Here is a 57,671-nt window from a genome sequence, read left to right on the forward strand (position 1 = left end):
CCCACGGCCTGCGCTGGGCCACACCAACCTCCCGCCACATGATCAACAACAGGAGACATCAAACCACAAACCAAGATCATTCTGTTAGGACCTCTTAGTCCGCGGGTGTGAGGCGGTGGTGCGAGAGCGACAGTTTCTCAACAGCCGCGGGCGTGAGGCGACGGTTGCGGGGCGGCGGTTGCTCGGCGGCACGCGGGCGGGAGGTGGGCGTTGCGGGCGGTGTTCCTCGGCAGTCCGCTGGTGGACGGCAGCGGTTGCGGGAGCAGCGGTTTCCCGCCAGCCCGTGCACGAGACGGCGGTTGCGGAGCGCGGGTAGTCGGCAGCCCGCTGACCTCAGACGGCAGTTGCCATCGGTGTTCACCTCGCAACCCGGGACGTGAGGCGGTGTTGTGGGAGACGCGGTGCTCCGGACGTCCGGAGGGGGGACGTGAATTCCGGCGGAGGCTTGGCGTGCTGGGTCGCTACTCGCGGTGGCCTGCGCTGACCGGTTCGCGGTGGGCAGGCGGGCGGGCCGCGGCGGGGAGGCGCATGAGGAAGCGGTGGGCCGGTTGTTCGACGAAGCGGGTCAGCGCCCAGCCGAGGAGGACGCCCGTTGCGAGCATGCCTGCGGTTTGCAGCAGCGGGTCGAAGCCTAGGCCCGACAGCCAGTGCAGCACCAGGTAGCCGATTGCTTGGTGGATGAGGAAAACGCCGTACGAGATGCCCGCGAACCACTGGATTGCGCGCTGGGCGAAGGCGGGGAGGAAGCGGTCCCAGTCGGGGCCTGCGGCGGCCAGGGAGATCACTAGCAGTCCGAGCGCGATGCCGGTGGTTGCACCCCATTCGATGGTGAGGCCGGTCGGGGTGGGGGTGGCGCCGTGCAGGGCGTGGGCGGCGACGCAGGCGAGTTCCAGGAGCAGGAATTCCGGGGTACGCAGGCGTTTCGTGGTCCAGAGCCGGACGGCGACACCTGCGACGAACAGGTGCCAGCGGTGGAGTCCGAAGCCGTCGACGAGAATGCGGTACCACTCGGGCGGGCCGGCGATGCGCAGCGGCCACTGCGCGAGCGGGACGAGCACCGCGGCCCACATGAGAACGTGCAGCTTCCGGCCGTGTCCCCAGCTGCCGCGGTAAAGCAGGGCGGCGACGGTGAAAGCCATTAGCTGCAGGGGAATCGTCCAGTGGGAACCGTCGAGGAAGGGGTAGCCGGCGGGTTTCCAGTTCCACAGCATGAGGAGGTTGCCGACGAGGTCGCGTCCGTGCGGGACGAACCAGCCGGGTGGTGACAGGTACCGGAGCGCGAAGAAGATCACGACGACGGCTGCCAGAAACGGCGGCAGCAGCCGGGCGACCCGGCCCCACCAATAGCGGCCGAGCGACCCGCGCCCGATGGTGACGGCGGCGAAGTACGCGGAAATCACGAGCAGCAGGCTCGCCCCGATCTGATGCGGGAACACGAACCGCCGCGCCCCGAGTTCGGGATGCACGACGACGCTCATGTAAGTGGCGTGGTAGACGAGAACGAGCACGACACACCCGGCACGGACAGCGTCCCAGCTGATCCGCCGGTTCTTTGCGGACACGGCAACCGGGCGGAACGGGGACACGCCCGCCACCGTAACTCGTGCGGTATGCGAACCAGGAAAGGGGGCTGTGCTTGGGGATTTTCGGGTTTTCCGGCGGGGTGGATCCGGTTCCCGGTTGGTGGGAAGGGTGCGCAGCGGTGGTGGGCGGACAGTGCCGCGCTGCCGACCACGCGAGTGGCGGATGGCTTGCCGTCGGAGGCAGGTGAATGCGCCGCCGATCGCCACGCAGGCGAAGGCAGGGCGCTCGCGCGACGACCGGGCTGCCGCACGACGAAGCGCGGGCGAAGTCGCGTGGCGCCTCCCGCGACCGACGCGCCTGCCACACGATGGCACGCCGAGGACGACACACCGCTCGTCTGGCTCCACCGGCGGGCCTACGGCGCGAGACGCGCAGGCCAAGACACACCGCTCATCTGCCACGACCCGTGGGGCTACGGCGCGAGACGCGCAGGCCAAGACGCGCCGCTCGTCTGCCACCACCCGTGGGCCTACGGCGCGAGACGCGCAGGCCAAGACGCGCCGCTCCCCCGCCAACCGTGGACGGGCATCCCATCCGTCGCCGCGCGAGGGACGGGACCAGGCCGTGTGATGGGCGGGATTTGGCCGGGTGGGGAAAGAGGCTGGGCCAGGTGACGGAAAGGGCTTGGTCGGTCGTCGCGGGGTGTGGCCCGGTTGGTCGTCGCGGCGGTGGAGCTGAGCTGTCTGCCGTCGCGTTTTGGGTGGTGCGGTGCGGTTCTTGGCGGTCAGCGTCGACCCGAACAGACGTGCCAGACCGGCCCAGCCCCAGACCGGCCCGGCTCAGGCTCAGGCCCAGACCGGCGCCAGCCCAGCCCAGCCCAGCCCGAGGGATTGTGGCCGCTGCCAGCCGCAACCACAACCCCAAGCGCCGGACCGGAAAGCAGCTCACGGAGCAGTCGTGAAGGTGACCTCCTCCGTGGTTGCCGTTCCTGCTTTGCGGCCGGGGGCGGTCTGGTGGCTCCAGTACAGGTTGGTGTGCGCGATGACCTGTGCCGGTGGCGGTGCGCCCCACGTGGTGAGGTCTTCTGTGGTGTGGGCGTCGCTCACCAGGGTGGCGTCGTAGCCTCTGGTGAGGGCTCCGTGGAGGGTCGAGCGGATGCAGGCGTCCGTCTGGGCTCCGCTCACCACCAGGCTTCCTACCTGCAGGTCGGCCAGGATGGACTCCAGCGGGGTGTCTTCGAACGAGTCTCCGTACGTCTTCTCCACCAGCGGTTCGTCGTCCGAGCGCTTCAGTTCCGGCACGTACTCCCAGGCTGCGCTGCCCTTCTCCAAGCCCTCGCCGGAGTGCTGTACCCACACCACCGGGACCTGCGCCCGCCTGGCCTTTTCGACCAGTTCGCCCACGTTCGCCACTACTTGGTCCCGTTCGTGGGATCCCTCGACGACGCCGTTCTGCACGTCCACTACCAGCAGCGCGGTGTTCGGCCGGTTCTCGAGAGTGGTCATGGAAATCTCCCCTCAGTCAGGTACCGCTCACGCTAGCCCCGACCACCGACAAAAACGGCGCGAAGAGGATCAGCCGACCGGGCCTTCGGCCGGGACGACCGTCACGTCCCGCTGGTCACCGGCCGGGCCGGACACCGTCAGGGTGATCTTGTCGCCCGGGTGGTGCTGGTCCATCAGGGTGGTGAGAGCAGTGGCCGAATCGACGGACTTGCCGTCCAGCGCGGTGATCACGGCACCGGCGGCGATGCCTGCTTTGGCGGCTGCGCCGTCGGCCACGACCTGCTGGATCACGGCGCCCGCGGCAGGGCCGTTCTGGGTCTGCCCGGCGTCGCTCACGGTCACGCCCAGGAAGGCGCTCTTTCCGATGTGGACGGTGTCGGAGCCGGTGCCGCCGACGATCTGGTGTGCGATGGCGATCGCCTGGTTGATCGGGATCGCGTAACCCTGCTGGCCCGAGCTGTCCGGCGAACCGCCGAAGCCGCGCCGTCCGCCGCCGTTGAACTGGTATCCGGCCGACGCTGCCGTGTCGACGCCGATCACCTGTCCCTGTGCGTTGACCAGCGGGCCACCGGAATCACCTGATTGGATATCGGCGTCGACCTGGATCAGGCCGGTGAGCTGCTCGGACGATCCGCTCGACTCGTCCGACGCGGTGATCGACTGGTTCAGCGCGGTCACCCGCCCGGCCGCCGGGACCGGTGCTCCCCCGGCGCCACCGGCGTTGCCCAGCCCCACCACGGCGTCGCCCACCTGCACCGACGACGAGTCCCCGATGCTCTCCGTGGCGAGCCCGGACGCGCCGGCCAGCTTCAGCACCGCGACATCATGACTGCGGTCATAGCCGAGCACCGACGCCGAATATGTCCGGCCGTTGCCCACGTCGGTGACCTTGATGGCGGTGGCGCCTTCCACGACGTGATTGTTCGTGAGGACTTCACCGTCGGACGTCAGCACGATTCCGGTGCCTGCCGCGGCTGCGCCCTGGTAACCGAGTTCGGTATTCACATTGACAATTCCCGGACTCACCTTCGCCGCGATGGCCGCCGGGTCGATCGACGTGCTCGACGGGCCCGGATTGGTGACGGACCCGAAGTTCTGGTTGCCGGACACCGCACTGCTCGGCGCCGACGGCGTCCACACGAAGTGCCCGACCCCGAGCCCCACTGCGACCGACAGCGCGACCACGCCGATCGCGACGATCGCCGCCCGGACCGGATGACCGGTCCGTCGCGGCGGCTGATGCGGTGGCGGGTAGGGCGCGGCGAACTGCTGCGTCGGATACGGCTGACCCCCGTACGGCGTCCCCCATGGCTGCTGCGGTCCCGTGCCGGGTGGGTACGGCTGACCGTGGTCGTAGCTACGCCGTTCGTGCTCATTCATGGTCCGCTCCCGCGTCCGGTGACCTCCGCTCGCTCAGCAAACACCGCGTACCTGAGAGTTTCCTTGCCGTGTTCCGTGTACCGGCTGTGCAAGCAGTGGGAACCGCCCGGCTCGAGGGGCCCGAGCCGGGCGGAAGACGGTCAGCGCACGTGCACGTAGTCGATCACGAGCTGTTGCGGGAACTGGGTGTTGCCGTCCGGGTCGCCGGGCCAGTCGCCGCCGACCGCGAGGTTCAGGATCAGGTAGAACGGGTGGTCGTACACCCATTTCTTGCCGCCCAGATCCGCGGGAGTACGCGTCTGGTAGGCCTTTCCGTCGACGGACCAGACGATCTTGTTCGGCGACCAGTCCACGGCGTAGGTGTGGAAATCGTCGGAGAAGTTCGGGCCGTTGTACGCGGCGCCGATGCCGCCCGCGCCGGAATAGCCGGGGCCATGGATGGTGCCGTGCACGGTGGTCGGCTCGCGGCCGATGTTCTCCATGATGTCGATTTCGCCGTCGTCCGGCCAATGCCCGCCGCCGAGCATCCAGAACGCGGGCCAGATCCCTTGCCCGCGCGGGAGTTTCATGCGTGCTTCGAGGTGGCCGTACGCCTGGCTGAACTTCCCGGCGGTGTTGAGCCGCGCGGACGTGTACTGGCAGGCGCCGTACCAGCACGTGTGACCGGAGTTTTCCTTCTTCGCGGTGATCACGAGGTGACCGTTGCCGTCGAGGGCGCCGTTCGCCGCGCCCGAGGTGTACCACTGGCGTTCGTGGTTGTTGCCGCTGTTGTCGCCGGTTTCGTAGGTCCACTTGCCGCCGTCGGCGGGTGCGCCGGCCGGGCCGTTGAAGTCGTCGGTGAAGCCCGCGGCCGAGGCGGTGGGGGTCAGGCCCACCGCACCCGCGACGGCCAGTGCGGCGGACAGCGCGAGCAGGCGCCACCGTGCGGAGGTGTGCGTTGACGTCATCGTCATCCCTCAATCACGCGAGAGGCGGCCTGGCGGCGCCACCCCGGGTTTGTTGTGGATGGCAACAAAGTATGCCTTCCAGCTGGTTCACCGGCAAGATGGAACGTGAGATATTTTCCGACCGGCTGAGTGGTGGGTGCCGGGCGGGGTCGGCTCCGGCGGGCGCGGGCCGGGGTGGTGCGGGGTGAGTCGGGCACTTGGGCGGACCTCAGGCAGGACAGGCAGCTCGGCGTGCCAGGCACCCTGGTAGCGCAGGCAGCCTGGCGAGCCGGGAACGCGGGCAGGACTCCGGCAGAACAGGCAGCCCGGCAAGCCGGGAACGCGGGCAGCGCAACCAGCTTGGCGAGCCAGGCACCCGGGTGGGACTCGGGTAGCGCAGGCAGCCGGCCGAGCCGGGAACCGGGGCAGGACTCGGGTAGCGCAGGCAGCTTGGCAACCGGGAACCCGAGTAGAACTCGGGTAGCGCAGGCAGCCTGCCAAGCCAGGCACCCGAGCAGAACTCCGGCAGCGCAAGCAGCCTGGCAAGCCCCGCACCGGGATTTGCGCAGCGGCAAGCAACCGAACCGGCCCGCGAAACCCGGCGACCAGCACGTCAAGCCGACCAGAAATCACGAAGCCGGACGCGGATCCTCCAGGAACCACACCACTCCGCTCGGTGGGAGTTGCACCACAGCCGACGCCGGGAGCCCGTGCCACGGCTCCTCCACCGCCTCGACGGCGCCCAGATTGCCGACCCCCGAACCGCCGAACGACGCGGCGTCCGTGTTCAGCACCTCCGTCCACCGGCCCGGCGACGGGAGGCCCACCCGGTAGTCGTGGTGCGGGATTCCGGCGAAGTTGGCGATGCACGCCAGCCGTGAGCCGTCCGTGCCCAGGCGGAGGAAGCTCAGGACATTGCCTGCCGAATCGTTGGCGTCGATCCAGCGGAAGCCGTCCGGCCGGATGTCGCCGCTGAACAGCGCCGCCGTTTCCCGGTAGACCGTGTTCAGCTGGCGGATCAGGTCCTGGATGCCGTGGTGCAGCGGGGTTTCCAGGAGGTGCCAGTCGAGCGACCGAGACTCCGACCATTCCCGCGGCTGGCCGAACTCGCCGCCCATGAACAGCAGCTGCTTACCCGGATGCGCCCACATGAACGCCAGCAGCGCACGCAGCCCGGCGGCCTTGTTCCAGTCGTCGCCGGGCATCCGTTCCCACAGCGAACCCTTGCCGTGCACCACTTCGTCGTGTGACAGCGGCAGCACGAAGTTCTCGCTCCACGCGTACACCAGCGAGAACGTCATCTCGTTGTGGTGGTATGCCCGGTGGATCGGCTCGTGCGCCAGGTACCGGAGGGTGTCGTGCATCCAGCCCATGTTCCACTTGAACCCGAACCCGAGACCGCCGAGGTGCGTCGGCCGCGTGACCCCCGGCCACGCCGTGGACTCCTCGGCCACCATCACGACACCCGGGTGTCGCTTGTAGACAGTCGCGTTCAGCTCCTGCAGAAACCTTACTGCGTCGAGGTTTTCGCGGCCGCCGTACTCGTTCGGCAGCCACTCCCCCTCGGCGCGCGAGTAGTCGAGGTACAGCATCGAGGCGACCGCGTCCACGCGCAGGCCGTCGAGGTGGAACTCCTCCAGCCAGTACAGCGCGTTCGCGACCAGGAAGTTGCGCACCTCGTTGCGGCCGAAGTTGAACACGAGCGTGCCCCAGTCCGGCTGTTCGCCGCGGCGCGGGTCCTCGTGCTCGTACAACGGGCTGCCGTCGAACCGCGCCAATGCCCAGGCGTCGCGCGGGAAATGCGCGGGCACCCAGTCGACCAGCACCCCGATCCCGCGCCGGTGCAGCTCGTCGACGAGGTACCGGAAGTCGTCCGGGGAGCCGAACCGGGACGTCGGCGCGTAGTACGACGTGACCTGGTACCCCCACGAGCCGCCGAACGGATGTTCCGCCACCGGCAGGAATTCGACGTGCGTGAACCCGGTTTCGCTGACGTAGTCCGCCAGCTGACCGGCCAGCTCGCGATAGCCGAGCCCGGGCCGCCATGACCCGAGGTGCACCTCGTACACGCTCATCGGCGCGTCCGCCCAGTCGGTGGCCTCGCGCCGGGCGACCCATTCGTCGTCGCCCCAGACGTACGACGACTCGGTGACCTTCGACGCGGTCGCCGGCGGGACCTCGGTGGCGAACGCCATCGGGTCGGCCTTCTCGTGCCAATGCCCGTCCGCGCCGAGAATGCGGAACTTGTAGCAGCTGCCGAGCGCAACGCCGGGGACGAACAACTCCCATACGCCCGACGACCCGAGCGAGCGCATCGGGTGGCCGCGGCCTTCCCACGCGTTGAAGTCGCCGATCACCCGCACGCCGCGCGCGGTGGGCGCCCACACTGCGAACGAAACCCCTTCGACGGTACCGGCAGGCGTGTCGTACCGGCGCACGTGCGCGCCCAGCACATCCCACAGCCGTTCGTGCCTGCCCTCGCCGATCAGGTGCAGGTCCAGCTCCCCCACCGTGGGCAGCCAGCGGTACGGATCGTCGGTGACGGCCGTCCGTCCGTCGTAGCCGGTCTCCAGCCGGTAGTCGCCCGGATGCTCCGGCAGCGCCGCAGCGAACAGCGCATCCGCCACGCGTTCCAGCGGGTACCGGCGTTCCCCGGCAACCACCGACACCTCGGTGGCGCCCGGGCGCAGCGCGCGCACCACGACGTCTCCACCGGCGGCGTGTACGCCCAGCACCGCATGCGGGTCGTGGTGCTCCCCCGCCAGCAGCCGGTCGATGTCCTGCGGGGACGGGGCCGCCGCGGGCAGGTCCGAGGGTGCTGCGTTCACCGGGTCACTCACCTCCATCGGTGCTGCGGGCGATCGCCGCCAGCGGCACGGCCAGCCAGTCCGGCCGGTTCGCGTGCTCGTAGGCGACCTCGTACACCGCTTTGTCCAGTTCGAAAGCACGCAACAGGTTCGCGTGCGCCAGCGGATCGCCGACCGGGCCACCGGCGCGGGCGTACCCGGCGCAGAAGGCGGCGCGGTTGCGGCGAGCCCATTCCATCGCGTGCCCGGCCACCTCGGGACCGTCCGGCGGCCCGATGAGCAGCTGGTGTGCCGCATAGTCGAACGACCGCAGCATCCCCGCCACATCCCGCAGCGGCGAGCGCAGCGCGTGCCGCTCGGCCACCGGCGCGGCCGGCTCGCCCTCGAAGTCCAGGAGCAGCCAGCCGCCGACCGTGCGCAGGACCTGGCCCAGGTGCAGGTCGCCGTGGATGTACTGCAACGACACCGGCGACACTTCCGCCCGTACCGCCTCGAATGCCGCCCGCAAGGCAGGCGCGTGCGGCGCCAGCTCCGGGACCACGGCGGCGACCTGGTCCAGCCGCCGCGTCATCGCCTGTACGGTGCGGTCCAGCTCGTCGCGGTCCGCCGGTTCGGTGCCGAGCGCGCTCGCGAGATCCGCGTGCACTTCGGCGACAGCCGCACCCAGCCGCTCGGATTCCCCGGCGAAATCGCCGCCCGCTTCGTCGGCGTGCCGCTCGGGGTCGGCCAGCAGGTCTCGCACGCTCGTGGTGGCCATCGCCCAGCCGTCGACCGCGTCCGGCAGGAATTCCTGCAGCATCCCCATCGTGGCCGGCGCCCCGGCCAGCTCGCCGGAAAACGACCCGACCACCCGCGCCACGTGCTTGCAGCCCGCTTCCTGCAACGCGCGGTGCAGCAGCAGGTCTTTGTTCGTACCCGGGCTGAGCTTGCGGAACAGCTTCAGGATGTACTGCCCGCCGTACACCAGCGACGTGTTGCTCTGCTCCGCCGTGATCGGCCGCGCGCGCAATCCGGCATCCAGCGACACTCCCGGCTCGGCCGCGAACCGCAGCGGGCCGATGTCAGATCCCGCCGCCATCCCGTCCAGCAGCACGGTGGTGAGGTCGGCGTCGCCGCTTGCCTCGTACAGGCCCTCGCCGAGCCACGCGGTGGACGCGACCTCCGGACTCCCGGACAACCGCCTCCCGATCAGCAGCTGGTACGGCTCGGTGCGGTCGCCCTGCACGACGTCGACGACCGCGTGCACCAGCTGCGGGTCTCCGTCGGTGACCACGGTGAGCGTGGCCGGGCGGACCTCGTCGATCGGCCGGTCCTTGCCCGCGAACCAGCGCTGCGCCGGGAGCCAGCCCGGCAGCAAGGAAGCCAGCTCGGCAGGCAGGGAACCGTGGTCGGACAGCGGGATCACCTCAGTCTTCCGGCTCGAGGAGCTGGAACCAGTAGAACCCGTGCCCGGGCAGCGTGAGCAGGTACGACAGTTCGCCGATGTCCGGGAACCGCACGCCCCCGGTGAGCTCCACCGGCGTCGCCCCGCGATGCGCGGAAAGATCGAGTTCCACCGGCTGCGGGAACCGCGACAGGTTGTTGACGCACACCACCACGTCCTCGCGGCCGTCCGGGCGGCGCCACCGGCGCTGGTACGCCAGCACGCTCGGATTCGACCCGCCGAGGTCGGTGAAATCGCCCTGCGCGAAGGCGTGGTGCTGCTTGCGCACCTCGATCATCCGGCGCGTCCAGTTGAGCAGCGACGACGCGTTGTCCGCCTGTGCTTCGACGTTCAGCGCCTGGTGGCCGTACACCGGGTCCATGATCACCGGCAGGTAGATGCGGCCGGGGTCGCAGGTGGAGAACCCGGCGTTGCGGTCCGGCGTCCACTGCATCGGCGTGCGGACCGCGTCCCGGTCGCCGAGCCAGATGTTGTCTCCCATGCCGATCTCGTCACCGTAGTACAGGACGGGCGACCCCGGCAGCGACAGCAGCATCGCGGTGAAGAGCTCCTGCTGGTTGCGGTCGTTGTCGAGCAGCGGCGCGAGGCGGCGGCGGATGCCGATGTTGGCCTTCATCCGCGGGTCCTTGGCGTACTCGGAGTACATGTAGTCGCGCTCTTCGTCGGTGACCATCTCGAGCGTGAGCTCGTCGTGGTTGCGCAGGAAGATGCCCCACTGCGCCCCGGACGGGATCTGCGGCGTCTGCAGCAGGATCTCCGAGATCGGGAACCGCGACTCCCGGCGCACCGCCATGAAGATCCGCGGCATCAGCGGGAAGTGGAAGGCCATGTGGCATTCGTCCCCGCCGACGTCCGGGTCGCCGAAGTACTCGACGACGTCGCTCGGCCACTGGTTCGCCTCGGCCAGCAGGATCCGGCCGCGGAACTCGTCGTCGACCACCTTGCGGCAGCGCTTGAGGAACTCGTGCGTCCGCGGCAGGTTCTCGCAGTTGGTGCCCTCCTGCTCGAAGAGGTACGGCACCGCGTCGAGCCGGAAGCCGTCGATGCCGAGGTCGAGCCAGAACCGCAGCACGTCGAGCATCGCGTCCTGCACGGCCGGGTTCTCGTAGTTCAGGTCGGGCTGGTGGCTGAAGAACCGGTGCCAGTAGAACTGGCCGCGCACCGGGTCGTAGGTCCAGTTCGACGTTTCGGTGTCCACGAAGATGATCCGCGCGTCGGCGTAGCGGGAGTCGTCGTCGCTCCACACGTAGTAGTCGCCGTACGGGCCGTCCGGGTCCGACCGCGACTGCTGGAACCACGGATGCGCGTCGGACGTGTGGTTGAGCACCAGGTCGGTGATCACCCGGATCCCGCGCCGGTGGGCCTCGTCGAGGAGGTACACGAAATCCTCGACCGTGCCGAATTCCGGGAGTACCGCACGGAAATCGCTGATGTCGTACCCGCCGTCGCGCAGCGGCGAGGCGTAGAACGGCGGCAGCCACAGGCAGTCCACCCCGAGCCATTCGAGGTAGTCCAGCCGCTCGGCGAGACCGCGCAGGTCGCCCGTGCCGTCGCCGTTCGAATCGGCGAACGCGCGGACCAGTACCTCGTAGAACACCGCACCCTTGAACCACTCCGGGTCCTTCGGCGCCGCGTGCGCGTGCGTGAAGTCGTCCGCCTGCGGCTCCACCAGAAGCCCGTCGGCGGTCACCGCCTCGCCGGTGTGCGGCACGCCCGCCAGCGCTGCCACGGCACCGGGCCGGGCATCCTCGTCCATCCAGTCCACCTTCTGAGTTCTCGTGAGTTATGCCGCGAGGCGGCGGCGCAGCGCGACCACGTGCGCCACGGCCCGCCAGGGTTCTAGCCGGACGAAGTTCGCCGGGCCCCAGTCCCAGGTCTCCCCGGTGACCTCGTCGTGCGCGATGAGCCGCTCGGACCCGTCGAAGCCCAGCACGGCGAGGTCGAGCCAGAGCGTGCCCTCGTGCGCGCCGTGCGGGTCGAGGTTCACCACCGTGACCACCGTGTCGCCGGTGGCCGGATCCTGCTTGGAGTACGCGATCAGCGCACCGTTGTCCACGTGGTGGAACCGCAGCGACCGCATGCCCTGCAACGCCGGATGCGCGCGCCGGATCGTGTTGAGCCGGGTGAGCCACGGCTCCAGCGACCGGCCCTCCGCGAGCGCTCCGGCGTAGTCGCGCGGGCGCAGCTGGTACTTCTCCGAGTCGAGGTACTCCTCGCTGCCCGGGCGCACCGGCTCGCTCTCGAACAGCTCGTACCCCGAGTACACGCCCCAGGTCGGCGACATCGTGGCGGCCAGCGCCGCGCGCAGCGCGAACATGCCGGGACCGCCGTGCTGCAGCGATTCGTGGAGGATGTCGGGGGTGTTCACGAACAGGTTCGGCCTGCCGTGGTCCCAGTGTTCGACGAGGTCGGTGCCGAACTCGGTGAGCTCGTCCTTCGTGGTGCGCCAGGTGAAATACGTGTAGCTCTGGGTGAACCCGAGTTTCGCAAGCCCCCACAGCCGGGCCGGGCGGGTGAACGCCTCGGCGAGGAAGAGCACGTCCGGATGCGCGTCCTTCACCGACTGGATGAGCCACGCCCAGAAGTCCGGCGGCTTGGTGTGCGGGTTGTCCACCCGGAAGATCCGCACCCCGTGCGACACCCAGTGCAGGACCACGCGCAGCACCTCGTCGTAGATGCCGCGCGGGTCGTTGTCGAAGTTGACCGGGTAGATGTCCTGGTACTTCTTCGGCGGGTTCTCGGCGTACGCGATCGTGCCGTCCGGCCGGGTGGTGAAGAACTCCGGGTACTTGACCGCCCACGGGTGATCCGGCGCGGCCTGCAGCGCGAGGTCGAGCGCGACCTCCATACCGAGCTGCCCGGCCCGCGCGGTGAACGCCTCGAAGTCCTCGATGGTACCCAGCTGCGGATGCACGGCGTCGTGGCCGCCCTCGTCCGCGCCGATCGCCCACGGCGAGCCGACGTCGTCCGGCGTCGCGACGAGAGAGTTGTTGGGGCCCTTGCGGTTCACCCGCCCGATCGGGTGCACCGGCGGGAGGTACACGACGTCGAAGCCCATGCCCGCGATGCGGTCCAGCTCGCGGGTGGCGGTGGCGAACGTGCCGTGCACGGCGCGGCCCTGCGCGTCGAGGCCGCCGGTGGACCGCGGGAAGAATTCGTACCAGGAACCGAAAGCCGCGCGTTTGCGGTCGACCCACAGCTTCAGCGTGCGGCCCTTGGTGATCAGCTCGCGCACCGGGTGGTCGTGCATGATCTGCCGGACCTCGGGCGACAGCGCGGGCCCGGCCCGCTCGGCGAGGTCGCGCTCCTCGTCGCGCAGCGCGGCCGCGGCTCCGGCGAGCAGTGCGCGGTCGGCACGGCGGTCCGGGCGGCGCGACACGCGGTCGAGCAGCCGGGCGCCGGCCTCGAGGTCGTTCGCCAGCTCGCCCGGCCCTTGCCCGGCCGCGATTTTCACCTCCGCCGTGTGCTCCCAGGTGGCCCACGGGTCGCTCCACGCGTCGATGCGGTAGGTCCACATGCCTTCCGCGTCGGGGACGATCACCGCGCCGAAGCGGTCGAGCCCGCGGCCCTGTTCGGCCATCCGGGTCTGCCGCGCGACCCGGTCGCCGGGACCGCGCCAGGCGACCGTGGCGGCGACCGCGTCGTGGCCTTCCCGCCACACCGTGGCGGTGACGGGGAAATGTTCGCCCGCAACGGCTTTGGCCGGATAACGGCCGCAGCTGACAATGGGGGCGACGTCGTCGATCCCGAGCCTGCCGGTCATGGCAATGCCCCTTTTTCACCTTGGTCGGACTGTGCGGATGCGAGCACGTTCAGTGTGCCTGATTCCCCCAAAGCCGTTGACAGCGGGGCCTTTTCCCGAAGTACCCGCCACCCGTCCGGGCGAAACGAACCCATTCGGTGGGGGTGCCCGACGCATTCCCGTATCCGGTTCGCCACCGGCAAGCCGAATTGCGTTCACAATCCGGCCCGCTTTCACAGCTGCGGGGTCTCGACCGTGTCCCGCGGGGCACGCAGCAACAGCAGAGAATGCGCCTCGACGGTGATGCGTGCTTTCGGTTCCAGCACGCCGGGATCGGCCGGGGTGCCGTCGGCGGTCGCGGTGTCGAGGGTGGGCTTGAACGTCTCGCCGTACTCCGGCCCTGGCAGCACGATCTCGGCCGGTTCCGCGCCCGAGTGCAGGATCAACAGCCACGAATGGTCGGTGACGAGCGCGCCCTCGCGGTTGCGGGCCTGGCTGTTCGACCCGTCGATCCACATGCACAGCGTCCGCCGGTTTTCGTCGAACCAGTCGACCTCGTCGAACTCTTCGCCGTCCGGGCGGAACCACACGAGGTCCGGTTTCCCGGTCGGCGTGGTGCGGCCTTCGAAGAACTCCGGCTGGCGCAGCGCCGGGCTGTGCGCGCGCAGCCGGACCACGCGGCGGGCGAAGGCGAGCATGGGCTCCGCTGCCTCGACCGGGGTCCAGTCGATCCACGACGTCTCGTCGTCGAGGCAGTAGGCGTTGTTGTTGCCCTGCTGTGTCCGCCACATTTCGTCGCCCGCGGTGAGCATCGGCGTGCCGGTGGACAGCAGCAGCGTCGCGAAGAGGTTGCGGGCCTGCCGCGTACGCAGTGCAATGATCGCCGCGTCGTCGGTCTCCCCCTCGGCCCCGTGGTTCCACGAGCGGTTGTCGTTGCCGCCGTCGCGGTTGTCCTCGCCGTTGGCCTCGTTGTGCTTTTCGTTGTAGGACACCAGATCCCGCAGCGTGAACCCGTCGTGCGCGGTCACGAAATTGACCGACTGCCAAGGACGGCGGAGGTTGTGGTCGTACAGATCGGACGAGCCGGACAGCCGGTACGCGAGGTCGCGTACGCCGGTCGCGCCGCGCCAGAAATCGCGCACCGTGTCGCGGTAACGCCCGTTCCACTCGGCCCACTGCGCGCCGAAGTCGCCGACGCGGTAGCCCTCGCCGGTGGCGTCCCACGGCTCGGCGATCAGCTTGCAGCGCGACAGCACCGGGTCGGTGGTGATCGCGGTGAGCATCGTCGACTCGCGGTCGAACATCCCGCCGTGCGGACGGCCGAGCGTGCTCGCCAGGTCGAACCGGAAGCCGTCGACGCCCATTTCCTGGGTCCAGTACCGCAGCGAATCGGTGACCAGCCTGACGACGGTGGGCGAACCGGCGTCGAGGGTGTTGCCGCAGCCGGTGAGGTCGGCCAGGTGCCCGCGGCGGGTGTGCAGGTAGTACGCCGGGGCGTCGAGACCGCGCAGGGACAACGTGGGGCCGTCCGGGCCGCCTTCGCAGGTGTGGTTGAACACGACGTCGAGCAGCACCTCGATCCCGGCCGCGTGCAGCGCCGCCACCATCGTGCGGAACTCCTCGACCTCGCGGCCCGGCTCGCTCGCGTACGCGGGGTGCGGCGCGAAGTAGCCGAGCGGCGAGTAACCCCAGTAGTTGTGCCGTCCGGCGCGGATGAGCGCGGGCTCGTCGGCGAACGCGTGCACCGGCAGCAGTTCGACGGTGGTCACGCCGAGCCGGGTCAGGTGCTCGATCGCCACCGGATGCGCCACGCCCAGGTACGTGCCGCGCAGCGCCTCCGGGATGAACGGATGCTGCTGCGTGAAGCCCTTCACGTGGAGTTCGTAGATCACCGATTCCTCGAACGGCACCTCGGGCTTGCTCCCGGTGTCCGGCCCGCCGGGCGAGGTGACGACCGACAGCGGGACGCTGCCGAGTGAGTCCACAGTGGACTGCGGACCGCGTTCGGGGTCGCTCGTGAAACCCTGCGCGGCGTGCAGGCTGGTGAGCCGTCCGTTGATCCGCCGGGCATACGGGTCGACGAGCAGCTTGGCCGGGTTGCAGCGCAGGCCGCGGGCGGGCTCGTACGGTCCGTGCACGCGGTAGCCGTAGCGCTGTCCTGCCGTGACGCCCGGGACCAGGCCGTGCCAGACGCCGAAGGTGCGCTCGGTGAGCTCGATCCGCCGCTCGGACCCGTCGTCGCCGATCAGGCACACCTCGACCGCGTCGGCGACCGCGGACGTCACCGCGAACCGGACCCCGCCGCCCTCCGGGTGGGCGCCGAGCGGAAACGGCCGTCCGGCGAGGACCTGGTTGTCGGGTGCGGGTCGTTGTGCCATGCGCCGATCTTTCCAAATGTCCCGTCCGGACGGCTCCGGCGCACGGCTGAACTTCCGGGAGCCGGGGAAAATGGGGTGAAGAAGCGGTGGTCAGGGGCCTAAGGTCGGCGACCATGATCGACGACCCGGCCGACGGCTGGATTCCCGAGAGCGTCGCGGCGGCCTACGACCGGCCCGGCGGCACGATCGGCGGAAACCGAGTGCGACTCGGTCGACCTCACCACCAGCGCCACGGCTGAACTTCCCGGCCGTCGCGAAAATGAGGTGAAGAACCCGTGGTCAGCGACCTAACCTCGACCACCATGATCGACGACCCGGCCGACGGCTGGTTCCCCGAGAGCGTCGCGGCGACCTACGACGGGCCCGGCGGCGCCAACCGGCCCGAGGTGGTCACCCCCGCGGTCGACCTCCTCGAAAGCCTCGCGGACGGCCCGGCCCTCGAGTTCGCTGCCGGGACCGGGCGGATCGCGGCGCCACTGGCGGCTCGCGGGGTACCGGTGAGCGGCATCGAACTGAGCCGTGCGATGGCGGCGCGGATCGCCGGGAAACCGGGTGGCGACCAGGTCCACGTCACCATCGGCGACATGACCGCCACCCGCGTACCCGGCCGGTTTTCCCTGGTCTACCTGGTGTTCAACACGATCGGCAACGTCACCACGCAGGACGGGCAGGTGGACGTCTTCCGCAACGCCGCCGCGCACCTGCGGCCGGGCGGGTTGTTCCTCGTCGAGGTCGGCGTGCCGAACCTGCGCCGCCTGCCGCCCGGGCAGGACACCGTGCCGTTCGCGATCTCGCCCGGTTACGTCGGGTTCGACCAGTACGACGTCGTCACGCAGCAGTTCACCTCGAACCACGTCACGGTGTCGCCGGACGGTCAGGGGCGGTTCCGGCGCATCCCGTTCCGCTATGTCTGGCCTGCCGAGCTGGACCTCATGGCCCGCCTCGCCGGAATGCGCCTGCGGCATCGCTGGGGTGGCTGGGACCGCTCGGAGTTCACCGCCGACAGCACCAAGCACGTGTCGGTGTGGGCGCTCACTGAGTCCTGACCAGCACGAACGACTCCGGCGGCAGCCGCGCCGAGCCGTCCACCACCGGCGACCCCCACGACGCGAGAATCTCCCCCGGCTTCCCGTTCAGCGGGACCTCGACCGGGTCCGCGCCGAAGTTGCAGGCCAGCCGCAGCGGGCCGCGGTGCAGGAGCAGCCAGGAGCCGTCCGAGTGCACGGTGACCCGGTCGAGCCGCGGATCGGCCAGGTCCGGGTGCGCGCGGCGGAGCCGGATCAGGGTGCGGTACAGGTCAAGGATCTCGCGGTGGCCCGGCCGGTCCGGTTCGGTCCAGTCGAGCCGGGAGCGGGCGACGGTGGCCGGGTCCATCGGGTCCGGGACGTCCGCCTCGCCCCAGCCGTGGCGGCCGAACTCGCGGCGCCGTCCGGTGCGCACGGCCTCGGCCAGCACCGGGTCCGGGAACGACGCGAAGAACTGCCACGGCGTGCTCGCCGCCCACTCCTCCCCCATGAACAGCATCGGCGTGAACGGCGAGCAGAACACCACCGCGGCGCCGCACGCCAGCAGGCCGGGCGACACGGTGGCGGACAGCCGGTCGCCGGTCGCGCGGTTGCCGATCTGGTCGTGGTCCTGCAGGTAGGCGAGGAATCGGTGGCCAGGTGTCACGCGCCGATCGAGCGTACGCCCGTGCGTGCGCTCCCGGAACGACGACCATGTGCCCGCGTGGAAGAACACCTCGCGCAGCGTTTTCGCCAGCGCGCCGGGGTCGGCGAAATCGGCGTAGTACCCACTGGTCTCGCCGGTGAGCCGGACGTGCAGCGCGTGGTGCAGGTCGTCGGACCACTGCGCGTGCAGGCCGTAACCGCCACCGTCGCGCGTGGTGACCAGCTTCGGGTCGTTCTGGTCGGATTCCGCGATGAGGGTGAGCGGCCGGTTCAGCGCCGCAGACAGCGCTTCGACCTCCGTGGCCAGCTCCTCCAGCAGGTGTACCGCGCGTTTGTCCACGAGCGCGTGTACGGCGTCGAGGCGGAGGCCGTCTATGTGGAAGTCGCGCAGCCAGCCGAGCGCGTTGTCCAGCACATACCGGCGGACCTCGTCGGAGCCCGGTCCGTCGAGGTTGAGCCCGGCGCCCCAGTCGGTGCGACCGGCGAAGTACGGGCCGAAGCGGTCGAGGTACGCGCCGGACGGGCCGAGGTGGTTGTAGACGACGTCGAGGACCACCGCGAGCCCGCGCGCGTGACACGCGTCGACCAGGCGTTTGAGCCCGTCCGGGCCGCCGTACGGCTCGTGCACCGCGCCCCAGAGGACACCGTCGTAACCCCAGCCTGCGGTGCCGTCGAAGGAGTTCACCGGCAGGAGTTCGACGTGCGTGATCCCGAGGTCGACGAGGTGCCCGAGCCGTTCGATGGCCGCGTCGAACGTGCCGTCCTCGGTGAAGGTGCCGATGTGCAGTTCGTACACCACTCCGCCGGGCAATTGACGTCCGGTCCAGGCCTGGTCGGTCCACTCGAACGCGTCGTGGTCGTACCGGCGGGAGGCTTCGTGGACGCCGTGCGGCTGGCGCAGGGAACGCGGGTCCGGCAAGGGTTTGTCGTCGTCACCGAGCAGAAACGCGTAGTCGGTACCGGTGACGTCGGCGCGCCACCAGCCGCCGTCGGCGCGGGTCATGTCGTGGTCAGCGCCGTCGACTCGCACGCGCACCCGGTCGGCGGCAGGCGCCCACACCGTGACCATCAGGAATCCTCCCGCACCAGCAGCGCCACCGGGTATCGGCCGAACAACTCCGCCGCCCGCGGCGCGTCACCCACGGCACGGCCGGTGAGCACGTCGGTCCACTCGCCGTCGCGCAGCGGCAGGACGGTGTCGCGCCAGCCGCCCGCGCGGTCGAGGCCGAGCGGCAGCCGGGTGACCGCCACCGCCAGTCCCCCGCCGCGTTCGAAGGCCAGAAGATGTTCTGCGGCAACGCCTTCCGCCTGTAGTGGGCGATATCCGGCAAACAGCTCCGGCCGGTCTCGGCGCAAGGTCAACGCGCGATGGACGACCAGGAGTTTCGCCGCGCCGGTCTCGTCGACCGCGGGATGCTCCCCGGCTTGGACGCGGTCAAGGATCGTGCGGCGCACCCGGTAATCGACGGCGCGCCGGTTGTCCGGATCGACCAGCGAGTAGTCCCACAGCTCGGTGCCCTGGTACACGTCCGGCACGCCCGGACCGGCCAGCTGCACCAGCTTCTGCCCGAGCGAGTTCACCCAGCCCGCACCGCGCACGCGGGCGACGAACGCCTCGACGTCCGCGGCCAGCTCCGGGTCGCCGAGCACCTGGCCGGGCCACGCGGCGACGGCCCGTTCGAACTCTTCGTCGTGGTCAGTCCACGTGGTACGGAGCTTCGCTTCCTTCGCAGCCTTGTCGAGGTAATCCCGCAGCCGTTCGGGCGAAATCGGCCACGCGCCGACGAGCGTCTGCCAGGCGAGCAGGTTGAGCGCCGGTTCGTCGATGCCGCGCACGGCCGTCCACCGCCGGACCGCCGCCGCGAACTCCTCCGCGACCTCCGACAACGCCACCATCCGCGCCCGGGTGTCCTCGGACCGCTTCGTGTCGTGCGTGGTCAGCGCCGTCATCGTGACCGGGTACGCGGCCGCGCGGCCCTCGGCCAGCGCGTGGAATTCCGCGGTACCCAGCCCGAAACGGTCCGGATTCCCGCCGACCTCGTTCAGCGCCGCGAACCGCGTGAACCGGTAGAACGTCGTGTCCTCGGTGCCTTTCGCGACGACCATGCCGGACGTCTGCTGGATCCGGGTCGCGAGCTCGCCGTCCGGTGCACCGCGGACCTGGCTGTCGAGCGCGTCGAGCGCCGGGGTCAGTTCCGGCCGCCGCTTGCGGGCCCGCGCGACCGCGCTCGCCCAGTGTGCCGAGCCTTCCGGCAGGTACGAGCGGTACACCGGGAACGCGATCATCACCTCGGCGACCGCGGCACGAGCGGCTTCGGCGTCCACGCCGGGCAGCAGCGCGGCGATCCGGCGGACCTCGGCGACCAGGATCTCGGTGGAGACGAGCCGCCGCGCGCGTTCCTCGACGGAGTGGAAATCGGTGCGCACGCCCTGTTCCGCGGCCAGCCGGGTGAACACCGGCGCCGCGGCCGGGTCGACGAACACGCCGGTGATCTCGCGCAGCGCGTCGTACCCGGTGGTGCCGTCGACCGGCCAGCTCTGCGGCAGTTTTTCGCCCGGATGAAGGATTTTCTCCACCACCAGCCACGCGCGCGGGGCGCCCGCGCGCAACCGGCGCAGGTAACCGCCCGGATCGGCGAGCCCATCCGGATGGTCCACGCGCAGTCCGGTCACGTCGCCGTCAGACACCCAGCGCAGCACCTCGCCGTGCGTCTCGGCGAACACCTCGGGCCGTTCCACGGTGACCGCGGCGAGGTTCGTGATGTCGAAGAACCGCCGGTAGTTCAGCTCGCGGTTGCCGCGGCGCCAGTCGACCAGCTCGTAATGCTGCCGCGCGTGCACGTCCTGCGGCGTGCCGTCACCGGTGCCAGGCGCGATCGGAAACCGGTGGCCGTAGTAGACGAGTTCGTCCCCGTCGACGGTGAGCGCGTCGTCGCCGAGGACCGGCAGCAGCAGACGGCCGCGGCTCCAGTCGATGTCGAAGAACGGCGCGTACGGCGATTCCCGGCCGTGCTTCAGGACATCCCACCACCACGGGTTCGCCTTCGGCACCTCGACGGACATGTGGTTCGGCACGATGTCCACCACGAACCCGAGCCCGGCGTCCCTCAGGCGCGCCGACAACGTCTTCCGCGCTTCTTCCCCGCCCAGCTCAACGCGTGCCCGGGTGGGATCGGTGACGTCATAGCCGTGGGTGGACCCGGGGGTCGCGTCGAGCATCGGCGACGCATACAACGCACCGGCCCCCAGCTCGTGCAGGTAGTCGACGATCGCGGCCGCGTCGGTGAACGTGAACTCCGGCCGCAGCTGCACCCGGTATGTGGAGGCCGGTGCGTTCATTCGCCCTCCTTCGCCGTGCGCTGGAGCACGACCAGCGACCGCGCGGCGAGGGTGAACTTGCCACCGCCTTCGACCGGTTCGGCGCCGGTGTCGCCAACCTTGCCGGTAGCGCTGTCCACCACGACTGTCCACTCGCGACCGTAGCCGTTGCCCGGCAGCGTCATCGCGATGTCCTCCCAGTGCGCGTTGAAGGCGAGCAGGAACGAATCGTCGGACACCGGCATGCCGCGCGGGTCGAGGTCCGGAATCCCTTCGCCGTTCAGGAAGATCACCACCGACTTGCCGAAACCGTCGTCCCAGTTCTGCTCGGTCATCTCCTCGCCGGCCGGGGTGAACCACGCGATGTCGCCGAGTTCTTCGCCCTTGCGCACCGGTTTGCCCTGGAAGAACCGGCGGCGCCGGAACACCGGATGCCGCTTGCGGAAGGCGGTGAGCGCGGTGGTGAACTCGACCAGATCGGCGTTCTCGGTGGCCAGCTCCCAGTCCATCCAGGACAGTTCGGAGTCCTGGCAGTAGGCGTTGTTGTTGCCCTGCTGGGTGCGGCCGAACTCATCGCCGTGCAGGAGCATCGGCACGCCCTGCGACAGCACCAGCGTGGCCAGCAGGTTCCGCCGCTGCCGGGCCCGGAGCGCCAGTACCTCCGGGTCGTCGGTGGGGCCTTCGACGCCGCAGTTCCACGACCGGTTGTCATCCGCGCCGTCGCGGTTGTCCTCGCCGTTGGCGTCGTTGTGCTTTTCGTTGTAGGACACCAGATCGGTGAGCGTGAAGCCGTCGTGCGCGGTGACGAAGTTGATCGACGCGAACGGGCGGCGGCCGTCGTCCTGGTACAGGTCCGATGAGCCGGTGATCCGCGACGCGAACTCACCCAGCGTGGACGGTTCGCCGCGCCAGAAATCGCGCACGGTGTCGCGGTACTGCCCGTTCCACTCCGTCCATACCGGCGGGAAGTTGCCGACCTGGTAGCCACCCGGCCCGACGTCCCACGGCTCGGCGATCAGCTTCACCTGGCTCACGATCGGGTCCTGCTGCACGAGGTCGAAGAACGTGGACAGCCGGTCGACGTCGTAGAACTCGCGGGCCAGCGCGGACGCCAGGTCGAACCGGAAGCCGTCCACGTGCATCTCGGTGACCCAGTACCGCAGCGAGTCCATGATCAGCTGCAGCGTGTGGGGGTTGCGCACGTTGAGCGAGTTGCCGGTGCCGGTGTAGTCCATGTAGTACTGCGGATCGTCCTCGACCAGGCGGTAGTACGCCTCGTTGTCGATCCCGCGCATGGACAGCGTCGGGCCGAGATGGTTGCCCTCGGCAGTGTGGTTGTAGACCACGTCGAGGATCACCTCGATCCCGGCCTCGTGCAGGGCGCGCACCATGCCCTTGAACTCCTGCACCTGCCCGCCCTGGCCCTGCATCGCGGCGTACGCGTCGTGCGGCGCGAAGTAGCCGATCGTGTTGTAACCCCAGTAGTTGCGCAGGCCCTTCTCGTCGAGACCGTGGTCGGTGACGAACTGGTGTACCGGCATCAGCTCCACTGCGGTCACGCCGAGCTTCTGAAGGTGCTCCACGACGACTGGGTGCGCGAGACCCGCGTACGTGCCGCGAAGCCGCTCCGGCACGAAGGGGTGCGTCATCGTCATGCCGCGTACGTGCGTCTCGTAGATCACCGTTTCGTGGTACGGCGTACGCGGCGCGCGATCGTTGGCCCAGTCGAAGAACGGGCTGACCACGAGCGAGTACGGCACGTGCCCGGCCGAATCGTCGTCGTTGCGCTGTTCGGGATCGTCGAAGCGGTAGCCGAAGAGCGCCTCGCTCCAGTCGACCCCGCGGGACAACGCCTTGGCGTACGGGTCGATCAGCAGCTTGCTGGGATTGCAGCGCAGGCCGCGACCGGGATCGTACGGACCGTGCACGCGGAATCCGTACCGCTGCCCGGGACCGACGCCGAGCAGGTAGCCGTGGTGGACGAACCCGTCGACCTCCTCCAGCCGCGAGCGGGTCTCGTTGCCCTCGTCGTCGAACAGGCACAGGTCGACGTACTCGGCGGCTTCGGAGAACAGCGCGAAGTTGGTCCCCACGCCGTCGTAGGTCGCGCCGAGCGGGTAGGGCTTTCCGGGCCAGGGCCGCACAGGGGCTTCTCCTTGGGCTTTCGTGGTTTCAGCGCAGGGGGCGCGCGGCGGCCAGCGGGGCGACCGCAGCGCGGACCCGCGGGTCGGCGAAGAACCCGTCGACGGTGACGGGGAGCGGGATCCGCCAGTTAGGGTACTCATCCACCGTGCCCGGCAGATTCGGCTGCCGCCGTTCGCCGACGACGTCGGCCGGAGCAGTGAGCACGAGCCGTGACGCCGCCGAAGCGAGCAGCGTGTGCAGGGCGACCACGACGTCCTCGCCGGGGATTCCTTCGCGGGTAACGAGTTCGAGCAATGCGGCCTGTTCGGCGGCGGCATCGGCGTACTCGTCGGCGATGGGCCGGTCGAGCAGCCCCAGCTCGGCCCGTACCCGGACGTGCTCGGCGGCCAGCCAGCCGGACACGGTGGGCAGGTCGTGCGTGGAAATGCTGGCCATCGCATCAGGGTCCCACTCGCGCGGGCGGATGAACGGCTTGTCCGGCGCGTCCCAATCGCGCTGGAACCACAGCACCGCGGAGCTGAGCAACCCGCGTGCGTGCATGGTTTCGGTGACGGTGTCCTCGACAGTCCCGAGGTCCTCCCCCACCACGACCGCGCCCGCGCGATGCGCTTCAAGCGCGAGGACGCCGAGCATCGCTTCGGCGTCGTAGTGCACGTACGTGCCACGGCCGGCCGGTTCGCCCGGCGGAATCCACCACAGCCGCCACATCCCGGCTACGTGGTCCACGCGGATACCGTCGGCGTGCTGCAACACGCCACGCACGACGTCGCGAAACGGCGCGTACCCAGCTTCGGCGAGCCTGTCGGGCCGCCACGGCGGAAGGTTCCAGTCTTGGCCCTGCTGATTGAAGGCGTCCGGCGGCGCCCCGACGCGTACGCGCGCAGCGAAGACGTCTCGCTGCGCCCACGTGTCCGCGCCACCGGGATGGACGCCGACCGGCAGGTCGTGCACCACGCCTACCGGCATACCCGCTTCGCGCGCCGCGCGGCGTACGTCGTCGAGCTGCTCGTGACACAGCTGCTGAAGCCAGGCGTGGAACTCGATCCGCACGGCCAGCTCCTCGCGCGCAGCGGCGACCTCGGCGCTACCCGGGTTGCGCAACGGCTCCGGCCACTCCCGCCAGTCGTTGCCGTGGATTTCCGCGAGAGCCCCGAAAGTGGCGAAGTCGCGGAGGTCGTCGTCCATCTCGACCTGCGGCGGGTGCAGCAGCTCCAGCGCGGCGCGTTTGGCTGCCCAGACGGCGTCGTAGTCGATCAGCTCGCCGATCGGGTCCGGCGCCAGCGCTTGGATCTTGCGCTGAGTGGCCTCGTCAGCCCGGGCGTACGCGTCGGTGGCGGTGACCCGCAGGTAGAGCGGGTTCGCGAACCGGCGGCTGGACGGCGAGTACGGCGACCGCTCGACCGGATGCGCGGGGCTGATCGCCTGAACGGGGTTGACCAGCAGCACGCCCGCGCCGAGTTCCTCGGCCGACCTCGACGCCATCGTGGCCAGATCGCCGAAATCGCCCATGCCCCAGGACTGGTCGGAGTGCAGTGCGTAGAGCTGCAGCATCCAGCCCCACGCGGCCGGCACCGGGGGAAGCCGGTCCGGGACCACGGCGAGCGGTACCCGCTGGTCGGCGGTGATGACGTGGTGCCAGCCCAGTGGAAGGTCGGCCGGCAGTGTGGTGCCGACATCGCGGGTGGTGCCGTCTTCCAGCTCGATTCTCGCCGCCCGGCCCAGGTCCCGTTCCTGCCCGGCACGGACGACGAGCGTGGGCGGCAGCTTCGGCGACTCGCGGGCTTCCCGGACCGCGGCGAGCTCGCGCCGGACCGCTTCGGGCGTGGTGGCGTCGACGTCGAGCTCAGCCAGCACGGCGACCACCACCTCGGGGTCGACCTGCACTTCGACCTGGTCGGCGTTCTCGTACCGGGTGGCTACTCCGTGGGCGGCGGCCAGCTCGGCCAGTTCGGGGGTCACGCCGGAATCCGGGGAAGGGGGATGCGCACGGACCCAGTCTTCCGGGCGCTGCCGCGCGCCGCCATTCGCCCCGCCGCCACTGACGGCGAAGCGGTGACCGGCCGGTCGGGGGGCGTGCCGGCCGGTCACCGCCCACGTGAACAGAGAGGGGGTGTGACCGCCGGAATGACGGCTGGCGGCCGAGTTCATCCGTTCCGGTGAAATTGGGGTGCTCAGTGCGCGAGGATTCGCGGGTGGCGGTAGCGGCCTCGCCGAGCTGTGCGCTCAGGAAGAGCAGCCAGCAACGGCCAGGATCCCGTCAGTGTTCGGCAAAGACTGTCCGGCAAAGACTGTCCGGCAAGACCTTTCCGCGAAACGCTCATCCGCGGAGCGCCGCCTGCCCCAGCTTCCCGGCCAGCCTCCCCAGCCAGGCCTCGACCTCGGCCGGTTCCCGGTCCGGCAGCCCGAACACCACCTCGGTCACCCCCGCCTCCGCGAGCCGGCCCAGCCCTTCCGGGTCCGGGCGCGGACCCAGCGCCACCACCTCCGGGTCGCCCGCGCGCCCTTCGGCGTGCCAGATCTCCCGCAGCCGCGCGGCTTTCCCGGTGAGGTCACCTTCCGCGGGCGTGGTGAGCCACCCGTCGGCGTGGCGGGCGATCCAGCGGAACGTCCGGTCCGTCCCGCCCGCCCCGACCAGCACCGGGACCTGCGGCTGCACCGGTTTCGGCCACGCCCAGCTCGGCCCGAACTCCACGAACTCGCCCGCGTACCTCGCCTCTTCCTGCGTCCACAACGCGCGCATTGCTTCCAGGTACTCCCGCAATGCGGTGCGCCGCCGGTCGCCGGGGACGCCGTGGTCGGCCAGCTCGTCGGTGTTCCACCCGAATCCGACGCCGACCGTGACCCGGCCACCCGACAGATGGTCGAGCGTGGCGATCGTCTTGGCCAGCGTGATCGGGTCGCTTTCCACCGGCAGCGCGACAGCGGTCGCAAGCCGGATCCGCGACGTCACGGACACGGCGCTGGCCAGCGAGACCCACGGGTCGAGCGTGCGCAGGTACCGGTCGTCCGGCAGGGAAGCGTCACCGGTGCGCGGATGCGGAGCGGTGCGGCGGACCGGAATGTGCGTGTGCTCGGGCACGTAGAACGTGGCGAATCCGGCCTCCTCGGCCGCCCGCGCGGCCGCCGCCGGGGTGATTCCGCGGTCGCTGGTGAACAGCACGATCCCGTATCTCACCCCCGGGACGGTATTAGAACGTGTTTCAGTTTGCAACGCGGCGAGCGATTCGCGATTATTCCGGCAAAACCCGGGCTTGACGGCAGCCGTGCCCGGGTACTCCACTGGTAGTGCGATCACCGGCCCGTCCTGCCCGAGGAGGGGGTCATGCTGCCCCATCGCGACCGCAGCGCCCTGCGGAAGATCGAAGAGGAACTCGCCGCGAGCGACCCCGCGTTCGTGGCCGCGCTCAGCCAAGGGGTACCCCCGGCGGGGTCCCGGCTATGGCTGATCACGCTCGTCCTGGCGGACGTCACCGCCGCGCTGATGATGGTGTTCGGCCTGGTGGCCGGGCACACCGGGCTGTTCTTGTGGGGGCTGGTCGCCGCGCCCGGCCTGGTGTGGGTGCACCGCACGCTGCTGCGGCACCGTCACGAACGCGAGGCCGAAGACCGTTCGTGACCGCTATCGCGCCGCCGCGCGCTCCAGCAGCGGCGTGAGCCGGTACGGCACCATCTCCCGCATCACCAGCGCGTTGTTGGTGCGCTCGACGCCGGGGATCTCGAGCATCTCCCCGGCGATCCGGTACAGGTCGTCGGCGTCCGTCGCGACCACGTGCACCAGGAGGTCCTGCGCCCCGGTCAGGCCGCGCACCTGCAGGACCTCCGGCACGGCGGCGAGGTGCCTGCCCACCTCGTCGAGCAGCCGCTGGCGCACCTGCACGGTAACGAACGCGGTGAGCGGATAGCCGAGCGCGGCCGGGTCGATCCGGTGTTCGGCCGACCGCAGGGCGGTGCCCTGTTCGAGCCGCGCGAGCCGGCTCTGCACGGTGTTGCGCGAAAGCCCGAGCTCGTCGGCGAGGGCGACCGCGGTGGCACGCGGGTTGCGGCCGAGCGCGAGCAGGATCCGGGCGTCGGTGGCGTCGAGCCGCTGGGCGCTGGGCATGCTGCGCAGTCCTCTCCACCCCGTGCGGGGCAATTCTGGGCGTTCTGCTTAATGGAAACGCCACTGGTTGTGCACCCTACCCAGCTCTGATGCACTGGAGTCAACGTTCCGCCCAAGAAAGGCCCGATACCGTCGTGAGCACCCCCGCCCCCGAGCGCCTCCCGGAGAACGACACGGTGACCGTCCTGCGCGAGGTCCAGGACCGCGTACTGTGGCTTTCCACCGCGATCATCGACCACGCCAACCGGGTCCGCCCCAACCCGACCGGGCTCAAGGTCGGCGGGCATCAGGCGTCGAGTGCCTCGATGGTGTCGATCATGACGGCGCTGTGGTTCGCGCGGCTGCGGGCCGAGGACCGGGTTTCGGTGAAGCCGCACGCCTCCCCCGTGCTGCACGCGATCAACTACCTGCTGGGCGACCTCGACGACAAGTACCTGACGTCGCTGCGGGAATTCGGGGGGCTGCAAAGCTATCCGTCCCGTTCGAAGGACCCCGACCGCGTCGACTACTCCACCGGCTCGGTCGGCATCGGCGCCACCGCCCCGATCTGGGGTGCGCTGGCCCGCCGTTACGTCGAATCGCACGGCGGCGGCGCGGGTACCGGACGGCAGTACTCCCTGGTCGGCGACGCGGAGCTGGACGAAGGCGCGTGCTGGGAGGCGATTCTCGACCCGACCGTCGCGGAGCTCGGCGAGGTCGTGTGGATCGTCGATCTGAACCGGCAGTCGCTGGACCGAGTGGTGCCGAACATCGGCGCGACCCGGCTGCAAGGGATGTTCGAAGCGGCCGGCTGGCAGGTGCTGACCGTGAAGTACGGGCGGCTGCTGCAGGACCTGTTCGCGCGTCCGGGCGGGGAAGCGCTGCGGCAGCGCATCGACGAGATGCCGAACCCGGAGTACCAGCGGCTGCTCCGGTGTACCCCGGCCCAGCTGCGCGAACGGCTGACGTCGCCGGAACTGGCTCCGCTGCTGGAAACCCTCGACGACGACACGCTGCACGCGGCCATCCGCAACCTCGGCGGCCACGACCTGCCTGCCCTGCTGGACGTGTTCGACGCCATCGACGACCATCGGCCCACCGTCGTTTTCGCTTACACCGTCAAGGGATTCGGCCTGGCGAGCGAGGGGCACCCGCAGAACCACTCGTCGCTGCTGACCGCGGAGCAGATGACCTCGCTGGCGGAGCGCGTCGGCACGACGCTCGATCAGCCGTGGCAGAAGTTCGCCGATGGTTCCGCGGCCGCCCGGCTGTGTGCCGAGACCGCGTCCCGGCTCGACCGGGAAACCGTGACGCTCCAGCAGGTTCCGCCGATTCCGGCGGACATCGGCCGCACGCCGTCCGGACGTACCACCACCCAAGCCGCGCTCGGCCGCGCGCTGCTGGACCTCACCCGCGAGGCCCCCGAGGCGGCGGAGCTCGTGGTGACCCTGTGCCCGGACGTTTCGTCCAGCACCAACCTCGGCGGCTGGGTCAACAAGGTCGGCGTGTGGTCGCCGCAGGAGCGGGTCGACTGGTTCGCCGACGACCCGGAGACCATCCTGCACTGGCGCGAGCGGCCCAGCGGCCAGCATCTGGAGCTGGGCATTGCCGAGGTGAACCTGGTGAGCGCGCTCGGCGAGCTGGGTACCACGTGGTCGCGCTGGGGCCGTCCGCTGCTGCCGATCGGCGTGCTCTATGACCCGTTCGTGGAGCGCGCGCTGGAGCCGTGGTCGTTCGGGATCTACGGGGGCGGGCAGTCGATTCTGGTCGGCACGCCGTCCGGGGTCACGCTCGCCCCGGAGGGCGGCGCGCACCAGTCGATCACCACGCCGTCGGTCGGGCTGGAGCAGCCGGGGTGCGTGACGTACGAACCCGCGTTCGCGTTGGACGTCGAGTGGACCCTGCTCGCGTCGCTGGCGCAGCTGGGTAAGCCGGACGGGACGTCGGCGTACCTGCGGCTGTCGACCCGTCCGGTGGACCAGAACCTCGCCGCCGTGCCGGCCGACCCGGCCGCGCGCGAACGCCGTCGTCGTCAGGTGGTTGCCGGTGCGTACCCGATTCGTACGGCGGCGGTGGCGCGTCCGGACGTCACGCTGGTCACGATGGGCGCGATGGTCACCGAGGCGCTCACCGCGGCCGATCGGCTGGACGCGCTGGGTAAACACGCCGATGTGGTGTGCGTGACGAGCCCCGGGTTGCTGTTCCGCGCGGTGCAGGCCCGGGCCGGGCAGGACACCGCCGACACGTGGATCCTGGAGTCGGCGCTGCCGTCGGAACGGTCCGCGCCGATGGCGACGGTGCTCGACGGGCACCCGCACACGCTGGCGTTCCTGGCGAACGTCCACCGCGTGCGGGCGGCCCATCTCGGGGTCACACGCTTCGGGCAGTCCGGTGATCTCGACGGCGTGTACCGGTACCACGGCATCGACACGGACAGCATCATCCAGGCGGCACTGGATGTAGCGGACTGAGTTCCTCTTTGGTCCAGGCCAGGCTCAGGCCGCGTCGCCGATCCGGATCAGCGACCGGGCACCCTCGCCGCGCCGCATCCGGTCGAACGCCTCCGGCACCTCGGCGAGCGAAATCCGGTGTGTCACCAGGGTTTCCAGGTCGAGGTCACCGGAGCGGACCTCGTCGGCGAGCACCGGGATGTCGCGGTCCGGGTCGGAGGCGCCGTACACCGTGCTCGTGAGCGTGCGGGCGAAGTGGAAGATTTCCAGCGGGTTGAGCACGACCTGCTGGTCCTTCCGCCCGACGCCGACCACCGTGCACTGCCCGCCGCGGCGCACCGCGGTCCACGCCGCCCGGATCGTGGTCGCCGCGCCGACGCATTCGAAGGCGTGATCGGCGCCGCGGCCGTCGGTGAGCGCGCGGACCTGCTTGGCGAGTTTGTCGTCGCTCAGCAGGAAATCCGTCGCCCCGGCGGCGCGGGCCAGCGCTTCCTTCTCCGGCGACACGTCAGCGGTGATGATCTGCGCGGCCCCCGCGAGCTTCGCCCCCAGCACCACGCACAGCCCGATCCCGCCGAGCCCCAGCACGAGCACCGACTGTCCACTCCGGACCCGCGCGGTGTTGCGGACCGCGCCGACCCCGGTGAGCACCGCGCAGCCCATGAGCGCAGCCAGGTCGAGCGGCACCCCCTGCGGCAGCGGTACCACGGATTTCCCGGGCAGCACGGTTTCCTCGGCGAACCCGCCGACGCCGAGCAGCACGTTGAGCGGCTCGCCGTCCACCTCCCCGCGCGGCACCGTGGTCACGCCCTCGATGGCCGAGCACAACCACGGCTCGCCCGCCTGGCAGAACCAGCATTCCCGGCACGCGGCAGCCCAGTTGAGCACCACCCGGTCCCCCGGCTGCACGTGCGTGACCTCGGCGCCGACCTCCGCGACGACGCCGGACGCCTCGTGCCCGGGTACGAACGGGTACTGCGGGCGCAGCGTTCCGTCCACCATGGACAGATCGGAATGGCACACTCCGGCAGCGGCGATCCGGACGCGCACGTCCTGCGGCCCCACCGGCGGCAGAACGATGTCGCAAACCTCCGGGCGCGCCCCCGGTTCCCGCACGACGACAGCTTTGACCACGGTGTCTCTTCTCCCTGCTTACAGCTGGATGGACTTGATCTCGGTGAACTCGCCGAGCGCGACCCGGCCCATCTCCCGACCGACGCCGGACTGCTTGTACCCGCCGAACGGCGCAAGCGGGTTGAACGCGCCGCCGTTGACGTCGATCTGCCCCGTGCGGACCTGCCGCGCGAACGCGACGGCGCGATCCTGGTCGGCCGACCACACCGCGCCGTGCAGGCCGTACCGCGAGTTGTTGGCGATCCGCAAGGCGTCGTCCTCGTCGTCGAACGGGATGATCGACAGCACCGGGCCGAAGATCTCCTCCTGCGCGATGGTCGAATCCGGGTCCACGTTCGCGAATACTGTCGGTGCCACGAAGTACCCTGTTTCGAGAGGCGCTTCGGTGCCGCCGGTCACCAGCGTCGCGCCCTCGGCAATGCCCTTCTCGATGTAACCCCGCACCCGATCCCGCTGCGCTGCGGATACGAGCGGACCGAGCTTCGTCGCCCCGTCCAGCGGATCCCCCGTGGTGAACCCTTCGGCGAACTTCTTCGCGAGCGCCACCACTTCGTCGTGCTTCGCCCGAGGGACGACCATGCGCGTCCACGCCGTGCAAGTCTGCCCACCGTTGAGGAACGCATTGGAGACCCCGACTTTGACGGCGGTCGCCAGGTCGGCGTCCTCGAGAATCACGTTGGCGGACTTGCCCCCGAGCTCGAGCGTGACCCGCTTGACCGTCCGCGCGGCCACCTCCGCGACCCGCGTCCCGGCCCGCACCGACCCGGTGAACGACACGACGTCCACCTCCGGATGCTCCGCCAGCGCCTCCCCGACGACCGGCCCGTACCCCGTGACGAGGTTGACCACGCCAGGGGGAAAACCGGCCTCGTGGATCGCGTCGAACAGCTGGTACGCGCTCAGCGGAGCGACCTCGCTCGGCTTCACCACCACCGTGCAGCCCGCCGCCAGTGCGGGCGCGAGCTTGCAGGTGATCTGGTGCAGCGGATAGTTCCAGGGCGTGATCGCCGCGACGACTCCCGCAGGTTCCCGCACCAGCACCGAATTCCCGACGCGCTCGTCGCTCTCGTCCTCGGCCAGCAGGTCGACGTAGGTCTGGACGTCCGTCTGCGGCAAGGCGGCCTGGATGCGGGTCGCCATCCGCAACGGAGTCCCGACATCCTTGGCGATCGTCTCGCCGATCTCCGCCGCCCGCTTGGCAAGGCCGTCGTGCAGCTTTCGCAGGAGGTCACGGCGCTCCGCCCGGCTGGTCGCCGCCCAGCCCGGAAACGCCCCCCGAGCCGCCCGCACAGCCCGATCGACGTCGGCTGCCGTGCCCTCGGGAATGCGCGCCTGGACCTGCTCGGTAGCCGGATTCTCCACGGCAATCGTGCCCGCCCCGGAGGCCCGCACCCACTCACCCCGGATGTACAGCACGTCCCGCTCAGCCACGGAGCCCTCCTTCTACCTGGGGATTGTTTCTCACTGGGGTGGATTCTATAGAAAATGAGCGAGCTGTCCAGGGGCGGGTTCCGGCCTCGGCGTGTTGACTGGCTATCTCCGACCCGGCGGCGCCAGTCGGGCCTCATGACCCGAGCCCGTTGCATTGGCCTCGCTGCCCGAGTCTTGCCGTCCTGGTCCTCGGTAACCGAGGCCCCTGGCCGAGTCTTGCCGACTTGGCCCTCGGTAACCGAGCCCCCCGGCCGGGCCTCGCCGACTTGGCCCCGCCAACCGAGGTTCCGCGGCCTCAGCCGCGATATCCGAGTCCCGCTGCTCTGGAGCCACCCATCCGGGTCTCGCCCGGAACCCGCCACGTGACTCACTGCCCGGGCCGCACCGCTCGAGCCCCGCAGCCCAAACTCCGTCACCCGAGTCCCGCTGCCTTGGGCCGGTTCCCCTCACCACGGCCACTGATCTCTTGCCGACGCGACCTCTCCACCCCAGCCCGGCCGCCCACGCCGTGCTGCCCGCTACCCGGGCCCGCCACCCGGCACGACCTCCAAGGTCACCCTCCCCAGGCGGCCCCTGACCTCACCGCCCGACCTGCCCACCCGGCGACCCCCGCCTAGCCCACACCCCGCGCGGACTATTCCGGCGCAAGCACGCCCTGCGCAGCGAGGAAGTCGACGAGAAGGTCACCCGCCTCCCGGATGTGCGCCGCCATCGCCTCCCGTGCGACATCGGGTTCATTGTCCGCGAGGGCGGACAAAATCCGGTCATGGTCGTCGCGGGCGAGGAGCGGCCAGCCGGGAATGTCAGCGTAGGCGGAAAAGGGAACGTAGCGCAGGGTCAGCGACAGCATCCAGGTGAGCTTGGGCGCCGCAGCCGCCCGGTTGACCATGCGATGCAACGCGAAGTCCGCCCGCTCGGTCGCCTGGAGATCCCCATCGGCGACGGTTTTCTCGATCTCGCGCTGGAGATCGTCGATCCGCCCGAGATCGGCGTCAGCGAGCCGGTCCGCCGCACGCGCCGCCAGTTCACCGGAGACGTAGGCTTGCATCGCGTAAACGTCGACGACATCCCGGCGCGTCACCGGAACCACCCGAAACCCCCGCCCAGGCCGGAAATCGACCATCCCTTCCCCAGCGAGCGCCATGAGCGCCTCACGCACGGGAGTCGCACTGACCCCCAGCCGATCGGCCAGATGCTCGGTCCGCAGCCGTTCCCCGCCGCGGACCTCCCCGGTCAGAATGAGGTCACGGACCTGCTTGGCCACCCGGGGGCTGAGCCGCTCTCCCGGCTGCCGCGGTTCGCCTGCAGGCGCCTCTCCCGGTTTCCGCACTCCCCCCGGCTGCACCTCCCCCGGCCGACGCACTTGACCTGGATTCGCGGCCACCCATTGCCGACTTCCCGCCGCCTGCAACACTTCACCTGACGGGCGCGCTTCACCTGCTCGCACCCCGTCCGGCCGCCCCTCACCCAATGGCGCTCCTCCTTGCCGCATCCCGCCGGGCCGCACCAGTCCTTGCCGCACTGCTCTTTCTGCTCTACACCGCAATTCTCCCGGCTACGCTTCTCCTTGCCATACCACCCGACCGTGCCAGCCCCGGCCAGTTCTCACCTTCCGGCCGCGCCCGCCCCGCCTTTCACCGTCCAGCCGCACTCGCCTCGGCCACCTCCGCCTTCCAGCCGCACCCACCCCAGCCGCCTTTCACCGTCCAGCCGCACTCACCTCGGCCACCTCCGCCTTCCAGACGCACTCGCCCCAGCCACCGATCACCGCCAGGCCGCGCTCACGATGGACACCTCCCACGATCCGGCCGCACTCCCGCCGCAGGGCCACCGCGCTCCATCAGCCGCCTCACCGCTCGCGGTTCCTTCTTCCACCCGGCCGAACCTCCCCGCCGCCCCGCATCCCGACTCCCGCATTTTCCTGTCCCTGCCGCGAAACTCCCGCAGTCCGCGGCGACGATCCCGACATCCTAGCGCCCAGCCGCAATTGTGATGCCCATCACATTTTCCGGAGATGAGAACCCGCGACCGGCACCCCGTCGACTATCCGGATGAACCCCAAACCCGGGGTTCACACCACCGAGTGTCCTCAATGGACACACGAGGGAGGAACCGGAATGTCTTTCACTGCAAGCAAGGGACGCGTCATCACCGGTCTGGTCGCCGCAGCCGCCATCATCACGGGCGGCACCATCGGAGTCGCCGCCGCATCGGCCGCCCCGGTCTCGGGCGCGCACGGAGTCACCGCAAGTCCAGCCGACCACGCGGCCGCAGCCCCAGCCGACGACCAGCCCCCGGCCGGTGCCCGCGCAGTCGTGAAGGTCGAGCCTAACCCCGCATTCCGCGGCGACGAGGTCACGATCACGGGCAACTGCGGCGGCGGCAAGGGCCTGAAGGAGGTCATCGGCGGCGTCCCCGGCAGCCCGGTCCTCACGGACATCAAGATCGTCGACGCAAGTCCCGAGAACTTCGTCGCCAAGGCGAAGATCGGCGACAAGGTCGGCAACGGGGTAGGCCCGGTGATGGTCGACTGCGGCGGCGAAGCCGGCGTGACTCTCCTGGTCACCCACACCCACCCGAAGAACCAGTAAGGAGCAAGCAACGCCGCATCCGGGTCAGGATCCCGCAGCAGACCTCCCAGCACATGAAGCTGGGGCTGTGCGAGGCTCCGCCCGGACGCGCCAAATGCTCACCATGAGTTCCGCCCAGACCCGGCTGACATACGAAGCCGGGCTGGGCGGAGCCCCGCCTTGGACCCCTGCGGACGCCGGGCACGGGCCTCGACCCGACCCCGCCAAGGCCGACGTCGCTGCGTCCGCCGGGCCACGCCATCAACACACCTGGAGGTACTGCACTGGACCAATCCTGATCTCACCTGCCGAACGCCCGATCCCGAGCAGCCGCAGGAAGCGACGCAGGACGCCGTGGGCTGAGATCAGCCCACCAGACCCACCCGGCTCACATCGGGAGCTGCGCCACATCGGGAGCTGCGCCTACAGCGCGAACTAGGCCCACAGCGGGAGCTAGGCCACAGCGCGGGCTGGGCCACAGCGCGGCTGGGCCACAGCGCGGCTGGGCCACAGCGCGAGCTGGGCAAGCCGACGTGCCATGAGGTGGACCCCACTGCGTCACGGTGTGTCCCGGGCTCGGTCGCGGCTGGCCTGGCTGAGGTGCACACGCTGGCCCGCCACTCGTACGCACGCACGACGCCGTCATGTCCCGACGGAATCCCCAGCTGCGGGTGGCTTCGCCGGTGCTGTGAACGGATGTGCAGGCGCTGTGAGGTTCCTGTGCATCCGACCTTCCGGGATGCTCCGCGGACGTCGCCATGGTCACCTTGATGCATGAAGGTCAACGGCTACCGGGCGGCGCTGGTGGTGTGCGCAGCAGCGGTACTCGTCGCGACAGGCGGCGCGACCGCGGTCGTCGACACGGCTGCCGTCACGGATACCGCCTCCGCCAGTGCGGCCCGCGGCGCCGGACATGCGGGCTCGCCGAGCGGTGCCGTCGGCGCGGGTTCCCTCGGTACTGCCACCCGCGAAAACGGGGCGGGTTCCAACGGCGCCGGTGCGTCTCGCGGGACGAGCCCAGCCACCGGTGTGGGGACGCCGGGTGGAACGGGTACGTCGAGCGGGGCGGGAACGTCGGCTGGCACAGGGACATCGGGCGGCACGGGAACGGCGGGCGGCACGGGAACATCAGGTGGCGCTGACACGTCGCGCGGCGCAAGCTCGGGCGGCGTGGCGAGTGCTGCCGTCGGCGCGTTGTTCGCTGATGGCAAGCACTTCTGCTCGGCCAGCGTGGTGCACAGCCCAAGCGGCGACCTCGTCCTCACCGCAGCGCACTGCCTCGGCGACGACATCACCGCGGTCACCTTCGAACCCGGCTACCACGATGGCGTCGCGCCGTACGGCCGTTGGCAGGTCACCGCGGCCGCGGTGCCGGACGGGTGGCGGAATTCGTCGGACCCGGATCTCGACTTCGCGTTCCTCACGGTCGCTCAGCCCGGGTCCGCGAGCCTCGAAAGCCTGACCGGGGCCAACCGGCTCGGCGTCGGCCAAGGGTTCACGCACACCATCACCCTCACCGGGTACCCCGACGACACCGAGGAACCGGTGGTCTGCACCGGAACCACAACTCAGTCCGATGCCTACCAGCAGAGCGTCGCCTGTCCTGGTTTCCCGGACGGCACCAGCGGTGGCCCGTGGGTCACGAACACCGACCCGGCCACCGGGCTCGGCACCGTGATCGGAGTGATCGGCGGGTACGAAACCGGCGGCGCCACCGCGGATGTCTCGTACAGCGCCTATTTCGACGGAGACATCGCGCAGCTCTACGCCTCAGCGACCAGCTGACCTGCCTGGCATCGACGGAGTCCAGAGCGAAGCCGTCATCCCCGGACGCGGAGAGGTACCGCGCGATCGGCCCGAGCACGAAACAAGGCTGTCGTTCAGGGGCGCGGGGGTGTTCGTCGCACGCAGGTGGACGGGTTGAGCGCGGTGATCGGGCGCGGTCCAACCGATCTTGTCCTCTGCGCCGGCTGGGCAAACAACGCCTCCAGCACCCGGTCCCACGTGCCATCCGGCAACGATTGAAACCGGGGCGAACTCACCCGCGCATCATGCCGTGATTTCGCGGATGAGTTCCGACCCACGCGGCGAAATCGCGCTCACCGCCTCTCGTACCTGGTCATGACCACCCCACCGGGAAACGCCTGCGTCTCCACCAGGTTCAGGTTCACCCAGCTGTCCAGTGCGGTGAAGAACGGCGCACCGCCGCCCACCAGGACCGGATGGGTCACGATCTCGTACTCATCGACCAGCCCTGCCCGCATGGCCGCCGCGGCCAGCATGGCACCGCCGACCCTCATCGGTCCGCCGTCCCCGGCCTTGAGCCGGGTGATCTCGGCGATCGCGTCGCCGGTCACGATGCGGGTGTTCCAGTCGACCTTGTCGATCGTGGCGGAAAACAGCACCTTCGGGGTGTCCCGCCAGTTCCGTGCGAACTCGATCTCCGCCGGAGTGGCACCCGGCCGCTGGTCACCCGTCGGCCAGTGGGAACTCATCGTCTCCCACAGCCGGCGCCCGTACAGGAACAATTCGATCGCCTGCTCCTGCTCGAGCCACCACTGGAACAGCTCGTCACTCGGTGCGCTCCAGCCGAGGTCATCGCCGGGCGCGGCGATGTAGCCGTCCAGGCTCAGGTTCATCCCGTAGATCAGCTTCCGCATGGCGCCATCCTTCCGTCAGCCGGTCCGAGGCGCATGGACACGAGCGACGCAGAGCCCTCATCGGGCCTTGCAGGGCCGCGGCGCCCCGACCAATGCCGCGCACCCCAACATCTATTCAGGAAAGACTTTAGACACCGCGCGCCAGCAGCCAACCGGACGGCAGCCAGCCCCTTAGGAGCTACACAACCGTCCAGGCATGGCGGGCAACCCAGCGGCGCACGTTGTGCGAACCGACTCGGCCAGGAGGAGCGTCAGCCTGAGCTTGCCGGGGTGGCCGGGACCTGGTGCAGGGAAAGGTTCTGTCCGGCGTTGGGGTCGGCGGCCCACTCGCCCGATTCCGCGGTCCAGGTCTGACCGGCGAAGCTGACCCGGTCGACACCCAGCTTGGCGGCTCGTCCCACCAGCCAAGCGGCGATTCGCCAGCCTTCCGCAGGTGGGTGGGCACCGCTCAGACGGGCGGTGCCCAACTCGGCGTTGGCAGCAGTCACGAGGTTCACCGGCGGGCCGACGGTGATGTCGCGGCAGGTCAGCGCCGCCGGATACTGGCCGGTCAATGCTGCCGCCAGTGCGCTGGCTTCCGGCTCCCACTGGGCGTACGCGTCCGGGGCGCCCGAGCGCTGTACTGCTTGGGCCGCCTCGGTGATCGGGATCGTCTGCCAATCCTCGAGTTTGGCCAGCTTTTTGTAGAACTCCGTTGCCGAGTAGACCGGGTCCTGCAGTTGCTCCGGGGTACCCCAGCCCTGGCTCGGGCGCTGCTGGAACAGGCCGATCGAGTCGCGGTCGCCGCCGCTCAGGTTGCGAAGTTTGGACTCCTGCAGGGCAGTGGCCAGCGCGATCGTGACGGCGTGCGCGGGCATGCCCTGTTTGCTGCCGACCGCAGCGATGGTGGCCGCGTTGCTCATCGGATCCGGTTGGAGGGTGTATTGGGGCGGGGATGCGTCGTTCGGGCCCTTCGGCAGCGTGACGGTACAGCTGGGGTTCTTGATCTCTCCCCCACGCGTGAACATGACCACCACGACAACCACGGCCGCGAGGGCAAGGACGACCGCAATGATCGCCGCCCGTAGGCCACACCCGCGCACCCGTTGCCCGCCCTTCGCTGGCCGCACCTTGCCTCAGTACACAGTCTGCCCGGACGTCGCAGGTGGGAGTCCCGCGGGTGGTCCGGGTGGGGCCGACGTCACGTGCAAGGGCGAACGACATAGCCGGACCAAGGCATCGCTGTGCGTGCAGGCAGCGCCGCGGGCTAGTAGGCGGGCCGGACGCGGGCGGCGCAGTGTTTTGAGGCGGTGCCGGAAGCGGGCCTACAGACGCGGCGATGCGGGTGGCACCGGCGGCCCCGGGCGGACATACCGGGCGACGGGCCAGACGCGGGCGTCGCAATGCGCGCAGGGTGACGTTGGGGGCGGAACATAGCGGACGGAGGAGTCGAAACCGGGGCCGCAGCGCGCGGGTCGTGTTAGGGGGCGCAAGTAGGCGGGTACGCGGCGGGACCGGAACCGGACGTCACAGCGCGCACGTGCGGCGGCCGGCGGCCGGACGTGGGGGCGCCCAAACGGCGCGGCGGGCCCCGAGGGCCTGACTGGCGCGCGAGGACCCAGGCCCGCATGGCGCAGCAGGTCCTGGGGCCTGACTAACGCGGCAGGACCCGACGCCAGGCTGGCGCGGCAGGACCCGAGGCCAGGCGGGATTCGATCCGGGTCTCCGAGCGGCACAGCGGGGCCAGACCCGGGCGTGCCAGCCCGGCGGGATCCCGGCTGGCGCGGCAAAGCGGCACCCGGGCGGTCGGCGTCGCGCGGGCAGCGACATCGCGAGGGTCCGGAGGCGTCGCGGAGTCCGGAGGCGCACGGGTGAGCGAGCCAAGCGTGGCCGGAACACCACCGACGTAAAGACATCCACGTGGCTCAGCCGGCGTTGGGCGCGCCCAGGAAGATCGGGTTCGACATGGCGACCATGGCGTTCGGCGTGGGCGTGGCGGGGGTCGTCGGCGGGTGGCGGACTTCCACTCGTACCCAGCGGCTGTAGCGGGGGTACGTGGTCCACGTGACCGTTACGGCTCCGGATGCGGGTACCGGCTCACTGTGCTCCGGGCCGAGCTGGTCCAGGAACGTCACCGTGGTGCCGGGGGCACCGCGGACCTCGGCGCGGACCGTGACGGGCGTTCCCGTTCCTGCGGGGAGGCGGCCGCCGATGGTTGCCTTCTGGCCGGCGCCGGACGCCGTGAAGTCGAGTTGTACCTCCTTCGATTCGGCAAGCCATGATCGGCCTGCTTTGAGCCCGGCCAGCAGCTCAGCGCGGCCCAGCCGGTCCGCTTGGACGACCGTGTGCGGGAGGGCCACGATCTGGTCCGGGTTGTGTGCGTCGGAATCGCCGATGGCGGGGATCCAGCGGCCGCCGCGGAGGAGGCCGTCCCAGTGGGTGACGCTTGCTTCGTCTTCTGTGGTCCACGGGCCGTTCCAGACCTCGACCAGGTCGGCGATCTCGTAGGCGAACTCGTACGTGCAGCCGAAGCAGTTCGCGAACGGGTGCGCGGCCGTGACCAGGCCGCCTGCCCGGTGGACCTGGTCGGTGAACCGCCGGAAATCGGCCGGGTCGGCCGCGCGGTAGCGCCAGTCGATCCAGGTGCCCGGCGGCAGGCCGATCGCGGGCCAATGGCCGGACCGGGGTGGTGACCTCCTCGCCGTTCAGGATCAGCAGGTCGCCGGTGGCGTGGTCGCCCCACACCAGCTGCGAGCTCGACGTGTTGTGGTCGGTGGACACGATGAAGTCCAGGCCGGCTGCCCGCGCGTCGGCCACCAGCTGCTGCGGCGTGCGCCGTCCGTCGGAGTGGATCGTGTGCAGATGGCAGTCGCCGCGGTACCACGAGCGGCCGCGATCGCGGGCGGGCGCGGACGCGGGCGCCGGGTTCGGCCTGAACGGCGGTGCGTCGTCGCGGCCGAACGTGAGCGTGATGTCCACGCGGTAGTTCATGCCTTGCGGCGCAACGGTGTACGGGCCGAGGATCACGTGCCACCGGCCGGACGTGATCGGGCCCGCGAGGTACCCGGGCGTCGCGGACGACGCGCTCAGCGAGAACCGGTCCCGGAATCCGCCGGACCAGCCGCGGAAGCCCCGGCGGGTGCCGAGCTCGTGTCCCTCGGGCCCGAACATCCCGATGTCGCAGGCATTCCCGCGGGTGCCCGCCGGTACGGCAGGCTTGTCGTAGGAGTAGACGACGTCGATCTGCTTGACCCCGCGCGGCACGTCGACCGGCAGGTAGTACCAATCCGGCACGTCCGGCCGGAACGCGCCGGTGACCGTCTTGGTCTGCTGCCCGGAACCGGACGCGGGCGCGGCGAACGACACCCCCGGCACCACGCCCATCGCCGCCCCGGCCGCGACCACGCCACCGGCCCGCAGCATGGCGCGCCTGCTCAGCTCCCCAGTGGACATCTGCGCACCTCCGCATGGAAGAAGTCGCGCCGACGCTAGCGAGCCGCGCCAAGCCGATCAACGACGCCAGGGTGAACACTCGGCGATCCAGCGCCGCGCGTACCCGGGCACGCAGTCCTCTCCTCCTCCTACCGGCACCGTTTTCCGGTGCCGCCCAACCGATCCGCCAGTGCATGAACGGGTTGTAGGCCATCGCTCCCCCTCCGTGACTTCGTCGATCACCGTTGTAGCAACCGGCACCGACAAAACCTGTCGGGAGCAGAGGCGGCGGCCACCCGATCGAGCCACCAATCGAGGCGACATCAGCCCGGCACAGCGGACCCGGCCGTGCCCCGTATTTGTTGCAGGAGAACAGAAATCCCGACCACAAGACGCACGCGGGCCGACCCGAGATCCGCCACACGTCCAGGTGAACCGGGACCCTGCGATACGGATTCCTGAGGACGGGAATGCGCGGAAACGTCAGCCGCGCGACCCGATCAATTCCCTTTCCGGCGCGGGCCGCCCCGCCGCGGGACGGAGCGGAACACAAGCCATCAGCAGGAAACCCGCCACGACGCCCAGGAGCACGTGGCCGGTGACGGCACACAATCCGCACAATGCGGTCCATAGGACGATCTTCATCCACCGAGTGTAGGCCCGCACCGAATCGGCGAAGCGAGATTTGGGAAAGACTTAGGGTTCGCTTAAGCCGCATTCTGCCGCCGAAAAAGATCGGCGCGGAAATGAAATAGGGTTGCCTTTCCTACCCCGCACCCCGGCTCTTCCCCCGGACGGACCGGCCCGAAGCGGATCCGGCAGGATCACGGCCGTGCCCGGAACCAGTGCCCTCGTCGTCACCCTTCCCGACGCCGCCGTCCTGCTCGACGTCGCCGCGGCCGTCGACCCCGGCCTCGTCCGCCCTGGGCTGCCACCGCACGTCACAGCGCTCTATCCTTTCCTTCCCGCCGACCGCCTCACCGAACGGATCGACGACGAGGTACGCGCCCTCGCAACGGAATTCGAAGCGACCGACGTGCCCATGACCGACCTGGTCACCGCGCCGGGATTCGTCGCGGCGGCAACGCCCGCGCTGCAGCCGCTCACCGACGCGGCGTGCGATCGCTGGCCCGACACCAAGCCGTACGGTGGCCGATTCGGTTCGCACCCGCCCGCGCACCTCACGATCGCCCTCGGCGGCACCGACGACCAGCGCGCCGAAGTCGCCGAGCGCGCCGCTGCCGTGTTGCCGATCCACGGCCGGGCCGAGACGTTGCACCTCGTCGTCCTCACTGAGCAGGGCTGGCAGCTCCGGCTGTCGGCGCCGCTCGGAACTCCCGCGCAATAGCCCGCAACCGCGCGACATCGGCCGCGAAAGCGGTCTCAGCGACTGCATCAGGGGCTGCCGAAGCCGCAGTGGAATCCGGCGCACTGCGCAACATCTGCACCGCGGCGACAGCGGGTACGAGCGGGCCCACCCCGGCCAGCAGAAGCCCGTCGTTGATCTCGCTCATCATCGTCAGCAGCCGCTCGCGGCCGGTTCCCGACGCTTGATCAAGGCGCACGATCTCCGGATACCGCTCAGTGAGAAAGAGCCGTAACGGACGCAACATCGCCCGCGTGCGCGCATCCCGCACGGACCGCCGCACCGCAGGCAACGCGGGCAAAGTCAGCCCCACCACGATCAACAGCACCGAAATCGCCGGAAATCCCACCGCCAGCGCGCATCGGGCGGTCGAAAACGCACCGCGGCACACCTTCGCCACCGGATGGTCGTCGGTCAAGTCGCTGATCAGATCGACAATTTTCCCGGCCAGATAAGCAAACGCGAACACACAGGCCACGAGCATGCTGCTCAGCCCGGCCCGCAGTGCACCCCGGCCCGCGCGCACTGCCCCGACCGACACGGCAGCGATGTCCGCCACCGCCAGCCCGAGGTACAGCGTGTAGACGACGATGTACACGATCAACGTCGGATTCGAGCGGTACAGCTCGTCGAACAGCCCGACGCCGGTAGGCAGCCCGCGCGTCGCGAAGAACGACACCGTCAGCACTACGAGCGCGACCACGAGTACGCCGAGCCGCGCGCGTCGCCTGCGCTGCGCGACACCACCGATCTCCGCGACAGTCACCTCGATGCCGTACGCAGCCACCATCGTCGCGAGGTTCGACAGCAGCCGCCCCAGGCTCGGGTACAGCTGACTCTCCACTGCCTGCGCACTGTTCGAGAGGAGGCACAGCGCGATGCCGAGGGCGATCAGGCTGGTCGCAAGGCCCGCGCCGGCCCCGGTCCGCCGCGCTCGCACCGCGCGCCAGACGCCGACCGCGAGAGCGAACAGGCCGACCCCGAAGAAGAGGACGTCAATCATCCGCGCACTACCCGAGCAGCGACGCGAAGCGACGCGCGCGATCAGCAGCCGGGCCTGATGCACCAGGCCGCAGCGGCACGTCGTCCGACGTGGCTGCACTCATCAGGAACACCGCAATGAGCTCCGCTTCGTACTCGTCGCCGTCCGTCGTGACCCGCGTGAGCAGGTGCGACAGCAGGTCAGCGCTCAGGTCGGGCGCAACGGCGGCGGCTTCGGCTTCGGTCAGCACGCATTCGCCCTGGTGCTCGCACAGCAGGTGCGCGATTTCGTGCGCGATGATGTGGTCCTGATGCAGCACCGACGTGCTGGACGCGTATGCGATCAGGTCGAAATCGTCGTGCCGCTGCCAGGCGCCGGACGGCTGCCCGGGCGCGTAGTCGACGGCCACCAGGTCGATGTCCCGGCCACGATGCTGCTCGAGCCGGTCGATCCACGCGTTCATCGACCACGGCTGCGGGGCCGGCACGTCCCGAAGCAGGTCACGCACCCGCGTACGGGCGCGTACGCGCACACTCGGGTCGATCTCTCCTCCCGAGGCGATCGGCGGTAGGACCAGCCGGGTACACGACGGCGTACCGGCAGCTGTCAGCATAGCTGCCCGCGTCACTCCGGCTTGCGTCCGCGCCGCGTGCGATCACGCTCCGCGGCGTAGCTGCCGAGCTGGTCGAGCAGGGCGGACACAGTCTCCCGGTCGCGCGGGGACAGCTGCATCGCGCGCTGCGCCAGATCGCGCGCCTGGGTGTCGCGCCAGGCGACGACGTCGGCGACCTGGCCGTCGACCTGCTCGGCGACCTCGTCGTCGAAGAAGTAGGTGACCGGCACGCCGAAGAATTTCGCGAGCGCCTGGATGTGCGACCGCTTCGGGTCGCGCCGGGCGCCGACGGCGAGCTGCTGCACGTGCGTGGCCGACATGCTGACCCCGGTGACGTCGGCGACGCCCTGGGCGATCTCGCGGTACGAGTACGGCTTGCGGTCGGGCGGGTGCACCGTCGCGATCAGGTGCGCCAGCCGCTGCGCGAAGCTGCGCTCGTCGTCCTGCTCGGCCATGCCGCCCCCAACCAGCCGTCCTCGATCCGTAACAGTGCCGAGCATAACCGTCACGCAAACTTGACACCACCTGTCCCGTTCCAGTTACACTCCCAGCGCGCGCTGTTTCGAAAACTAAACACCGGGATCCGCGTGTGGCCACTGGGGGTGCCCACACGCGGTCCCGCACGTGCCCGGAACACTCACCGGAATACACAAGGCGCGCACAGCGGGCGGAGGTAGGTTGTCCGCCATGGCACTCCCCCGCGGTCCCGAAAGGACACCTGTCGTGATCACCGGCGGCAGTGGGTTCATCGGGCGCGCCGCGGTGCGCGCGTTCCGTACGCACGGCTATCCGGTCACTGTTGTGGACCGGGTGCGATACGAGACCACAGACGACGTACGCGTGATAGTCGGCGATCTGCGTGACGCCGAGACCCGCGAAGCCGCCTTCGCGGACGGCGTCGGCGGCGTTGTCCACCTTGCCGCTCTTACGTCCGTGCTGAAGTCAGTGGAGCTGCCGCGCGAGACGTACGCGGAGAACGTCGAGGTGACGCACGAGCTCCTCGAACTGTGCCGTGAACGCGAAGTACCACGGTTCGTCCTCGCGTCCACGAACGCAGTCATCGGCGACGTCGGCACCGACACCATCACTGTCGACCTTCCGACTCGACCGCTCACGCCGTACGGCGCCACCAAAGCTGCGTGCGAGATGCTGCTGTCCGGCTACGCGGGTGCGTACGGGATAACCACGTGCGCGTTGCGGTTCACCAACGTGTACGGACCCGGCATGTCGCACAAGGACAGCTTCGTCCCGCGCATGATGCGCGCAGCGTTGAACGGTGAGGGCGTGCGCGTGTACGGGACCGGTGAGCAACGCCGTGACCTCGTACATGTCGATGACGTGGTACGCGCGATCGTGCTTGCGTACGAGAGCGGGTACACGGGCCGTGCGATCGTCGGCGCCGGACGCTCCGTGTCAGTGCTCGAAATGGTCGAGACCGTACGCGCGGTGACCGGTGCCGCGCTGCCCGTCGAGCACGTACCTGCGCCGGCCGGGGAAATGCCGGCGGTGGTCGTCGACGTCTCGGCGAGCGCGGAAACGATCGGCTACCAGCCGGAAGTCGCCCTGTCCGACGGCCTGGCCACGGCGTGGAAGTACTTCGCCGGTCTGGACCGGGCCGAGGCGCCGTGACCGGGTTCCTCCGCCGCCATGCCCTCCTGCTGGTGTTCCTCGCCGCAGGCGCCACGCTGCGGGTGCTGACCTGGGTCGCGTACCAGCCCGCGCTGCTGTACATCGATTCCTTCCGCTACCTGGACAACCTTCACGCACTGCGCGCCGACCAGCTCAACCCCATCGGCTACGACCTGCTGCTCCGTCCGCTGCTCGCGATCGGCGGCCTGTCGTTCGTCGCCGCGGTGCAGCACCTGGGCGGCCTCGCGATCGCGGTCGGGATCTACGCGCTGGCCCGGCGGCTCGGCGCCCGCCGCTGGGTGAGCGCGCTGGCGACGGCTCCGCTGCTGCTCGACGCCTACCAGCTGCAGATCGAGCAGAACATCATGTCCGAGGTGCTCTTCGAAGCCCTGCTGCTCGGACTGCTGTGGCTCTTGCTGGCCAACGGGAAACCGAACTGGCGGCGGATCGCGCTCGCCGGGCTCGTCGTCGGTTTCGCGGTGCTGGTAAGGCTGGTCGGCGTCACGCTCGCGGTGCCGTTCCTGCTGTATGTGCTCACCACCGGCCGTGCGTGGCACGGGCTGCGCAACGCCGGGATCGGGCTGCTCGCGATGCTCGTCGTGGTGGTGCCGTACGCAGCGGAAGTCAAGGTGCAGACGGGGAAATGGGGCCTGAGCGGGCCGTCCGGCAGCATGCTGTACGGCCGCACCGCAGCGGTCGCCGACTGCCCGAAGCTCAATCTCGACCCGGTCCTGCGGACATTCTGCCCCGCCGAGCCCGTCGCCACGCGGCTCGTCGACAGCTACACGCACGCCGACCTCGACCCGGCATGGCCCGGACCACTGCCGCCCGGCGCGGACAAGGCCGCGCTGGCGCACGACTTCGCGATAGCCGTTCTGAGGGTACAGTGGCGGGACGTAACGACGGCAATTCTGGGCGATTTCGCGAAGAGCTTCCAATTCACCCGCGACACCGCACTCACCGACGTGCCCATCGAACGGTGGCAGTTCCAGCTGACCTACCCGCAGTTCAACGAGCCCGCGGCAACGGCAGCGATCACGCGGCAGTACGACGGCATCGACCCCCGGGTCAACGAGCCGATCGCCGAGTTCCTGCGCAATTACCAGCTGGGCGGCGGATTCGTGCCCGGCGCAGTGCTCGGGTTCTTCGCCTTGCTCGGCCTGCTTACCCTGCTGCGCCGCAAGAAACCTCGCGACAAAGCCCGTAGCTGTGCGCTTTTCGCTGCCGGGACCGGGCTTTTCTTGCTGTTCGCCTCCGCAGTCTTCGAGTTTTCCTGGCGGTACCAGCTCCCAGCGCTCGTACTACTCCCCGTCGCGGGCGCTCTCGGCTTCACCACGCTCACCGCGGCAAGCCGGCGCCGTCTCGGCAGTTACCCCGACACTGTCGACGAAGGTGCCGTCGCGGACTTCCACGAGCGACACCCGGGCGCGCAGCTTTCCGAGCTGACTGTGGTGATCGCGGCGTACAACGAAGCTGGCGGTATCGGTCAGGTGCTCGAGAAGATGCCTGACGAATGTCTCGGGCACACAGTGGACGTCCTTGTGGTCGTCGACGGTGGTGCTGACAACACTGCTGCCATTGCGGAAGAACACGGCGCGTACGTGTGCGTCGCGCCGACTAACCGCGGCCAGGGAGCAGCGTTGCGCCTTGGATACCACCTTGCGGCCGAGAACGGCGCGAAGTACATAGTCACCACTGACGGCGACGGTCAGTACGACAACAGCGAAATGGCCGAACTGATCGCACCACTGCTCGACGACACGGCGGACTTCGTGACCGGGTCGCGGCGCCTGGGGCACGAAGAAGCGGACAGCCGGATGCGCTGGATCGGCGTACGCGTCTTCGCGTGGCTCGCATCGCTGCTCACGTGGCGGCGGATCACCGACACGTCATTCGGATTCCGTTCGCTTCGCGCCGAACTCGCGTGCGCGATTCCATTGAACGAGCCGCAGTATCAGTCATCAGAACTACTGCTGGGCGCGACCGCGCGAGGCGCGCGCGTGTTCGAACGGCCGATGAGTATGCGGCTTCGCAAGGCAGGTAAGAGCAAGAAGGGCGGCAGTGTTGTGTACGGCGCGAACTACGCGCGCGTCATGACTGGGACGTGGTGGCGGGGGTACGTGCTGCGCCGCGGTCGAAAACGTAGCGGTCGAGCAGCGTGAACTTCACGACGAACACCAGCGCGTAGCTGAGCACGTACGCCGCGTCGATGAGCACTACCCACCAGAAGTGCGGCAGCGCCAACGGGGCGAGCAGATGCCCGGTGAGCGTGGCCAGGCCGACCGAAGCAAGCCCACCGAGAGCAATGACCAGCAGGTAGGGCATCAATTCCCGGCGCATATCGGGACGGCCGCGGCGACCCCATACCCAGCGCCGGGTGACGACGAAGTTCAGCACCGCACCGGCCGTGAACGCGCACGCGCTCGCCAGCCACGGCGCACCGTTCACGGCGAGCACCGCGATCAGCACCGCCTGGCTCAGCAGCGTCGCCGCCACCGAACTCGTGGCCGCGCGGACGAAGCGCACCAAACCCCGGCGACGGGGTGAAGGGGATTCCTCCGTCGTGCGGGGCCCCGCCGCGTTGGTTAACGTCGTCATGCCCCCAGTGTCCCCTCGGGCCGCCGGAACCGCCGCGCGACCCCTCGGCCCACAGCGGATTCACAGCTGTCTGCCAGGCGCCCATCAGCACCCGGCGATTAGGTTCGGATCCGCAACCGCAGCAGGTCCGGAGGTCCCGCACGACGAGGCAACGGCTTGCCGCGCAAGGAAAGGAAGGGTGCTCCGGATGCGAGTGCTGGTTCTCGGCGGTGACGGCTACCTCGGCTGGCCCACCGCGCTGCACCTGTCGGACAAAGGTCACGAAGTGGCGGTTCTGGACAATTTCGCGCGGCGGCGGTACGACGTGGAGCTCGGCGCCGAAAGCCTGGTCCCGATCGAGGATCTGCCCACCCGCATCGAGGCGTGGCACGAGGTTTCGGGCCGCCGGATCACCAGCTACGAAGGCGATTTGCTGGACGCGGAGTTCCTCACGGCCGCGGTGCGCGGTTTCCGGCCGTCCGCGATCGTGCACTTCGCCGAGCAGCGGTCCGCGCCGTACTCCATGATCGACCGCGGGCACGCGGTGTACACGCAGCACAACAACGTCGTCGGAAACCTCAACCTGCTGTACGCGATCGCCGAAACCGACCCGGACATCCACCTCGTCAAGCTCGGCACGATGGGCGAGTACGGCACCCCGAACATCGACATCGAGGAAGGCTGGCTCGAAATCGAGCACAACGGCCGCCGCGATCGCATGCTGTACCCCAAGAAGCCGGGCTCGTTCTACCACCTGTCGAAGGTGCACGACTCGCACAACATCGAGTTCGCCTGCCGGATCTGGGATCTCCGCGCGACCGACCTCAACCAGGGCGTCGTCTACGGGCAGCAGACCCCGCAGACCGCGCTCGACCCGCGGCTGGCCACGCGGTTCGACTACGACGCGGTGTTCGGCACGGTGCTGAACCGGTTCGTGATCCAGGCAGTGCTGGGGCAGCCGCTCACGGTGTACGGCAAGGGCGGGCAGACCCGCGGGTTGATCGACATCCGCGACACGGTGGAATGCATCCGGCTGGCCGTGGAAAATCCGGCCGCGCGCGGCGAGTTCCGCGTGTTCAACCAGATGACCGAAAGCATGCCGGTGCGCGAGATCGCCGACGTCGTCGCCGAGTGCTTCCCCGGTCCGGTGCAGATCGAGAACCTGGACAACCCGCGGGTCGAGCAGCCGGAGCACTATTACCACGTCAAGCACACCGGGCTCGTCGGGCTCGGGCTGCAGCCGCACCTGCTGTCGGACACGTTGATCGAGTCGATGTTCGATATCGTCGGCGCGAACAAGCACCGGGTCGACAGCAACCTCCTGCGACCCGCCGTCCGGTGGCGCGCGGCGGTCGAAACGGCCTGATCAGCCGCGTGGGCGCCGAAATTGTCGGTGGTGGGTGGGATGCTTCTCCGGTCAGCCCCGATGGGGATGGAACCGGAGGAGTGGCAAGGAAAAGTGGGGGACGAAGCAGCAGCGCGCTGGAGCCCGGAGCGAGTGGCCGGGCTGGCGCCCGACGCAGCGTCGGCGAAGGCCGGGCGCACGCAGGCCGCGCCGGCCAGATGGTCCGGCACCGGTGCGTCGGCGCGCGCGGTCTGGGGCGCGTGCCAGGGCAGTGGCAAACGGCCGTACCAGACGGTGGTGGACACAGCCGGGCCGGCTTTCCGGTGCACGTGCCCGAGCCGCAAGTTCCCGTGCAAGCACGCGCTGGGCTTGCTGCTGCTCTGGTCGGGCGGGCAGGTCCCCCAGGCGGAGGAGCCCGGATGGGTGCACCCGTGGCTCGACGAACGGACGGCGCGGGCGGAAAAGAAGCCGGCTGAGGCGCCGAAAGATCCCGAGGCGGCGGCGAAAAGGGCGAGGGAGCGGCTCGCCCGGGTCACCGCGGGGGCAGCCGAACTGCGGGGCTGGCTCACCGACCGTGTGTCGGCCGGGTTCGCGACGTTCGAACGCGGCGGCACTGACGAACTGCACGCCGTTGCAGCGCGGATGGTCGACGCGCAGGCACCCGGGCTGGCGGGCGGCCTGCGGCGGGCGGCCGGGCTGGTGGGGCGAGGTCGCGATTGGCCCGACCGGCTGCTGGCCGAGCTCTCGCTGGTGTACGTGCTCGCGGAGGCGGCGAGCAGGCTGGAATCGCTGCCGCCCGGGCTCGCCGGCACGGTCCGCACCCGGCTCGGGTTCCCGGTCGGCAGCGCGCAGGTGCTGGAGTCCGGCGAGCGGGTACTGGACCAATGGCTGGTCATCGGTGCCGTCGACGAGGAGCAGGACGCGCTGCGGAGCAGGCGCACGTGGCTGCGTGGGCGGCGCAGTGGCCGGGATGCGCTGGTGCTGTCGTTCGCGCCGCCCGGACGGCCGCTGGACAGTTCGCTGCCGCCGGGGCTGGTGGTCGCGGGTGAGCTGGCGTATCACCCGGGTGCGGTGCCGCTGCGGGCGGTGTTCACCCATCGCGAGGAACCCGGCGTTCCGGAGGAGCCGCCGTCCGGCGGGACGCTGGCCGGCGCATTGGCGGCCCATGCCGAGGCGCTTGCCGCTGATCCGTGGCTGGAGCGGTGGCCGGTGCTGGTGTCCGGGCTGGTCCCGGCCCGGTATGCCGAAGGCTGGGCACTGTCCGATGTAGACGGTTCGGCGCTGCCGCTGCTGCCGTCGGCCGATCCGTGGCCGCTGCTGGCGCTTGCGGCGGAACACCCGGTCACGGTGTCGGCGGAGTGGACGGCCAGCGGGTTGCGGCCGCTCACTTGCTGGCACCGCGGAGGGGTGGTGCGGCTGTGACTGCCTGGGACGATCTCGTGGGCACCGTGCTGCTGGGCACGCGGCGGAGGACGGTCGACGCCGCCGGGTTGCCTGCCGGAGTACGGGAACTGGCCGCGGAACGCACCGAGCCGGCCGAACAGGCGCTGGTCGCGGCAGCGGCGCTCACCGGGTACCGGCGGGCCGGGCGGAAGCCGCTCACCGGGGTGCAGCCGGAGCCTGCCGCGGACGGGGATGCGCGGCCGTTCGTGCCTGCCGGGGCGCGGTCGCGGCTGGGGTACCTGGTCACGGCCAACCGGCCCGAACTGCTCGAGGAATGGCTGCGTACGGTTGCGGACAAGGGTTTCCGCGTTCCGGCGGAGCGACTGCCCGTGCTGGCCGACGTGGCCCGCACCCGGGTGTCGTTGCGGGCGCCGTTCGCCGCCGTCGCCGGGCCGATCGGGGCTTGGCTCGGCGAACGCAACCCCGACTGGGCGTTTCTGGTCGCGGCAGCGGACGACACGCACGACGACGCGTGGGAGTTCGGCACTGCGGTCCGGCGGCAGGCGTGGCTCCAGCGGGTGCTCGTGGCCGACCCCGTTCGGGCTCGAAAGGCGCTTGCCGGCACGTGGAGCAGCGAACCGGCGGACCTGCGTGCGGCGTTCCTGTCGCTGCTCGGGGAGCACTTCACCGACGAGGACGAGCCGTTCCTCGAAGCCGCGCTCGGCGACCGGGCGGCCGGGGTACGCGACATCGCGCTGCGGTTGATCGGCCGGGTCCCTGGTTCAGCGTTCGGTGAGCGGATGATCGAGCGGTTGCGTGCTTGTGTCACCGTGCGCAGCCGCGCGTTGCGGGCCGATGTCCTGGAGTTCACGCCGCCCGGGGCGGACGAAAGCCTGGTCCGCGACGGGATCCGGGTACCGGCGGGTCCCGGGCAAGGCACTGCGCGGCTGCGCGCGATCGTCGCCGCCACTCCCCTGCGGTTCTGGGACGAGTTCGGCACCCCGGGCGAGCTGGCCGGGATGCTCGTCGAAGGGCCGCCGCTGAACGTGGTGCGGGAAAGCTGGGCCACCGCCGCGCTCCGGCAGGGCGACGAGCAGTGGGCGCAGGCGCTCGTGGAGGCCGAGCCCGGCGGGCGCGCCACGGCGGCGCTGGTCGGGCTGCTGTCGCCGGAGCAGCAGGCCGCGACGGTTGCGAAGCTCACGCGCGGGCTGCCGGTCGAGGCGCTCACCCGGCTCATCCTCGACCTGCCCGAGCCCTGGCCGGCGCCGCTCGGCACGGTGCTGCTCGACTGGGTCGCGGGCCAGCGCGACCACCGTCTGGTCGCGCATGCGGCCGCGTTGATCGCCAAAGCCGTGCCGGTGCCCTGCCTCGGCCACCCGCTGGCCGAGATCCCGCTCCCCGGCGAGGCCGCCCCGTGGCGGCGCGCCGTAGCCGAAACCCTGTCCTTCCGCCGCGAAATGCACGAGGAGCTCCGATGACGTCCACAGTCCTCCGGCCGCACGCCGAACAGGAATACGCCGGTGAACTGGCCGCCCTCGCCGCGGCCGACGACCGGGCGAAACCGCCGTCGTGGCGGTTGTCGCCCTGGGCGGTGGTCACCTATCTGCTCGGCGGGCGGCTCGACGACGGCACCGAGATCAGCCCGAAGTACGTCGGCCCGCGGCGGTTGATCGAGGTCGCGGTCGCCACGCTGGCCACCGACCGCGCGCTGCTGCTGCTCGGCGTGCCGGGGACGGCGAAAACCTGGGTGTCGGAACACCTCTCGGCCGCGATCAGCGGCGATTCCACGCTGCTCGTGCAAGGCACTGCGGGCACCGCCGAGGAACAGGTCCGGTACGGCTGGAACTACGCGCGGCTCATCGCCGAGGGGCCGAGCGACCGGGCGCTGGTGGAGAGCCCGGTGCTGCGCGCGATGCGCGACGGCAAGGTCGCGCGGTTGGAAGAGCTCACGCGGATCCCGGCGGACGTCCAGGATTCGCTGATCACCATTCTGTCCGAGAAGACGTTGCCGATCCCCGAACTGGGCACCGAGGTGCAGGCCCGGCCCGGGTTCACGCTGGTGGCCACGGCGAACAACCGGGACAAAGGGGTCAATGAGCTGTCGAGTGCGCTGCGGCGGCGGTTCAACACGGTCGTGCTGCCGCTTCCGGACACCGCGGAGGCCGAGGTCGAGATCGTGCGACGGCGGGTCGGGCAGCTGGGTGCCGCGCTGTCGCTGCCCGCCGAGGCGGCGGATCTTGCGGAAATCCGGCGGGTCGTCACGGTTTTCCGGGAGTTGCGGTCCGGGCGCACCGAGGATGGGCGCACGGCGGTGAAAACGCCGTCCGGCACGCTGTCCACGGCCGAGGCGATCAGCGTGCTCACCGGCGGCCTCGCGCTGGCCGCGCACTTCGGCGACGGCGTACTGCGTGCGCAGGATGTCGCGGCTGGGATTCACGGTGCCGTCGTGAAGGATCCGGTCGCCGACAGCGCGATCTGGAGTGAGTACCTGGAGACCGTGGTACGCGAGCGCGAAGGCTGGGCCGACTTCTACCGCGCAGGCCAGGAGATCGGCGGATGACCACGCACCTCCTCGGGATCCGGCACCACGGTCCCGGTTCGGCGCGGGCGGTGGCGGCCCGCCTCGCCGAGCTGGAACCGGACGTGGTGCTGATCGAGGGACCGCCGGAGGCAGACCGGCTCGTCGAGCTCACCGCCGACGAAGACATGCGCCCACCAGTGGCGTTGCTTGCCTATGCGGCCGACGACGTGTCGCACGCGGCGTTCTGGCCGTTCGCGGCGTTCAGCCCGGAGTGGCAGGCGCTGCAGTACGCAACCGGTGCGGGTGTGCCGGTGCGGTTCTGCGATCTGCCTGCGGCGCACCAGTTCGCGCTTGGCGAAGAGCGGACGGCGCCGCGCACCGATCCGCTCGCCGAGCTGGCCGCAGCCGGTGGGTACGACGATCCCGAACGCTGGTGGGACGACTTCGTCGAATCCCGGCGGGGCGCGGAATCGCCGTTCGAGGTGATCGCGGACGCGATGACGGCGCTGCGCGAGGACGAGCCTCGCGACGATCCGCATGAGCAGCGGCGCGAGGCATACATGCGGAATGTGCTGCGCAAGACCCGTAAGGAGGGCTACGAGCGGATCGCCGTGGTGTGCGGTGCCTGGCACGTGCCCGCGCTGGCCGATCCGCTGCCACCGGCTGCCCGGGACCAGGCCGTCCTCAAGGGACTGCCGAAGCGGAAGGTCGTCTGCACGTGGGTGCCGTGGACGCACGGCAGGCTCGCCACGGCCACCGGCTACGGCGCGGGCGTGCGCTCCCCCGGCTGGTACCACCATCTGTTCACCACCACCGGCGACGTCACCACCCGGTGGCTTACGTCGGTCGCGGGCGTGCTGCGCGAGGAGGATCTGCCAGTCTCCACCGCGCACGTGATCGAAGCGGTGCGGCTGGCCGACACCCTGGCCGCGCTGCGAGGGCGGTCGTCGGCAGGGCTCGCGGAGGTCGACGCGGCCACCCGAGCGGTGCTGTGCGGTGGCGACGACGTGCAGGCCGACCTGGTCACGCGGCGGCTCGTGGTCGGCGAACTCCTCGGCGAGGTACCGGAAAGCGTGCCGCAGGCGCCGCTGGCCGCCGACCTCGTCGCCACCGCACGGCGGTTGCGGCTCAAGCGTGAACCGCAGGCCCGGGAGCTGGACCTGGACCTGCGCACCCCGGGCGGGCTCGACCGGTCCCGGCTGCTGCACCGGCTGCAGGTGCTGGGGATTCCGTGGGGTGAACCGGAAGTGTCGTCGGTACGCGGCAAGGGCACGTTCCGCGAAACCTGGACGCTGTGCTGGGAACCGGGCTTCGAAGTCGATCTCGTGGCGGCGGCCGTGCACGGGACGACGGTGCCGGGAGCGGCGGCCGCGGTGGTGCGGGAGGCGGTCGCCGGGTCGCCGCCACTGGCGGACATCACCTCGGCGGTCGAGAGCTGCCTGCTCGCCGATCTCGGTGACGCGCTGCCGGAGGTACTCGCCGCGCTCGACACCCGGGCAGCCGCCGACGCCGACGTCGCGCACCTCATGACCGCGCTGCCCCCATTGGCGCGGGCGACCCGGTACGGCGACGTGCGCGGGACCGACACCGCGCGGCTGCGGGAGGTCGCCGATCGCGTGCTCACGCGCGTGTGCGCCGGGCTGCCGCCGGCGGTGCATGGGGTCGACGAGGAGGCCGCCGCGCAGTTCTGTGAACTGGTCGACGACGTACACGAGGCCACCGACCTCCTCGGCGATGCGGCACGGGAGCGCTGGTTCACTGCACTGGCGCGCCTCGCCTCCCGAGATTCACTGCCGCCGCTGCTGGCGGGTCGCGTCGTGCGGCTGTTGCACGACGCCGACCTCCTCGACGGCGACGAGGTCGAGGTGCGGCTCGGCCGGATGCTCACCCCGGGTATCGCGCCAGCCGATGGGGCGGGGTACGTCGAAGGGTTCTTCGCCGGTGGGGCCTTGCTGCTGGTCCATGACGAACGGATGCTGCGCGTCGTCGACACGTGGTTGGCCTCGATTCCACCGGACGTATTCACCGAGGTACTTCCGTTGCTGCGGCGCACTTTCGGCGCGTTTGCCGGGCCGGAGAAACGGGCAATCGGCGAACGTGCCGCAGTGTTGTCGGGCGGAAAGCTTTCGGTTTCGCCGACTGTCGAGGATGTGGATGAAACTCGCGCGGCGAATGCGTTGCCGGTGTTCGCCACCCTGCTGGGAGCCGCCCGATGACCACCGATCCCGAAGGTCTGCGCCGCTGGCGCCTGGTGCTGGGCGGCGACTCCGACGGCACCGGCCACGCACTGTCCGAAGAGGACAGAGGCGTCGACGGCGTGCTGGCCGCGCTCTACGACGAACGCACCGAAACCCCCCGCGGAGACCGGCGCAGCGGCGGGCTCGGGGCTTCGGCGCCGCGGGTCGCACGCTGGCTGGGCGACATCCGGCGGTATTTCCCGGGTTCGGTGGTGCAGGTCATGCAACGCGACGCCGTCGACCGGCTGGGAATCACGCGGATGCTGCTGGAGCCGGAGCTGCTGAGTGCAGTCGAGCCGGACGTCCATCTGGTGGGGACTTTGTTGTCGCTCAACGGTGTTCTGCCCGAGGAGACCAAGGAAACCGCACGCACCGTCGTGCGCAAGGTGGTCACGGAGCTGGAAGAGCGGCTGGCCGAACGCACCCGAGCCGCCGTCCGCGGGGCGCTCGACCGCGCCGCGCGTACCCAGCGGCCACGGGGCGCGGACGTCGATTGGGACCGCACGATCCGGCGAAACCTGCGGCACTACTCGCCCGAGCTCGGGACGGTGGTCCCGGAACGGTTGTTCGGCTACGGACGCCGGGAACAAAGCGTGAAACGGGACGTCATCCTCGCAGTCGACCAGTCCGGTTCGATGGCGGAATCGGTGGTGTACTCGGGGGTATTCGGCGCAGCGCTGGCGTCGATGCGGGCGCTGAGCACGAAATTCGTCGCCTTCGACACGGCCGTCGCCGACCTCACCGACCACCTCGACGACCCGGTAGACCTCCTGTTCGGCACCCAGCTCGGCGGCGGCACCGACATCAACCGGGCGCTGGCGTACTGCCAGGGCTTGGTGGAACGCCCGGAGAAGACCCTGCTGGTGCTGATCAGCGACCTGTACGAGGGCGGCGCCCGCGACGACCTCCTGCGCCGCGCCGCAGACCTCGTCGCGTCGGGGGTGCAAGTGGTCACGCTGCTCGCGCTGTCGGACTCCGGGTCGCCGTTCTACGACCACGAGAATGCGGCCGCGCTCAGCGAGCTGGGGATTCCGGCGTTCGCCTGCACGCCGGACATGTTCCCGGACCTGATGGCGTCGGCACTGCGAAGGGAAGACCTGGGGAGGTGGTCATCAGGCGAGTGACTGGTTCTCCCACGCCGCCGGGTGACTTGTGCGTCGCCGCCGGGTGACTCGCGCGTCGCCGCCAGATGACGCAGGCGCTGCCACCGCCCCTGGGTGACCCGCGCGTTGGCGTCGCCGCCAGGTGACTCTCGCGTCGCTGCCGGGTTACGCAGGTGGTGCCGCCGAAGGATGACGGCAGCCGAGACCTGCCCCGGCTGCCGAGTGCCGGTTGGGTACCCGTGGCGGTGCTGTCACCGCGTGGTGTCGGTTGCCAGTCCCGCGACGATGCGGGCGGCGCCGGCGAGCATCGCTGCGGGTCGCCGGGCTGACCGCGGAGTGCCGGGACTAACCGCGCCGTCCCGGATGTTGTGTCGGGTGTCGGTGTGGCTGGGATCCACACCCCCGATCGCGGAAGGACGGGAAGCCATGAAGGTACGCGCGTCAGTCCGGTCGCTGGCCCGGCAGCCGGGTGCGCAGGTGATCCGCAGGCACGGCAAGGTCTTCGTGATCAACCACAACCAGCCGCGAGGCAAGGCCCGGCAGGGCTGACCCCGGCCGGGCACTGCCAGGCTGCGCGCTGCAGGCAGGCTGGGTCCGGCGGGGCAGGCCAGGTCCGGCGGGGCAGGCTGGGCCGTAGTCGCCCGATCGGACGGAAGTAGGCTCGGCCGGGGCAGCTCCGTCGAGTGAACCGGTTGCAATGAGATGGGCTGGCGACCGATCTGGTCGAGCCGCCCATTCTGCGACGCAGGAAGCCCGGCGGAGCCAGCGGCCCACCCCGCGACGCAGCAGCCGCTGGCGCAATGGAACAGTCGCGGCCGCAACCCGGCGGCCGCAGCCACAACCTGCCTGCCACAACTCAGCAGCCGCAGCCACAACTCAGCAGCCGCAGCCACAAGTCAGCAGCCGCTGCCGCAAATCAGCAGCCGCTGGCGCAAACCAGCAAACCCCGGCGGGAGTCACCGTTCCGGCTCAGGGTCCGGGCGCGTCGTTCGATGGAACTTCATCACGCCGTCGTCCAAGCGGTGCAGGCGCATGTCCATGGTGTCCAGCAGGTAGTTCTGCCGGATCTGCCACGGGCGCCGGTCGCCTTGCCGGGGCAGGTTTGCGGCGGCGCGGAGGACGTATCCGGATTTCAGGTCCAAAATCGGGCGCCGCCGGGGCTCGGGGATGGCTGGGGGCGAGGGGACGCAGGTGTCGTAGCCGTGGCGGGTCAGGTGGGTCAGTAGGCGGCACACGTACCGCGACGCGAGGTCCGCGCGCAGCGTCCACGACGCGTTCACGTACCCCACGCACCACGCCAGGTTCGGCACCCCCGCGAACATCATTCCCTTGTACACCAGCT

At 70.2% G+C, this 57,671-nt stretch carries 43 protein-coding genes (1 of these 43 running past the window's edge); 16 read left to right on the forward strand and 27 right to left on the reverse strand.

The genetic code is table 11. From position 1 onward, the window contains the following. Positions 1-461 precede the first annotated feature (461 nt). The 9 genes from OO71_RS35050 to glgX (OO71_RS35090) form a co-directional block, all read right to left on the reverse strand. A complete protein-coding gene (locus OO71_RS35050) occupies positions 462-1,586 on the reverse strand; it encodes an acyltransferase family protein (protein WP_245633883.1) in 1,125 nt (374 codons plus the stop codon). 882 nt (positions 1,587-2,468) lie between these two features. Beyond that, positions 2,469-3,029: an isochorismatase family protein gene (locus OO71_RS35055; protein WP_033294307.1), complete on the reverse strand. Its 561-nt coding sequence runs from the start codon at positions 3,027-3,029 to the stop codon at positions 2,469-2,471. A gap of 69 nt (positions 3,030-3,098) precedes the next feature. Continuing rightward, entirely contained in the window at positions 3,099-4,409 is a 1,311-nt protein-coding gene (locus OO71_RS35060) for a S1C family serine protease (protein ID WP_033294308.1), read from the reverse strand. Between the two features lie 140 nt (positions 4,410-4,549). Then, a complete protein-coding gene (locus OO71_RS35065; RefSeq protein ID WP_033294309.1) occupies positions 4,550-5,356 on the reverse strand; it encodes a glycoside hydrolase family 16 protein in 807 nt (268 codons plus the stop codon). 608 nt (positions 5,357-5,964) lie between these two features. Next, positions 5,965-8,163: a 1,4-alpha-glucan branching protein GlgB gene (gene glgB / locus OO71_RS35070; protein WP_033294310.1), complete on the reverse strand. Its 2,199-nt coding sequence runs from the start codon at positions 8,161-8,163 to the stop codon at positions 5,965-5,967. Positions 8,164-8,167: 4 nt separating this feature from the next. Then, positions 8,168-9,538 (reverse strand): maltokinase N-terminal cap-like domain-containing protein, encoded by a 1,371-nt coding sequence (locus OO71_RS35075; RefSeq protein ID WP_033294376.1) that lies wholly within the window; start codon positions 9,536-9,538, stop codon positions 8,168-8,170. A 10-nt stretch (positions 9,539-9,548) separates the two neighbouring features. Continuing rightward, entirely contained in the window at positions 9,549-11,342 is a 1,794-nt protein-coding gene (gene treS / locus OO71_RS35080; protein ID WP_033294311.1) for a maltose alpha-D-glucosyltransferase, read from the reverse strand. 27 nt (positions 11,343-11,369) lie between these two features. Continuing rightward, positions 11,370-13,349, reverse strand: coding sequence for an alpha-1,4-glucan--maltose-1-phosphate maltosyltransferase (locus OO71_RS35085; protein WP_033294312.1), 1,980 nt, complete (start codon positions 13,347-13,349; stop codon positions 11,370-11,372). A 212-nt stretch (positions 13,350-13,561) separates the two neighbouring features. Further along, positions 13,562-15,706 carry a glycogen debranching protein GlgX gene (gene glgX / locus OO71_RS35090; RefSeq protein WP_033294313.1) on the reverse strand — a complete coding sequence of 715 codons (2,145 nt, stop codon included), beginning with the start codon at positions 15,704-15,706 and terminating at the stop codon, positions 13,562-13,564. A 113-nt stretch (positions 15,707-15,819) separates the two neighbouring features. On the opposite strand from glgX (OO71_RS35090), the gene OO71_RS53010 reads away from it, so the two are divergent. Both OO71_RS53010 and OO71_RS35095 read left to right on the forward strand, forming a co-directional pair. Continuing rightward, the gene (locus OO71_RS53010; RefSeq protein ID WP_281178503.1) at positions 15,820-15,945 is read left to right on the forward strand and encodes a hypothetical protein; all 126 of its coding nucleotides are present in this window, start codon (positions 15,820-15,822) and stop codon (positions 15,943-15,945) included. A 63-nt stretch (positions 15,946-16,008) separates the two neighbouring features. Beyond that, entirely contained in the window at positions 16,009-16,752 is a 744-nt protein-coding gene (locus OO71_RS35095) for a class I SAM-dependent DNA methyltransferase (RefSeq protein ID WP_033294377.1), read from the forward strand. On the opposite strand, the gene treZ is transcribed toward OO71_RS35095, so the two are convergent. From treZ to OO71_RS35120, 5 genes are all read right to left on the reverse strand, one after another. Then, positions 16,739-18,448 (reverse strand): malto-oligosyltrehalose trehalohydrolase, encoded by a 1,710-nt coding sequence (gene treZ, locus OO71_RS35100; RefSeq protein WP_156096710.1) that lies wholly within the window; start codon positions 18,446-18,448, stop codon positions 16,739-16,741. The two genes, OO71_RS35095 and treZ, sit on opposite strands and share 14 nt — an antisense overlap. Next, a complete protein-coding gene (treY, locus tag OO71_RS35105; RefSeq protein ID WP_033294315.1) occupies positions 18,445-20,715 on the reverse strand; it encodes a malto-oligosyltrehalose synthase in 2,271 nt (756 codons plus the stop codon). The genes treZ and treY overlap by 4 nt, the downstream gene beginning before the upstream one ends. Next, entirely contained in the window at positions 20,712-22,838 is a 2,127-nt protein-coding gene (gene glgX / locus OO71_RS35110) for a glycogen debranching protein GlgX (protein WP_033294316.1), read from the reverse strand. Before glgX (OO71_RS35110) ends, treY begins: the two co-directional genes overlap by 4 nt. A 28-nt stretch (positions 22,839-22,866) precedes the next feature. After that, positions 22,867-24,798, reverse strand: a complete 1,932-nt coding sequence (gene malQ / locus OO71_RS35115) for a 4-alpha-glucanotransferase (RefSeq protein WP_033294317.1) — start codon at positions 24,796-24,798, stop codon at positions 22,867-22,869. A gap of 358 nt (positions 24,799-25,156) precedes the next feature. Further along, a complete protein-coding gene (locus OO71_RS35120) occupies positions 25,157-26,014 on the reverse strand; it encodes an LLM class F420-dependent oxidoreductase (RefSeq protein ID WP_033294318.1) in 858 nt (285 codons plus the stop codon). 147 nt (positions 26,015-26,161) lie between these two features. Between OO71_RS35120 and OO71_RS35125 the strand changes: the two genes are divergently transcribed. Beyond that, positions 26,162-26,455 carry a DUF3040 domain-containing protein gene (locus tag OO71_RS35125; protein ID WP_033294319.1) on the forward strand — a complete coding sequence of 98 codons (294 nt, stop codon included), beginning with the start codon at positions 26,162-26,164 and terminating at the stop codon, positions 26,453-26,455. Positions 26,456-26,458: 3 nt separating this feature from the next. Here OO71_RS35125 and OO71_RS35130 read toward each other — a convergent pair whose 3' ends face one another. Beyond that, positions 26,459-26,938 (reverse strand): Lrp/AsnC family transcriptional regulator, encoded by a 480-nt coding sequence (locus OO71_RS35130; RefSeq protein ID WP_033294320.1) that lies wholly within the window; start codon positions 26,936-26,938, stop codon positions 26,459-26,461. 134 nt (positions 26,939-27,072) lie between these two features. On the opposite strand from OO71_RS35130, the gene OO71_RS35135 reads away from it, so the two are divergent. Beyond that, complete coding sequence (locus tag OO71_RS35135) at positions 27,073-29,388, forward strand: transketolase-like TK C-terminal-containing protein (RefSeq protein WP_084145497.1); 2,316 nt, start codon at positions 27,073-27,075, stop codon at positions 29,386-29,388. 24 nt (positions 29,389-29,412) lie between these two features. On the opposite strand, the gene OO71_RS35140 is transcribed toward OO71_RS35135, so the two are convergent. From OO71_RS35140 to OO71_RS35150, 3 genes are all read right to left on the reverse strand, one after another. Then, positions 29,413-30,501: an alcohol dehydrogenase catalytic domain-containing protein gene (locus OO71_RS35140; RefSeq protein WP_033294321.1), complete on the reverse strand. Its 1,089-nt coding sequence runs from the start codon at positions 30,499-30,501 to the stop codon at positions 29,413-29,415. Positions 30,502-30,519: 18 nt separating this feature from the next. Then, positions 30,520-31,932, reverse strand: a complete 1,413-nt coding sequence (locus OO71_RS35145; RefSeq protein WP_033294322.1) for an aldehyde dehydrogenase family protein — start codon at positions 31,930-31,932, stop codon at positions 30,520-30,522. 634 nt (positions 31,933-32,566) lie between these two features. Beyond that, positions 32,567-33,262: a GntR family transcriptional regulator gene (locus OO71_RS35150; RefSeq protein WP_033294323.1), complete on the reverse strand. Its 696-nt coding sequence runs from the start codon at positions 33,260-33,262 to the stop codon at positions 32,567-32,569. A gap of 787 nt (positions 33,263-34,049) precedes the next feature. Here OO71_RS35150 and OO71_RS35155 point away from each other — a divergent pair. After that, on the forward strand, positions 34,050-34,523 hold the full coding sequence (locus OO71_RS35155) for a hypothetical protein (protein WP_033294324.1): 474 nt from the start codon (positions 34,050-34,052) through the stop codon (positions 34,521-34,523). A 1,149-nt stretch (positions 34,524-35,672) separates the two neighbouring features. Then, positions 35,673-36,287 carry a trypsin-like serine peptidase gene (locus OO71_RS52605; protein ID WP_245633884.1) on the forward strand — a complete coding sequence of 205 codons (615 nt, stop codon included), beginning with the start codon at positions 35,673-35,675 and terminating at the stop codon, positions 36,285-36,287. A 314-nt stretch (positions 36,288-36,601) separates the two neighbouring features. Here the strand turns inward: OO71_RS52605 and OO71_RS35165 are convergent, their stop codons facing one another. From OO71_RS35165 to OO71_RS50545, 4 genes are all read right to left on the reverse strand, one after another. Then, positions 36,602-37,162 (reverse strand): dihydrofolate reductase family protein, encoded by a 561-nt coding sequence (locus OO71_RS35165; RefSeq protein ID WP_033294326.1) that lies wholly within the window; start codon positions 37,160-37,162, stop codon positions 36,602-36,604. A 251-nt stretch (positions 37,163-37,413) separates the two neighbouring features. After that, positions 37,414-38,271 carry a hypothetical protein gene (locus tag OO71_RS35170; RefSeq protein ID WP_156096712.1) on the reverse strand — a complete coding sequence of 286 codons (858 nt, stop codon included), beginning with the start codon at positions 38,269-38,271 and terminating at the stop codon, positions 37,414-37,416. 795 nt (positions 38,272-39,066) lie between these two features. After that, positions 39,067-39,804, reverse strand: coding sequence for a CehA/McbA family metallohydrolase (locus OO71_RS52610; protein WP_342669968.1), 738 nt, complete (start codon positions 39,802-39,804; stop codon positions 39,067-39,069). Between the two features lie 1,252 nt (positions 39,805-41,056). Further along, entirely contained in the window at positions 41,057-41,218 is a 162-nt protein-coding gene (locus OO71_RS50545; RefSeq protein ID WP_156096713.1) for a hypothetical protein, read from the reverse strand. Positions 41,219-41,405: 187 nt separating this feature from the next. Here OO71_RS50545 and OO71_RS35180 point away from each other — a divergent pair, with 187 nt between their 5' ends. Further along, positions 41,406-41,921 (forward strand): 2'-5' RNA ligase family protein, encoded by a 516-nt coding sequence (locus OO71_RS35180; protein ID WP_033294327.1) that lies wholly within the window; start codon positions 41,406-41,408, stop codon positions 41,919-41,921. Here OO71_RS35180 and OO71_RS35185 read toward each other — a convergent pair. The 3 genes from OO71_RS35185 to OO71_RS35195 are packed head-to-tail and all read right to left on the reverse strand — an operon-like array spanning position 41,863 to position 43,989. After that, positions 41,863-42,942, reverse strand: a complete 1,080-nt coding sequence (locus tag OO71_RS35185; RefSeq protein ID WP_033294328.1) for a hypothetical protein — start codon at positions 42,940-42,942, stop codon at positions 41,863-41,865. The two genes, OO71_RS35180 and OO71_RS35185, sit on opposite strands and share 59 nt — an antisense overlap. A gap of 7 nt (positions 42,943-42,949) precedes the next feature. After that, the gene (locus OO71_RS35190) at positions 42,950-43,534 is read right to left on the reverse strand and encodes a hypothetical protein (RefSeq protein WP_033294329.1); all 585 of its coding nucleotides are present in this window, start codon (positions 43,532-43,534) and stop codon (positions 42,950-42,952) included. Between the two features lie 11 nt (positions 43,535-43,545). Then, positions 43,546-43,989 carry a transcriptional regulator gene (locus OO71_RS35195; RefSeq protein WP_033294330.1) on the reverse strand — a complete coding sequence of 148 codons (444 nt, stop codon included), beginning with the start codon at positions 43,987-43,989 and terminating at the stop codon, positions 43,546-43,548. Between the two features lie 232 nt (positions 43,990-44,221). On the opposite strand from OO71_RS35195, the gene OO71_RS35200 reads away from it, so the two are divergent. Further along, positions 44,222-45,163 (forward strand): NAD-dependent epimerase/dehydratase family protein, encoded by a 942-nt coding sequence (locus tag OO71_RS35200; protein ID WP_033294331.1) that lies wholly within the window; start codon positions 44,222-44,224, stop codon positions 45,161-45,163. Then, positions 45,160-47,325, forward strand: a complete 2,166-nt coding sequence (locus OO71_RS35205) for a glycosyltransferase (protein WP_033294332.1) — start codon at positions 45,160-45,162, stop codon at positions 47,323-47,325. The genes OO71_RS35200 and OO71_RS35205 overlap by 4 nt, the downstream gene beginning before the upstream one ends. On the opposite strand, the gene OO71_RS35210 is transcribed toward OO71_RS35205, so the two are convergent. Beyond that, positions 47,255-47,761, reverse strand: a complete 507-nt coding sequence (locus OO71_RS35210; RefSeq protein ID WP_033294333.1) for a GtrA family protein — start codon at positions 47,759-47,761, stop codon at positions 47,255-47,257. The genes OO71_RS35205 and OO71_RS35210 overlap by 71 nt on opposite strands. A 187-nt stretch (positions 47,762-47,948) precedes the next feature. Here OO71_RS35210 and OO71_RS35215 point away from each other — a divergent pair, with 187 nt between their 5' ends. The 7 genes from OO71_RS35215 to rpmJ all read left to right on the forward strand — a co-directional run bounded on the left by OO71_RS35215 (position 47,949) and on the right by rpmJ (position 56,878). After that, the gene (locus tag OO71_RS35215) at positions 47,949-49,106 is read left to right on the forward strand and encodes an NAD-dependent epimerase/dehydratase family protein (RefSeq protein WP_033294334.1); all 1,158 of its coding nucleotides are present in this window, start codon (positions 47,949-47,951) and stop codon (positions 49,104-49,106) included. A 39-nt stretch (positions 49,107-49,145) separates the two neighbouring features. Next, a complete protein-coding gene (locus tag OO71_RS35220; RefSeq protein WP_245633885.1) occupies positions 49,146-50,507 on the forward strand; it encodes an SWIM zinc finger family protein in 1,362 nt (453 codons plus the stop codon). Next, positions 50,504-51,946, forward strand: coding sequence for a DUF5691 domain-containing protein (locus tag OO71_RS35225; RefSeq protein WP_033294335.1), 1,443 nt, complete (start codon positions 50,504-50,506; stop codon positions 51,944-51,946). Before OO71_RS35220 ends, OO71_RS35225 begins: the two co-directional genes overlap by 4 nt. Beyond that, the gene (locus OO71_RS35230; RefSeq protein WP_033294336.1) at positions 51,943-53,028 is read left to right on the forward strand and encodes an ATP-binding protein; all 1,086 of its coding nucleotides are present in this window, start codon (positions 51,943-51,945) and stop codon (positions 53,026-53,028) included. The genes OO71_RS35225 and OO71_RS35230 overlap by 4 nt, the downstream gene beginning before the upstream one ends. Beyond that, entirely contained in the window at positions 53,025-55,205 is a 2,181-nt protein-coding gene (locus OO71_RS35235) for a DUF5682 family protein (protein WP_033294337.1), read from the forward strand. Before OO71_RS35230 ends, OO71_RS35235 begins: the two co-directional genes overlap by 4 nt. Further along, positions 55,202-56,350 carry a VWA domain-containing protein gene (locus tag OO71_RS35240; protein WP_033294338.1) on the forward strand — a complete coding sequence of 383 codons (1,149 nt, stop codon included), beginning with the start codon at positions 55,202-55,204 and terminating at the stop codon, positions 56,348-56,350. The genes OO71_RS35235 and OO71_RS35240 overlap by 4 nt, the downstream gene beginning before the upstream one ends. 405 nt (positions 56,351-56,755) lie before the next feature. Further along, positions 56,756-56,878 (forward strand): 50S ribosomal protein L36, encoded by a 123-nt coding sequence (gene rpmJ / locus OO71_RS35245; protein WP_033294381.1) that lies wholly within the window; start codon positions 56,756-56,758, stop codon positions 56,876-56,878. 407 nt (positions 56,879-57,285) lie between these two features. Here rpmJ and OO71_RS35250 read toward each other — a convergent pair whose 3' ends face one another. Further along, on the reverse strand, positions 57,286-57,671 hold the final stretch of the coding sequence (locus OO71_RS35250; protein WP_281178504.1) for a flavin-containing monooxygenase. Its footprint extends 1,087 nt past the window's final position; the window shows 386 of its 1,473 coding nt (coding positions 1,088-1,473); its start codon lies off the right edge, out of view — the gene reads right to left on this strand; its stop codon occupies positions 57,286-57,288.

The organism is Amycolatopsis jejuensis (assembly GCF_000717335.1).
GTDB classification, from domain to species: Bacteria; Actinomycetota; Actinomycetes; order Mycobacteriales; family Pseudonocardiaceae; genus Amycolatopsis; species Amycolatopsis jejuensis.

What these genes read in the sequence shown, in the direction of transcription:
- OO71_RS35055 (WP_033294307.1), bottom strand. Translation starts at nt 3,029, where the DNA reads ATGACCACTCTCGAGAACCGGCCGAACACCGCGCTGCTGGTAGTGGAC.
- OO71_RS35060 (WP_033294308.1), bottom strand. Translation starts at nt 4,409, where the DNA reads ATGAATGAGCACGAACGGCGTAGCTACGACCACGGTCAGCCGTACCCA.
- OO71_RS35065 (WP_033294309.1), bottom strand. Translation starts at nt 5,356, where the DNA reads ATGACGTCAACGCACACCTCCGCACGGTGGCGCCTGCTCGCGCTGTCC.
- treS (WP_033294311.1), bottom strand. Translation starts at nt 11,342, where the DNA reads ATGGACGAGGATGCCCGGCCCGGTGCCGTGGCAGCGCTGGCGGGCGTG.
- OO71_RS35085 (WP_033294312.1), bottom strand. Translation starts at nt 13,349, where the DNA reads ATGACCGGCAGGCTCGGGATCGACGACGTCGCCCCCATTGTCAGCTGC.
- glgX (WP_033294313.1), bottom strand. Translation starts at nt 15,706, where the DNA reads ATGGCACAACGACCCGCACCCGACAACCAGGTCCTCGCCGGACGGCCG.
- OO71_RS53010 (WP_281178503.1), top strand. Translation starts at nt 15,820, where the DNA reads ATGATCGACGACCCGGCCGACGGCTGGATTCCCGAGAGCGTCGCGGCG.
- OO71_RS35095 (WP_033294377.1), top strand. Translation starts at nt 16,009, where the DNA reads ATGATCGACGACCCGGCCGACGGCTGGTTCCCCGAGAGCGTCGCGGCG.
- treY (WP_033294315.1), bottom strand. Translation starts at nt 20,715, where the DNA reads ATGAACGCACCGGCCTCCACATACCGGGTGCAGCTGCGGCCGGAGTTC.
- OO71_RS35125 (WP_033294319.1), top strand. Translation starts at nt 26,162, where the DNA reads ATGCTGCCCCATCGCGACCGCAGCGCCCTGCGGAAGATCGAAGAGGAA.
- OO71_RS35130 (WP_033294320.1), bottom strand. Translation starts at nt 26,938, where the DNA reads ATGCCCAGCGCCCAGCGGCTCGACGCCACCGACGCCCGGATCCTGCTC.
- OO71_RS35155 (WP_033294324.1), top strand. Translation starts at nt 34,050, where the DNA reads ATGTCTTTCACTGCAAGCAAGGGACGCGTCATCACCGGTCTGGTCGCC.
- OO71_RS35165 (WP_033294326.1), bottom strand. Translation starts at nt 37,162, where the DNA reads ATGCGGAAGCTGATCTACGGGATGAACCTGAGCCTGGACGGCTACATC.
- OO71_RS50545 (WP_156096713.1), bottom strand. Translation starts at nt 41,218, where the DNA reads ATGAAGATCGTCCTATGGACCGCATTGTGCGGATTGTGTGCCGTCACC.
- OO71_RS35185 (WP_033294328.1), bottom strand. Translation starts at nt 42,942, where the DNA reads ATGATTGACGTCCTCTTCTTCGGGGTCGGCCTGTTCGCTCTCGCGGTC.
- OO71_RS35190 (WP_033294329.1), bottom strand. Translation starts at nt 43,534, where the DNA reads ATGCTGACAGCTGCCGGTACGCCGTCGTGTACCCGGCTGGTCCTACCG.
- OO71_RS35195 (WP_033294330.1), bottom strand. Translation starts at nt 43,989, where the DNA reads ATGGCCGAGCAGGACGACGAGCGCAGCTTCGCGCAGCGGCTGGCGCAC.
- OO71_RS35200 (WP_033294331.1), top strand. Translation starts at nt 44,222, where the DNA reads ATGGCACTCCCCCGCGGTCCCGAAAGGACACCTGTCGTGATCACCGGC.
- OO71_RS35210 (WP_033294333.1), bottom strand. Translation starts at nt 47,761, where the DNA reads ATGACGACGTTAACCAACGCGGCGGGGCCCCGCACGACGGAGGAATCC.
- OO71_RS35215 (WP_033294334.1), top strand. Translation starts at nt 47,949, where the DNA reads ATGCGAGTGCTGGTTCTCGGCGGTGACGGCTACCTCGGCTGGCCCACC.
- OO71_RS35220 (WP_245633885.1), top strand. Translation starts at nt 49,146, where the DNA reads ATGCTTCTCCGGTCAGCCCCGATGGGGATGGAACCGGAGGAGTGGCAA.
- OO71_RS35230 (WP_033294336.1), top strand. Translation starts at nt 51,943, where the DNA reads ATGACGTCCACAGTCCTCCGGCCGCACGCCGAACAGGAATACGCCGGT.
- OO71_RS35235 (WP_033294337.1), top strand. Translation starts at nt 53,025, where the DNA reads ATGACCACGCACCTCCTCGGGATCCGGCACCACGGTCCCGGTTCGGCG.
- OO71_RS35240 (WP_033294338.1), top strand. Translation starts at nt 55,202, where the DNA reads ATGACCACCGATCCCGAAGGTCTGCGCCGCTGGCGCCTGGTGCTGGGC.
- rpmJ (WP_033294381.1), top strand. Translation starts at nt 56,756, where the DNA reads ATGAAGGTACGCGCGTCAGTCCGGTCGCTGGCCCGGCAGCCGGGTGCG.